Origin of the sequence: Demequina lignilytica (assembly GCF_030418305.1) — a bacterium.
GTDB lineage: Bacteria > Actinomycetota > Actinomycetes > Actinomycetales > Demequinaceae > Demequina > Demequina lignilytica.
Map to the genome: position 1 here is coordinate 170,038 of NZ_JAUHPX010000005.1, position 54,671 is coordinate 224,708.

The window sequence follows — 54,671 nt, forward strand, 5'->3', positions numbered from 1 at the left end:
GTAGGTGCGGGCGGTGCGCTGTCCGACCGGGGACTGCGCGGGCGAGTCCGGCGTCGGCCGCGCCTCGCGCGCCCCCTCCTCGAGCTCGGGCACCAGGCTGCGGGCGGTGACGACCGTGCCGTCGAGGGCCCGACGCGCGAGCCGCGCGACCTCGTCCCGCCGGTGCCCGGCGAGCGTCTCGAGCACCCGCCGCGGCGCGCCCTCCGAGCGGGCGAGCGCCTTGAGCACGGCGACGTCACGGTCCCGGGCTAGCTCCTCGGCGACGGCGGCGAACAGCTCCTTGTTCGAGGCGAGCGCGATGCGCACCGAGGCGCGGCGGTCGTGGAGCAGGTTCGCCTGCACGCCGAGCGGGCAGTCGTGGCGCGCCGCGATCGCCTCGCGGATCTCCGGCTCGCGCCGGCGCGACAGCTCGATCGCTCGTGCCCGGGCGAGGGTCGCCGTGCGGGCCTCCATGACCAGGGCGCGGATCGCATCGTCCTGCGCCGCCCCATGCACGGCGACCCCCGACGCCGCCATGAGCGCGCTCGACCAGCCCTGGTCCGCCATCACGCCCTCCCCTCGCTGTGAGGAGGACGCTACGGAGGCGAGATGACCGTGCGCTGTCGGTCAGGTGTACGCCAGGTAGCGGGGGCGCGAACTCCTGGTGCCGGTGTCAGGCCTCGATCGGCGGCTTGAAGCCGCGCACGGGCGCGGTGCGGACCCGGACCTCGGGCTCGGCCTCCGGCGGGTCCGCCGCCACGGCGGCGATGGCGCCCTCGAGGGCACCCTCGGTCGAAGCGGCGGCGAGGGCCTCGGCGCGGCGGGCCGCGGCCTGCTCGAACACGCGGTCGCGAAGCTCGGGGGTGTGCGCGTCCTCGGACGCCTGACGGGTCCGCAGCGCGTCCATCGCCGACGCGGCGGCCTGCTGGACGTCGCGCTTGCGGTGGCCGACCAGCGCATCGAGGATCTCGGAGGTGACCGAGGGGTTCTCGGTGAGGGCGACCAGCACGTCGACGCTCTTGTCGCGCGACAGATGCTCCATCACCGAATGCAGCAGGCGCGGGTTCCTCGCGAGCGCCGCCCTCACGTCGGAGCTGAAGTCGTGCGCCATCGACGCCATCAGGCCGAACGGGCAGTCCTCCCGCGCCGCGATGGTCGAGCGCACCAGGGCGTTGCGCGAGTCGGCGAGCGCCAGGATCCGGTCCTTCGCCAGCCCGGGCGACGCCGCCTCGTCCACCAACGGATCGTTGATCGGTGCGTAGTTGAACCCTCGTGCCATGATCGCTCCCTCAGCCCCCGGGGGGCTCAGGGGACGCCTCCCGTCGCAGCCCAGGGTAGGACGGCGGCTTTGCGTCGGCGTGGCGTGCGCGTAACGAACGGGTGTCGAGGTGTGAGATCCCTCACACCCGGCGTGTCAGGGCGAGACCGGGACGATGCCGTGGGTAGAGAGCCCGCGGGCGCCGCCGTCGCCGGCGGTCAGGACCCAGATGCCGTCCTCGTGCACGGCGATCGAGTGCTCCCAGTGGGCCGCGCGCGAGCCGTCGAGGGAGACGACCGTCCATTCGTCGGCGAGCGTCGCCGACTCGTCCGTGCCGATCACGAACATGGGCTCGATCGCGAGGCACATCCCGGGCTCCACCCGAGGGCTGCGGCCCCGCACCCGGTAGTTGGGCACGTCGGGACCCTGATGCATCGCGGTACCGATGCCGTGCCCCACGTAGCCCTCGATGGGATGGAGCCCGGCCCGGTCCGCGACCTGCTCGATCGCGGCGGAGACGTCGGAGACGCGACGCGCGGAGGCGAGCGCGGCGATGCCGGCCCACAGGGCCTTCTCGGTCGCGTCCATGAGGGCACGGTCCTGAGCCGAGCCCTCGCCTCCCACGATCAGGCTGATCGCGCTGTCGCCGTGCCAGCCGTCCACGATGGCGCCGCAGTCGATGGAGACCAGGTCGCCCGCCGCGAGCACGCGGTCGCCGGGGATCCCGTGAACCACCTCCTCGTTCACCGAGATGCAGGTGGTGGCGGGGAAGCCGTGGTAGCCGAGGAAGTTGGACGTCGCACCCGCATCCGCGATGGTCGCGGCCGCGGCGGCGTCCACCTGCGCGGTGGTCGCGCCGGGGACGGCGGCGGCGCGCGCCGCCGCCAGCGCCCGCTCGACGATCACGCCGGCGCGGGCCATGACCCGCATCTGCTCGCGGGTCTTCAGCTCGATGCCGCGAGCCATGGCTCAGCGGCCGATCGCGGCGACCAGGCGGTCGGTGACCTCATCCATCTCGCCGATGCCGTCGACCTGCACCAGCACGCCGCGGCCCGCGTAGAACGCGGTGAGCGGCGCAGTGCTGCTCGCGTAGACCTCGAGGCGCTTGCGGATCACCGGCTCGGTGTCGTCGGCACGGCCCTCGAGCTCGGCGCGCTTGAGGAGCCGCTCGGTGACCACGTCGAAGTCCGCGGTGATCTCGATGGCCGACTCCAGCGAGACGCCCAGGTCGGCGAGCATCGAGTCGAGCTCGACCGCCTGCTCCGGGTTGCGCGGGTAGCCGTCGAGCAGGAAGCCGCCGGCCGCATCGTCCTGCGCGAGGCGGTCGCGCACCATGGCGTTGGTCACCTCGTCCGGCACCAGCTGGCCGGCCGACATGTACTCCTGCGCCTTGAGCCCGAGCGGGGTGCCGCCCTTGACGTTGGCGCGGAAGATGTCGCCGGTCGAGATGGCGGGGACGCCGTAGCGCTCCGCGAGGCGGGCGGCCTGGGTGCCCTTGCCGGCTCCGGGGGGACCGAGGAGGACTGCACGCATTACTTGAGGAACCCTTCGTAGTTGCGCTGCTCCAGCTGCGACTGGATGCGCTTGACGGTGTCGAGGCCGACGCCGACGAGGATGATGAGCGACGTGCCGCCGAACGGGATGTTCGTGGCCACGCCCATCGCGACGAACAGCAGCGTCGGGATGAGCGCCACGATCGCGAGGTAGACCGCGCCCGCCGCCGTGATGCGCGACAGCACGTAGTCGAGGAAGTCGGCCGTCGGGGTGCCGGGACGGATGCCCGGGATGAAGCCGCCGTACTTCTTCATGTTGTCCGCGACCTCGGTCGGGTTGAACGTGATCGCGGTGTAGAAGTACGCGAAGAAGACGATCAGCAGGATGTACAGCGCGATGTGCAGCGGGGCGCTCGGGCTCGCTACGTTGTTCTCGAGCCACACCATGAAGCCCGACGGGTCGTCGCCCTGGAACTGCCGGATCACCTGAGGGATCATCAGCAGCGAGGAGGCGAAGATCACGGGGATCACGCCCGCCATGTTGATCTTCAGCGGGATGTACGTCGACGAGCCGCCGAGCATCTTGCGGCCCACCATGCGCTTGGCGTACTGGACCGGGATGCGGCGCTGCGACTGCTCGACGAACACGATCGCCGCGACCACCACGAGCAGCGCGAGCGCCAGCAGGACCGTGTTGGTCGGGCCGTTGGTCGAGTTCCAGATCGTGGAGACCGCGCCGGGGAACGACGCCGCGATCGAGGTGAAGATCAGCAGCGACATGCCGTTGCCGACGCCGCGCTCGGTGATGCGCTCGCCGAGCCACATGATGAAGATGGTGCCGGCGGTCATCACGAGCACCATGCCGGCGATCATGGTCCACGAGTCGTTGGGGATGATGTCGTACGCGCAGCCGGGGAAGAACACGCCGTTGCGCGCCATCGTGATGTACGAGGCCGACTGGATCGCCGCGAAGCCGAGCGTGATGTAGCGCGTGTACTGGGTCAGCTTGGCCTGGCCCTCGGCGCCCTCCTTGTAGAGGGTCTCGAAGCGCGGGATGAGCACGCGCAGCAGCTGGACCATGATCGACGCCGTGATGTACGGCATGATGCCCAGCGCGAAGATCGACAGCTGCAGCAGCGCGCCACCGGAGAACAGGTTGAGGATCTCGAAACCCGTGTTGGTGCTCGTCTGCGCGAGGCAGAGCTGCACGTTCTCGTAGCTGACGCCCGGGGTGGGGATCGAGACGCCCAGGCGGTAGATGGCGATGATGCCGATGGTGAAGAGCAGCTTCCGACGCAGGTCGGGGGTCCGGAAAGCGCTCAGGAACCCATTCAGCATTGATCCTCCAGAAAGAAAAAGGCGGGCGGAAGCACGCAGGCCGGGCCCGTCCCACAGGACGGGCCCGGCCTACATGTTAGCCCTCGTTGACCGAGCCGCCCGCGGCCTCGATCTTGGTCTTCGCGGACTGCGACACCTTGTCGGCGTCGACCAGCGTGACCTTGACCGAGATGTCGCCGTCGCCCAGCACCTTGACGGGCTGGTTCTTGCGCACGGCGCCCTTCGCGACGAGCTCCGCCTTGGTCACGTCGCCGCCGTCGGGGAACAGCTCGGAGAGCTGGCCCACGTTGACGACCTGGTAGTAGACCTTGAACGGGCTCTTGAAGCCGCGCAGCTTCGGGATGCGCATGTGGATGGGCGTCTGACCGCCCTCGAAGCGCTCCGGCACCTGGTAGCGGGCACCCGTGCCCTTGGTGCCACGACCGGCGGTCTTGCCCTTCGAGCCCTCACCACGACCCACGCGGGTCTTCTTGGTGTGGGCACCGGCAGCCGGGCGGAGGTGGTGCACCTTGAGGGTGCTCACCTTCTCCGCCGGCTCCTCGGCCTTCGGGGCGGCCTTCTTGGCCGGAGCCTTCTTGGCAGCGGGCTTCTCCGCGGCGTCGGCAGCGGCCTCCGCCTTCGCCGGCGCCTTCTTGGCGGCCGGCTTCTTGGCGGCGGGCTTGTCCGCGGCAGCAGCCTTGGCCGGAGCCTTCTTCGCGGCCGGCTTCTTGGCGGGCTTCTCCTCGACGGCGTCCTCCGCCGGCTTCTTGGCCTCAGCCATCAGTCAACCTCCTCAACGGCGACCAGGTGGTCCACCGCCTTGACCATCCCGCGGATCTCGGGACGGTCCTCCTTCACGACGATGTCGCCGATGCGCTTCAGACCGAGCGACCGCAGGGTCTCGCGGTGCTGCGGCTTGGTGCCGATCGCCGACCTCTTCTGAACGACCTTCAGACGTGCCATGACTACTTCACCCCCGCTGCCTGCGCGCGGAGCATCGCGGCCGGGGCCACGTCCTCCACGGCCTTGCCACGGCGGGCGGCGACGGCCTCGGGGCGCTCGAGGCGCTTGAGGGCGTCGACGGTCGCGTGCACGATGTTGATCGCGTTGGACGAGCCGAGCGACTTGCTCAGCACGTCGTGGATGCCGGCGCACTCGAGCACCGCGCGCACCGGGCCACCGGCGATCACACCGGTACCGGGCGACGCGGGACGCAGGAACACGACACCCGCGGCGGCCTCACCCTGCACGGCGTGCGGGATGGTGCCCTGGATGCGCGGGACGCGGAAGAAGTTGCGCTTGGCCTCCTCGACACCCTTCGAGATCGCGGCCGGCACCTCCTTCGCCTTGCCGTAGCCGATGCCCACGTTGCCCTCGCCGTCGCCGACGACCACGAGCGCGGTGAAGCTGAAGCGACGACCACCCTTCACGACCTTGGCGACGCGGTTGATGGTGACGACGCGCTCGACGAACTTGTTCTCCGGCTCGTTGTCGCGACGGTTGCCGCCGCGACGGCCGCTGTTGTTGTCAGCCATATGTCTTCCTCACTCCTGGCCGCGCCCTACAGGGCGAGGCCCGCCTCTCGGGCGCCGTCGGCCACGGCAGCCACACGGCCGTGGTACTTGTTGCCGCCACGGTCGAACACGACGGCGTCGATGCCCGCGGCCTTGGCGCGCTCGGCGACCAGCTGGCCGACCTTCGAGGCCTTGGCCGTCTTGTCGCCCTCGAGCGCACGGACGTCGGCCTCGAGGGTCGACGCCGAGGCGAGGGTCTTGCCGACCGTGTCGTCCACGATCTGCGCGACCATGTGGCGCGCCGAGCGGGTGACCACGAGGCGGGGACGAGCACCGGTGCCGGAGATCTTCTTGCGCAGGCGGAAGTGGCGACGCTTGCGCTGGATCGCCTTGCCCTTGCCCTTGATTGCGATACCCATGTCTTACTTACCCGTCTTTCCAGCCTTGCGGCGCACGTTCTCGCCGGCGTAGCGGACACCCTTGCCCTTGTAGGGCTCGGGCTTGCGAATCTTGCGGATGTTCGCCGCGACCTCGCCCACCTGCTGCTTGCTGATGCCGGCAACGGTGAACTTGGTGGGGCTCTCGACCGAGAAGGTGATGCCCTGCGGGGGCGTCACGACGACCGGGTGCGAGAAGCCGAGCGCGAACTCGAGGTCCGAGCCCTTGAGCGCGACGCGGTAGCCCGTGCCGACGATCTCGAGCTTCTTCTCGTAACCGCTGGTCACGCCGGTCACCATGTTGGCGATCAGCGTGCGCGTGAGGCCGTGCAGCGACTTCGACAGACGCTCGTCGTTGGGGCGGTTGACCGCGAGGCCCTCGTCGCCCTTCTCCACGGTGATGGGTGCGGCGACGGTGTGGGTCAGGGTGCCCTTGGGGCCCTTCACCGTGACGTCGGCGCCGTTGATGGTGATGTCCACTCCGGAGGGAACCGGAACGGGGATCTTGCCAATGCGGGACATTGCTTACGTTCTCCTTTCCGGTTACCAGACGAACGCGACGACCTCGCCGCCGACGCCCTTCTTCTCGGCCTCGCGGTCGGTCAGGAGACCGGAGGAGGTGGACAGGATGGCCACGCCGAGGCCGCCGAGCACCTTGGGCAGGTTCGTCGACTTGGCGTACACGCGAAGGCCGGGCTTCGACACACGGCGGACGCCGGCGAGCGAGCGCTCGCGGTTCGGGCCGTACTTCAGCGTGAGGGTGAGGGTCTTGCCGACCTCCGCGTCGGTGGTCGCGGAGCCGGAGATGTAGCCCTCGGCCTCCAGGATCTTGGCGATGTTCGCCTTGAGCTTGGAGTGCGGCATGGCCACGGTCTCGTGGTACGCCGCGTTGGCGTTGCGCAGACGCGTCAGCATGTCTGCGATGGGGTCAGTCATCGTCATGAGTGTTGAACTCTTCCTCGCCGTGGTTTCCCCGCAGGGGACCTGTGGCGTAGTGGTTTACCAGCTGCTCTTGGTGATGCCGGGAAGCTCACCGCGGTGAGCCATCTCGCGGAAGCACACGCGGCAGAGGCCGAACTTGCGGTACACCGAGTGCGGACGGCCGCACTTCTGGCACCGGGTGTAGGCGCGGACGGCGAACTTCTGCTTGCCGGCGGCCTTGTTCTTCAGCGCAGTCTTGGCCATGTCCTACTTCTCCTTGAACGGGAAGCCCAGCTGCTTCAGCAGCGAGCGGCCCTCGTCGTCGGTGGTGGCGGACGTCACGACCGTGATGTCCATGCCGCGCACGCGGTCGATCTTGTCCTGGTTGATCTCGTGGAACATCGACTGCTCGGTGAGACCGAAGGTGTAGTTGCCGTTGCCGTCGAACTGCTTCGGGCTGAGGCCGCGGAAGTCGCGGATACGGGGAAGCGCGATGGACAGCAGGCGGTCCAGGAACTCCCACATGCGGTCGCCGCGCAGCGTGACGTGCGCGCCGATCGGCTGGCCCTCGCGCAGCTTGAACTGCGCGATGGACTTGCGGGCCTTGGTGACCTGCGGCTTCTGACCCGTGATCGCGGTGAGGTCGGCGATGGCGCCCTCGATGAGCTTCGAGTCCTTGGCGGCGTCGCCCACACCCATGTTCACGACGATCTTGGTGAGACCGGCGACCTGGTTGATGTTCTCGTGGCCGAACTCCTCACGGAGGGCCGCGACGATCTCGTTGCGGTACTTCTCCTTGAGACGCGGCTGCGCGGTGGTAGCGGTGGCCATCAGACGTCCTTACCCGAGCGCTTGGCGACACGCACGCGCTTGGTGCGGGTGCGGCCGTCCTGCTCGACCTGCTCCGTGCGGTAGCCCACACGGGTGCCCTTCTTGGTCTCCGGGTCCACCAGCATCACGTTCGAGATGTGGATCGGGGCCTCGACGGTGACGAGGCCACCCTCCGCGTTGTCGCGGCGGGTGCCCGGCTTGATGTGCTTGGTCACGCGCTGGATGCCCTCGACCACGACGCGCTCGCGCTCGGTGTCGACGGTGAGCACGCGGCCCTGCTGACCGCGGTCACGGCCGGCGATGACGACGACGAGGTCGCCCTTCTTGATCTTCGCCATCAGATGACCTCCGGTGCCAGCGAGATGATCTTCATGAACTTCTTGTCGCGCAGCTCGCGGCCCACGGGGCCGAAGATGCGGGTGCCGCGGGGGTCACCCTCGAGGTTCTTGAGGATCACCGCGGCGTTCTCATCGAAACGGATGTAGGAACCGTCGGGACGGCGGCGCTCCTTGGTGGTGCGCACGACGACCGCCTTGACGACGTCGCCCTTCTTGACGTTGCCGCCGGGGATCGCGTCCTTGACGGTGGCGACGATGACGTCGCCGATGCCGGCGTAGCGACGGTGCGAGCCACCGAGCACGCGGATGCAGAGGACTTCCTTCGCACCCGTGTTGTCGGCGACCCGAAGTCGCGACTCCTGCTGAATCATGTCTGTCTCCTGTCGTCTGGTTCTCGCTCACGCGGAGCGAGCCTGGTCGAACTAGTAGTTACTTGGCCTTCTCGACGATCTCGACCAGGCGCCACCGCTTGGAAGCGGACAGCGGGCGGGTCTCCATCACGACGACGAGGTCGCCGATGCCGGCGGTGTTGAGCTCGTCGTGAGCCTTGATCTTGCTCGTGCGGCGCATGACCTTGCCGTAGAGCGGGTGCTTGACGCGGTCCTCGATCTCGACGGTGATGGTCTTGTCCATCTTGTCCGACGTGACGTAGCCACGGCGCGTCTTGCGGTACGCGCGGTGCTCCTCGGTCGCCGTCGTGTGCTTCTTAGTCGACATGTGCTGCTTCCTTATGCCTTCGCGGAGGGCGCGGTGCGGATACCCAGCTCGCGCTCGCGCAGGATCGTGTAGATGCGGGCGATGTCGCGCTTGACCGCCTTCAGGCGGCCGTGGTTCTCGAGCTGACCGGTGGCCGACTGGAAGCGCAGGTTGAACAGCTCCTCCTTGGCCTTCTTCAGCTCCTCCACCAGGCGCTCGTTCTCCATGCCGTCCAGCTCGGAGGGCATGAGGTCCTTGGTACCGATGGCCATCAGATGTCACCACCCTCACGGGTCACAAAGCGGGTCTTCATGGGGAGCTTGTGCTGCGCGCGGCGCATGGCCTCGCGCGCCAGCTCCTCGGGGACACCCGCGAGCTCGAACATGACGCGACCGGGCTTGACGTTCGCGACCCACCACTCGGGCGAGCCCTTACCGGAGCCCATGCGGACCTCGGCGGGCTTCTTCGTCAGCGGACGGTCGGGGTAGATGTTGATCCACACCTTTCCACCACGCTTGATGTGACGGGTCATCGCGATACGCGCGGCCTCGATCTGGCGGTTCGTGACGTAGGCGGGCTCGAGAGCCTGGATGCCGAAGTCGCCGAACGCGATTGAGGTGCCACCGGTGGCAGCGCCCGAACGCTTCGGGTGGTGCTGCTTGCGGTGCTTCACTCGACGGGGGATAAGCATTCTCAGCTCTCCTTACCGGCCTCGGCCGCGGGGGCCTCGGCAGCCGGGGCCTCGGCCGCGGGGGCCTCGGCCGAACGGGGGGCGGAGTCACGACGCGGGCCACGGCGGTCGCCACGACCGCGCTGCGGACGGGGGGCCTTCGCCTGCTCGGCGGCCCACTCCTTCTCCGTCATGTCGCCCTTGTAGATCCACACCTTCACGCCGATCTGGCCGAAGGTGGTGCGGGCCTCGAAGAAGCCGTAGTCGATGTTCGCGCGGAGGGTGTGCAGCGGCACGCGACCCTCGCGGTAGAACTCCGAGCGCGACATCTCCGCGCCGCCCAGACGGCCGGAGCACTGGACACGGATGCCCTTGGCGCCGGCGCGCAGCGCGGACTGGATGCCCTTGCGCATGGCACGACGGAACGAGACGCGCGAGGCGAGCTGCTCGGCGATGCCCTGAGCCACCAGCTGAGCGTCGACCTCGGCGTTCTTGACCTCGAGGATGTTCAGCTGGACCTGCTTGCCCGTGAGCTTCTCGAGGTTGGCGCGAAGCTTGTCGGCCTCGGCGCCACGACGGCCGATGACGATGCCCGGACGCGCGGTGTGCAGGTCGACGCGGACACGCTCACGCGTGCGCTCGATCTCGACCTTCGACACGCCGGCGCGCTCGAGGCCCTCCGACATCATCTTGCGGATCTTGACGTCCTCGTCCACGTAGTCGCGGTAGCGCTCGCCCTTCTTGGTCGAGTCGGCGAACCAGCGCGAACGGTGGTCGGTCGTGATGCCCAGGCGGTAGCCGTGGGGGTTGACCTTCTGACCCATTACTTGGCCCCTTCCTTGGCAGCGACCGGGGTCGCGACGACCACGGTGATGTGGCTGGAGCGCTTGAGGATGCGGTTCGCCCGACCCTGAGCGCGCGGCTGAATGCGCTTCATGGTCGGACCCTCGTCCACGAAGATCTCCTTGATGACGAGCTCGCGCTCGTCGAAGCGCTCGCCGGCCTTGTCGGCCTTCACGCGGGCGTTCGCGATCGCGGACTCGATGAGCTTGCGCACATCGGTCGCGACGGCCTGCGGCTGGAACTTCAGCGAGGCGGCGGCCTCCACGGCGTTCTGACCACGGACCAGGTTCACGACGCGGCGAGCCTTCTGGGCGGTCACGCGGATGTACCGCGTCTGCGCCTTGGCTTCCATGTTCTAACTCCTCTTACCTTCGCTCAGGCGCCTTAGCGGCGGCCCTTGCGGTCGTCCTTGACGTGGCCCTTGAACGTGCGCGTGGGGGCGAACTCGCCCAGCTTGTGGCCGACCATCGACTCGGTGACGAACACCGGGACGTGCTTGCGGCCGTCGTGCACGGCAAAGGTGTGACCCAGGAAGTCGGGGGTGATGACCGACCGACGGGACCAGGTCTTGATGACGTTCTTCGAACCGGCTTCGTTCTGGGCGTCCACCTTCTTCTGCAGGTGGTCGTCGATGAAGGGGCCCTTCTTGAGGCTACGCGGCATTTCTCAGGCTCCTTATCGCTTGTTCTTGCCGGTCTTGCGGCGACGCACGATGAGCTTGTCGCTTTCCTTGTTGGGACGGCGGGTGCGGCCCTCGGGCTTGCCCCACGGCGAGACCGGGTGGCGACCACCGGAGGTCTTGCCCTCACCACCACCGTGCGGGTGGTCGACCGGGTTCATGACGACACCACGGACGGTCGGGCGCTTGCCCTTCCAGCGCATGCGGCCGGCCTTGCCCCAGTTGATGTTCGACTGCTCGGCGTTGCCGACCTCGCCGATCGTCGCGCGGCAGCGCGCGTCGACGTTGCGGATCTCGCCGGACGGCATGCGCAGCTGGGCGTAGGGGCCGTCCTTCGCGACGAGCTGCACCGAGGCACCCGCGGAGCGGGCGATCTTGGCGCCGCCACCGGGCTTGAGCTCGATCGCGTGGATGACGGTACCGACCGGGATGTTGCGCAGCGGGAGGTTGTTGCCGGGCTTGATGTCAGCGCCGGCGCCGGCCTCCACGCGGTCGCCCTGACCGAGCTTCTCGGGGGCGATGATGTAGCGCTTCTCGCCGTCCGCGTAGTGCAGGAGCGCGATGCGGGCGGTGCGGTTGGGGTCGTACTCGATGTGCGCGACGGTCGCGGGCACGCCGTCCTTGTCGTGACGACGGAAGTCGATCACGCGGTAGGCGCGCTTGTGACCGCCACCCTGGTGACGGGTGGTGATGCGACCGGTGTTGTTGCGGCCGCCCTTCTTGTGCAGCGGGCGGACGAGCGACTTCTCGGGCTCCGAGCGGGTGACCTCGACGAAGTCGGCGACGGACGAGCCACGGCGGCCCGGCGTCGTCGGCTTGTACTTGCGAATAGCCATGAGTGCTTACCTGTCCTTCTAGCCGACCTGGCCGGAGAAGATGTCGAGGGCCTCGTCACCGGCGAGGGTGACGATGGCGCGCTTGACGTCCTTGCGCTTGCCCAGGCCGAAGCGCGTGCGGCGCGTCTTGCCCTTGCGGTTGATCGTGTTGACCGACGCGACCTTCACACCGAAGATCTGCTCGATCGCGATCTTGATCTCGGTCTTGTTCGAGCGCGGGTCCACCTCGAAGGTGTACTTGCCCTCGTCCATCAGGCCGTAGGTCTTCTCGGAGACGATCGGGCGCACGATGATGTCGCGCGGGTCCTTGTTCAGAGCGGTCACGTTACTTCTCCTCCGCCTCGGCCTCGGTCGCGACGGCCTTCACGGACTTGCCGGTGGCAGGGCCCGCGACGAACGCGTCGAACGCGCCCTTGAGGAAGACCGTGTCGTCGGCGACGAGCACGTCGTAGGTGTTGAGCTGGTCCACGAAGAGCACGTGGACGTCGGCCGCATTGCGCAGCGAGAGCGCCGTGAGCTCGTCGGAGCGCTCGATGACGACGAGCGCGGAGCGCCCGGCGGTCAGCGCGGCGAGAGCCTCGATGGCGGCCTTGGTCGACGGCGCGTCACCCTTCACGAGGGAGTCGGCGACGTGCACGCGGCCGGCGCGGGCGCGGTCGGAGAGCGCGCCACGAAGAGCGGCGGCCTTCATCTTCTTGGGGGTCCGCTGCGCGTAGTCACGCGGCTGCGGCCCGTGGACGGTGCCACCGCCGGCGAACTGCGGCGCACGGGTCGAGCCCTGACGGGCGCGGCCGGTGCCCTTCTGCTTGTAGGGCTTGCGGCCACCGCCGCGGACGTCGCCGCGGGTCTTGGTGGCGTGGGTGCCCTGACGAGCGGCGGCGAGCTGCGCGACCACGACCTGGTGGATCAGCGGCACGTTGGTGTCGACGTCGAAGATCTCCGCGGGGAGCACGACATTCTTGGTGGGAGCCATGCGGATCACGCACCCTTCACAGCGGAGCGGATGAGAACGACGCCGCCCTTGTTGCCGGGAACGGCGCCCTTGACGAGCACCAGACCCTTCTCGACGTCCACCGAGTGGACGAGGAGGTTCTGGACGGTCTTGCGGGCGTTGCCCATGCGGCCGGCCATCTTGAGGCCGCGGAAGACGCGCGAAGGCGTCGACGCGCCACCGATGGAGCCCGGCTTGCGGTGGTTGCGGTGCGCACCGTGCGAGGCGCCGACACCCTTGAAGCCGTGGCGCTTCATGACACCGGCGGTGCCCTTGCCCTTGGTGGTGCCGGTCACGTCGACGAGCTGGCCGGCCTCGAACACCTCGGCGGTGATCTCCTGGCCGAGCGCGTACTCGGACGCGTTCGCGGTGCGGACCTCGGCGACGTGGCGGCGCGGCGTGACGCCGGCGGCCTCGAAGTGGCCCTTGAGCGGGTTGGTGACGCGGCGCGGGTCGACGGTGCCGAACGCGAGCTGGATGGCCTCGTAGCCGTCCTTGTCTGCGTTGCGCACCTGGGTCACGACGTTGGTGTCGACCTGGAGGACGGTGACGGGGACGATGCGTCCCTCGGCGTCCCAGACCTGCGTCATGCCCAGCTTCGTACCGAGCAGCGCGGAGACCGCGCGCTGGGCATTGGAAGTCGTAGTCATGGTGATTCAGTCCTTATGGGCTTGAGCGGTGCTTAGAGCTTGATCTCGATGTTGACGTCCGCGGGGAGGTCGAGACGCATGAGCGAGTCGACGGCCTTGGGCGTCGGGTCCACGATGTCGATGAGGCGCTTGTGGGTGCGCATCTCGAAGTGCTCGCGGGAGTCCTTGTACTTGTGGGGAGAACGGATCACACAGAACACGTTCTTCTCGGTCGGCAGCGGGACGGGGCCCACCACGGACGCGCCAGCACGCGTGACCGTCTCGACGATCTTGCGGGCCGAGGAGTCGATGACCTCGTGGTCATAGCTCTTCAGCCGGATGCGGATCTTCTGTCCCGCCATGGCGTGGTTCTGCCTTTTCTCTCGTACAACTATGGTCATCACCCCGACCCCCGCGCTCGGGCGTGTCGCACATCCAGGACGCGCGTCCGCCACCCGATTCCTCGGTGATCCGTGGGTGAAGGTGTGGCTGCCCGCAATAGGCAACCTGAACATTGTGCCAGATCGGGGGTTCCCGTGCAACACGGTCACCCCCGACCGGCCATACGCCCTCAGCGGGCGACGACGGTCTCGGCCGTGGGTCTCGAAGCCTCACGGACCGGCGACGACGATTGTCTCACGCGGGGGCCCACCGAGACCACGGCGAGGGTCGCCAGGGCGACGGCGTAGGCCTGCCAGGGGTGGGCGATGATCGCGTCGAACGCCGCTCCCAGCACGGAGGCCTCCCCGCGCACCACGCCGACCAGCCACGCGGCGCCCGCGACGGCGCCGGCCGCCGCCGCGGCCCACCGGAGCCCCGCGAACCAGCGGCTGCGCGCGGCCCACACGAGCGCGGGCAGGAGCGCGGCGACCACCACCAGCTGAGCCAGCTCGACGCCGACGTTGAAGCCGACGATCGCGGCGACCAACCGGCCCAACGGAAGGTCGAGCGCGACCAGGGTGGTGGCGAACGCGGTGCCGTGGACGATCCCGAACAGACCGGCGGTCCACGCCTCGCCGCGGCGGAGTGCGGGCACCATGGCGTGCGCCGCGGCGGCCACCACCGACAGGGCGACCAGCGATTCGGTGACGACGGTCGGCAGGCTGATCAGCCCGAGCGACACGAGCGCGAGCGAGATCGTGTGGCCGGCCGTGAAGCTGGTCACCAGCGTCGCCGCTCGCCGGGCGGCCGCACCGGCCGTCTCCCGCAGGGTGCCCTGACGCGGGACCCACCGGCGCCCGACCGCGACGAGCGGTGCCGGGAGCAGGAGCAGGACGAGGAAGAGCACATGGTCGGGGCCGGCGGCGATGTGCGAGGCGCCGAGCCTCACGGTGGCCCACAGACCCTCGGCCCAGCCGCCGTCGTCGCGGGAGACCTGCGCCGTGGTGTGCTCCCAGTCGAGCACCGTGACCAGCTCCGGCTCCTCGTCGGTGAGGGTGCCGCCCTCCCAGTCGGAGACCAGCGACACGTACACCTCGTGGGTGGCGAGGGTGTCGATCAGCACCCCGTACTCGATCGCGACGTCGCCGTCGACGGATCCGTCCGCCGCGGTGGCGATCACCACGATGTCGGCCGTCGGGAGATCGTTCACGGTGGTCTCCGCGACCGCGGACACGGACAGGTCGAGCGCGCCGTCCGCGTCGGCCACCTCGAGCCGGTCGAGGACATAGGCGGCGAGCTCGTCGGCGCGCGCCTCGACGTCGGCGCCGTCGACGTCGAGGTCCGAGGAGGTCGCCGCGTTGTACTGGCGCACGGGCACCTGGAGCTCGAGCTCGACGCTGCCCTCGTCGATGCTGACGAGCACCGCCGTGGTCTCGGCGGGGTGAGCCTCGGCCGCGCCGGCGCCCAGGCCCACCACCGCGGCGGCCGCGAGCACCAGCGCAGCCAGGCCGCGCATCGTCCCCCGGAGGGGACGATGCGCGGCACCGGTGGTCGACGCCGTCACGACGCGTACTGCGACGCGTCGCCGTAGTCGTACAGCTTGTCGCGGTAGACCGAGTGGATGTGGAGGGCGTCGTAGACGATGCCGTTCTCCATGTCGAACTCGATCCACACCTGAGGCCCGGAGAGGCGGAGGTACGTGGAGCCGTCGTCGGTGTCGAGGGCGCCCGACCACGAGAGGTACGTCTCGCCGTACTGCGACACGTAGGTGTCGATGATCTCCTGCGCCTCGTCCTCGTCGAGGACGCCGACGTACTCGGTGATCAGCGCGGTGACGAGCTCCTGCTGCTCCTCCGTCAGGTCGGAGACCAGGATGCCCTCGTCATCGGGGTAGTCACCCGAGTCCTCACCGGGGCCCATGACCACCGCGTTGTAGACCATGGACAGCTCGGCCGCCGCGGCCTGGTCGTCCGTGAGCGACGCCATGAGCGCCTGTGCCGCCGCCTTCTTCTCACCGAGCGGCTCGGAGCTCTCGCCGTCGGTCGTGGTCCACGACTGGGGCTCGATGCCCGCGAAGTACGGCGCGATGGTCACGGTGTCGCCGGAGTACGCCGCCATGAGCGCGAGGTGATGGCCGCCGAACTGGATCTCGAAGGTCGAGTCGGCGGAGACGTCGCCGTAGAAGGCGATGAAGTAGAGGTCCGAGCCGTACTCGAGGCCGCCACCCATGTCGCCCGGGGCGGTCGCGACGTCGCCGGTCGGCATCGCGCCGTCGGTCGGGACGTCGGTCGGGGCGGTGCCGTCGCCCATGTCCGGCGGCGTGCCGCCGTCCCCCGGCCCGCCCGCCGCGGCGGCGCCGCTCGAGCTCGAGTTCAGCGCGTCGTCGGAGTCCTCGCCGTACCGGTAGGAGGTCTCGACGTTGCCCGCGAGCACGTCGTCGGCCGTCATCACCTCCTGCACCTCCTCGTAGCCCTCGTCCGAGAGCATCGCCTGGAGCAGGACGTCGAGCGCGGCGAGCTGCTCGTCGGTCATGTCGCCGCGCGCGAGACCGGGCCGGTCCACCTGCCCGTTGGGCAGGTTCGACCAGTTGGCCTTGTCCTCGAGGTCGTCGTAGGAGAGCTGCACGAGCGCGAGCTGGTCCTCGTCGAGCGTCGCGAGGAAGGCCTCGGCCGCGGCGACCACCTCGGCGGTGTTGGAGTCCTCGGAGGCCGCGGTCACCGCGGTCGAGGAGGTGGAGGCCGTCGACGTCGTCGACTCGGTGGTCGACGAGTCATCGGTGGCGCTGCAGGCGGCCAGGGTCGTCGCGAGCCCGACGGCGACGCCCAGGGCGAGCGCGCGCCGCACGGCGGGACGGATGGTGATCATGGGAGGAGTGCCTCTCGGTCGGGGACGGTGCACCCCGAAGGTAGAGGGCCGACCCTGGCAGGATGCTGGGAGCCTGCCGCGAGATGCCGGGCACTCGACGGGATCCGCCTGCGGTGGCGCACCGACCGCCGGGGTAGGGTGCCCAGGAGCGGGAGCCGCATGCCGGCCCTGCCGACAGCCGCCGACCGATCGGACCCGACATGACCCTCTCCCCCGCCGTCGATCCCGGCCCCCGCGTGTCCGCCGACGCCTGGCGCGCGTGGGCGCGTCCCGCCCTGACGATCGCGGCCGTCGCCGTGCCCGCCGGCGCGCTCGCGCTGCTGCATCCGGCCGCGTCGCTGATCGTCCTGGTGCCGGCGGCGGCGGTGGCCTGGCGGCTCCACGGCTCGGGCATGGAGCCCTGGCGGCCTCACCGTCCCGACCGGTTCCCGAACACGGCCACCGACCCGAGCCTGCGGGCGTACGCCCGGGACCTGCGCTGGCGCTGGGAGCACGGCATGGAGCTGGCGGGCCTGGCCGAGGTGGGTACGGACGGCTCCTACCGCGGTCCCGTCCTCACCTCCGTCGCGCAGCGCGACGGCGCCGTGATCGCCGCCTGCCGCGTCGACGACGAGGCCGCCGTCGCCGCGATGGCCGCGCATCGCGACGTGCTCGCCGCGGGCCTGGAGGCGGAGTCGGTGGCCGTCGATCAGACGGGACCGGGCTCCGTGGAGCTCACGATCGGGCTGCGGGAGGCCGGCGAGGGCTGGACCTGAGCCCCGCGCGTCAGTCGCGCCCGCCGCGCTCCCACCAGCGCTGAAGCGCCTCGCGGTCGACGGTCCCGTCCACCGGGAAGGCCTCCGCGAGGCCCACGGCGTCGAGGACACGGGCCGCGGCGGCCTGCTGCGAGGCGTCGATCCGCTTCATCCACGCACGCGGGTCCTTGCCCGCGTGCGCGTTCGCACCCTTGGCGTGCGACATCTTCGACGGCTTCTCCAGGTTGGTCAGGCGCGCCGGGTCGATCCCGAGCCACCGCGCGCCGCGATCCAGCTCGGACCGGTCCTCGACGGCGGCGTCGTAGGAGACGAGCGCGGAGCGGGCGCCGCCGTAGGTGCGCGCGGCCGTCAGGTTCTCGATCGCCCAGCGCGTGATGAGCGCGGTGGCGTCGTCCCCGCTCGCGAGCTCCCGCAGCGGACGGTCGCCCAGCAGCCCGTCCACCAGCTCCGGCTGCGCCATCATGTAGTGCATCCGCTCGGGGACCCAGCCGAGCACGCTCTGGCTGCTGAGCGTGGCCAGCGGATGACGGATCACGTGGACGATCCGCACATCGGGGTGACGGTGGGCGACCCACCCCGCCCACATCGGGAACCGGATCTCCTTGATCAGGCGGCCGCGGTAGCGCAGGAACGGGTTGAGCGACGCCTCCTGATCCGCCCACGGGTGGCGGTACCGGCCGACCAGCAGGTCCTCGACCGCCTCCTGGGAGGGGAGGCGCTCCGCGTCGACAGGGACGTAGCGGCCCGGGCGGAGGTCGCTGAACCGCGCGTCGAGGTCCGGCCGGACCGGCTCGAAGATGGGCCGCAGCCGGCCCGCACGCGAGTACGCCTCCAGGAGCCACGTGGTGCCCGAGCGGCCGCTGCCGCTCAGGAGGGACGCATGCGCGGTGTCGCGGTGAGGGTCCCACACGGCGACGGACCGTGCGAGCCGCTCGGCGCGGGTCAGGATGGCTGCCACGCGGCCACCGTAACAGGAGGGCGGGAGCCCTCCGACCACCCGCATCGTCCCGCCCGGGGAGCACGAAGGCCCCCCGCCATGCGGCGGGGGGCCTTCGAGCGAAGTCGCGGGGGACTTACTTGAGGATCTTGGTGACGGTGCCGGAACCCACGGTACGGCCACCCTCGCGGATCGCGAAGCCCTGACCCTCCTCGAGGGCGATCGGCTGGATGAGCTCGACCGTCATCTCGGTGGTGTCGCCCGGCATGACCATCTCGGTGCCCTCGGGCAGCGTGATGACGCCGGTCACATCCGTGGTGCGGATGTAGAACTGCGGGCGGTAGTTCGTGTAGAAGGGGTTGTGGCGGCCACCCTCGGACTTGTCGAGGATGTAGCAGCGGCCCTCGAACGAGGTGTGCGGGGTGGTGGTGCCGGGGGCGACCACGACCTGGCCGCGCTCGACGTCCTCACGCTTGGTGCCGCGGAGCAGCAGACCGCAGTTCTCGCCGGCCCACGCCTCGTCCATCGACTTGTGGAACATCTCGATGCCGGTGACGGTGGTCTTCTGCGGCTCGCGGATGCCGAGGATCTCGACCTCCGAGTTGATCTTGAGCTTGCCGCGCTCGACCTTGCCGGTGACGACGGTGCCACGACCGGTGATCGTGAAGACGTCCTCGATCGGCATCAGGAACGGCTTGTCCATGTCACGCTCGGGCTCCGGGACGTTCTCGTCCACGGCCTCCATGAGGTCCTGAACGGTCTTGACCCACTCGGCGTCGCCCTCGAGCGCCTTCAGCGCGGAGACGCGGATGACAGGCGCGTTGTCGCCGTCGAAGCCCTGCGAGGAGAGGAGCTCGCGCACCTCGACCTCGACGAGCTCGAGGATCTCCTCGTCGTCGACCATGTCCGACTTGTTCAGCGCCACGAGCAGGTAGGGGACGCCGACCTGCTTCGCGAGCAGCACGTGCTCACGGGTCTGGGCCATCGGACCGTCGGTCGCGGCGACCACCAGGATCGCGCCGTCCATCTGGGCGGCACCGGTGATCATGTTCTTGATGTAGTCGGCGTGACCCGGAGCGTCGACGTGAGCGTAGTGACGCTTCTCCGTCTGGTACTCGATGTGCGCGATGTTGATGGTGATACCGCGCTCGCGCTCCTCGGGAGCCTTGTCGATGTCCTCGAACGGCGTGAACGGGTTGAGCTCGGGGTACTGGTCGTGCAGCACCTTCGAGATGGCGGCGGTCAGCGTCGTCTTACCGTGGTCGACGTGACCGATGGTGCCGATGTTCACGTGCGGCTTGGTCCGCTCGAACTTGGCCTTAGCCATGGTGGCTTCCTCCTGAATTGGTGGTGAGACTCGGGTAGAGGATCCGACTGCTGATGGGGTCAACCATCGTGGGGCGCATCCCTACTGGTCGTATTATTTCCTACTTCAACCGGTGGGACTACTCGCCCCGGGTCTTAGCGATGATCTCCTCGGCAACGTTGCGAGGAACCTCTGCGTAGCTGTCGAAGGTCATCGAGTACACCGCGCGGCCCTGCGTCTTCGAACGCAGGTCGCCGACGTAGCCGAACATCTCCGACAGCGGGACCAGAGAGTCGATGACCTTGACACCGGCGGCGTCGGACATCTGACGGATCTGGCCACGGCGGGAGTTGAGGTCGCCGATGACGTCGCCCATGTAGTCCTCGGGCGTACGCACCTCGACGGCCATGACGGGCTCGAGCAGCACGGGCTGGGCCTTGCGCGCGGCCTCCTTGAAGGCCATCGAGCCGGCGATCTTGAACGCCATCTCCGAGGAGTCGACGTCGTGGTACTGGCCGTCGAGCAGGGTGGCCTTGATTCCCACCATGGGGTAGCCGGCGAGGATGCCGATGTTCATGGCGTCCTGGATGCCCGCGTCCACCGACGGGATGTACTCACGCGGCACGCGACCGCCGGTGACGGCGTTCGAGAACTCGTACTGGACCTCGGCGTCGGCCTCGAGAGGCGCGATCGAGATCTGGACCTTCGCGAACTGGCCGGAGCCACCGGTCTGCTTCTTGTGCGTGTAGTCGTGCTTCTCGACGGTGCCGCGGATGGTCTCGCGGTACGCGACCTGCGGCTTGCCGACGTTCGCGTCGACCTTGAACTCGCGCTTCATGCGGTCGACGATGATGTCGAGGTGCAGCTCGCCCATGCCGGAGATGACGGTCTGGCCGGTGTCCTCGTCGAGCTTGACGCGGAAGGTCGGGTCCTCCTCGGCCAGCTTCTGGATCGCGACCGACATCTTCTCCTGGTCGCCCTTGGTCTTGGGCTCGACCGCCACGTGGATCACGGGCTCGGGGAAGGTCATCGACTCGAGCACGACCGGCTTGGCCGGGTCGCACAGGGTGTCACCGGTGGTGGTGTCCTTGAGGCCGATGACGGCGTAGATGTGACCCGCGGTGACCGCGTCGACCGGGTTCTCCTTGTTGGCGTGCATCTGGAAGATCTTCCCGATGCGCTCCTTCTTGCCCTTGGTCGCGTTGATGACCTGGGCGCCGGAGTCGACGTGACCGGAGTACACGCGGATGTAGGTCAGACGGCCGAAGAACGGGTGCGTCATGATCTTGAACGCGAGCGCGGAGAAGGGCTCCTCGGCGTCGGCGTGACGCTCGATGACGACCTCCTCGTCACCCGGCTCGTGACCCTCGATCGCCGGCATGTCGAGCGGCGACGGCAGGTAGTCCACGACCGCGTCGAGCATGGGCTGCACGCCGCGGTTCTTGAACGCGGAACCGCACAGGACGGGGTAGATCTCGGAGGCGATGACCATCTTGCGGATGGCGCCCTTGATCTCGTCGACCGTCAGCTCGCCGCCCTCGAGGTACTTCTCCATGAGGTCCTCGTCGGTCTCGGCGACCGTCTCGAGGAGCTCGGCGCGGTAGGTCTCCGCCTTGTCGACGAGGTCGGCCGGGATCTCCTGGGTCTCGTACGAGGCGCCCATGGTCACGTCGCCCTTGGCGTCGCCGGGCCACACGAGGGCCTTCATCTGGACCAGGTCCACGACGCCGAGGAAGTCGGACTCCGCACCGATCGGGAGCTGGATGACCAGCGGACGGGCACCGAGGCGCGACTTGATGGTGTCGACCGTGAAGTAGAAGTCCGCGCCGAGCTTGTCCATCTTGTTGACGAAGCAGATGCGGGGGACGTTGTACTTGTCGGCCTGGCGCCACACGGTCTCCGACTGGGGCTCCACGCCCTCCTTGCCGTCGAACACCGCGACCGCGCCGTCGAGCACGCGCAGGTTGCGCTCCACCTCGACGGTGAAGTCCACGTGGCCCGGGGTGTCGATGATGTTCAGCTGGGTCTTGTCCCAGAAGCACGTCGTCGCCGCGGAGGTGATGGTGATGCCACGCTCCTGCTCCTGGGCCATCCAGTCCATCGTCGCGGCGCCGTCGTGCACCTCGCCGATCTTGTAGGTGATGCCCGTGTAGAACAGGATGCGCTCGGTGGTGGTGGTCTTGCCGGCGTCGATGTGAGCCATGATGCCGAAGTTGCGGACCTTGGTGAGGTCCGTCAGCACGTCCTGTGCCACGAGAGGTTCTCCCTAGAAATCGTCGAAGTGAGCGAACGGGGTCGCGACTACCAGCGGTAGTGCGCGAACGCCTTGTTCGACTCGGCCATCTTGTGCATGTCCTCGCGGCGCTTCACAGCGGCACCCAGGCCGTTGGAGGCGTCGAGGATCTCGTTCATGAGGCGCTCGGTCATGGTCTTCTCACGACGCTGGCGCGAGAAGTCGACCAGCCAGCGCAGCGCGAGGGTGTTCGCGCGCACCGGGCGCACGTCGACCGGCACCTGGTAGGTCGCGCCACCGACGCGGCGGCTGCGGACCTCGAGGGCGGGGCGGACGTTCTCGAGCGCGCGCTTGAGCACGACGACCGCGTCCTGGCCGGACTTCTCGGCGACGCCCTCGAGGGCGCCGTAGACGATCGCCTCGGCGGTCGACTTCTTGCCGTCGAGCAGCACCTTGTTGATGAGCTGGGTGACGACCGGGGCGCCGTAGACGGGGTCGTTGATGATGGGCCGCTTGGGGGCCGGTCCCTTGCGAGGCATTACTTCTTCTTCTCCATCTTCGCGCCGTAGCGGCTGCGAGCCTGCTGGCGGTTCTTGACACCCTGGGTGTCGAGCGAGCCGCGGATGATCTTGTAGCGGACACCCGGGAGGTCCTTCACACGACCGCCACGGACGAGCACGATCGAGTGCTCCTGGAGGTTGTGGCCCTCACCGGGGATGTACGCGGTGACCTCGATGCCGGTCGACAGGCGGACACGCGCCACCTTGCGAAGCGCCGAGTTCGGCTTCTTGGGGGTGGTGGTGTAGACGCGGGTGCACACGCCGCGACGCTGGGGGCTCGACTGAAGAGCCGGGGTCTTGGTCTTGGAGGCCTTGGGGTGACGGCCCTTCCTGACCAGCTGCTGAATCGTAGGCACTACTTCTCCGTGTCCATGTCTGTCATCGGTGATGAGAAATCGTCTTGTCGTGTCGGCCCGACCCCCGCGCCCGGGCGTGTCGTTCCATCGGGTACCGCGCCGATGGGCGCGGTTCGGGGGCCCGGCGACGCGGGCACAAGCATCTAAGATACCTGCGCGCCGCGCCGCCGTCAAAGCGGAAGGTCCCGCCCCGACCCCGTCGGTTGTGCTAGTCGCGGATGTCGAACTCCTCGAGCGGCACGGCCTCGCCGGTCCCCTCGCCGAAGAACTGGCCGTCCCACTCCTCGTACCCGAAGGTCGGGAACAGGTTGGCCTTCGCCTCCTCGGTGGGCTCGACCGTCGCCGTGCGGTACTGCGCGAGGCCGGTACCAGCGGGGATGAGCTTTCCGAGGATCACGTTCTCCTTCAGGCCGATCAGCGGGTCGGACTTGCCCGACATCGCCGCCTCGGTCAGGACCCGGGTGGTCTCCTGGAAGGAGGCCGCCGAGAGCCAGGACTCCGTGGCGAGCGAGGCCTTCGTGATGCCCATGAGCTCGGGACGCGCGGAGGCGGGCTTGCCGCCGGCGGTCACGGTCTCACGGTTGGCGTTCTCGAAGCGGCTCCGCTCGACCAGCTCGCCCGGGAGCAGGTTGGTCTCGCCGGAGTCGAGCACGGTCACGCGTCGCAGCATCTGACGCACGATGACCTCGATGTGCTTGTCGTGGATCTCCACACCCTGCGAGCGGTACACGTTCTGCACCTCGTCGACCAGGTGCTTCTGCGTGGCGCGCGGGCCGAGGATGCGGAGGACGTTCTTCGGGTCCACCGCACCGGCGACCAGCTGCTGGCCGACCTCGACGTGCTCGCCGTCCTGCACCAGCAGGCGCGAGCGCTTGGTGACGGGGTACTCGATGACCTCGTCGCCGTTGTCGGGGGTGATGACCAGGCGGCGCGTCGCCTCCGAGTCGTCGACCTTGAGCGTGCCGGCGACCTCGGAGATCGGGGCCTCACCCTTGGGGGTGCGGGCCTCGAAGAGCTCCTGGACACGCGGCAGACCCTGCGTGATGTCGTCCGCCGAGGCCACACCACCGGTGTGGAACGTACGCATCGTCAGCTGGGTGCCCGGCTCACCGATCGACTGGGCGGCGATGATGCCGACCGCCTCGCCGATGTCGACGAGCTCGCGGGTCGCGAGCGAACGGCCGTAGCACTTCGCGCACGTGCCCACGACGGACTCGCAGGTCAGGACCGAGCGGACCTTGACGTCCGTGACGCCGTGACCGATCAGCGTGTCGATCTGCAGGTCGCCCACGTCCGAGCCAGCCTTCGCCACGACCTCGCCGGCCGTGTCGAGGACGTCGGTCGCCAGCGTGCGCGCGAAGACGGAGGTCGCGACGCGCTCGTGCTGGACCTTGTCGCCGCCCGCGGTGAGCTCCACGATCGGCATGCTCAGGCCGCGCTCGGTGCCGCAGTCCTCCTCGCGCACGATCACGTCCTGCGAGACGTCGACCAGACGACGCGTGAGGTAGCCCGAGTCCGCGGTACGCAGCGCCGTGTCCGCGAGGCCCTTGCGGGCACCGTGGGTGGCGATGAAGTACTCGAGGACGGACAGGCCCTCGCGGTAGTTCGACTTGATCGGACGCGGGATGATCTCACCCTTCGGGTTGGCCACCAGGCCGCGCATACCCGCGATCTGACGGACCTGCATCCAGTTGCCTCGCGCACCGGAGCCGACCATGGTGTGGACGGTGTTGTGCTCGGGGAACGACTCGCGCATCGCCTTGTCGACCTCGTTGGTCGCCTGGGTCCAGATCTCGATGAGCTCCTGACGGCGCTCGTCGTCGGTGATCAGACCGGTGTCGAACTGGTCCTGGACCTTGGCCGCCTGGGCCTCGTAGCGCTCGAGGATCTCCTGCTTGTTCGCGGGGGTCGCGACGTCGCCGATGGCGATGGTCACGCCGGAGCGCGTCGCCCAGTGGAAGCCCGCCGCCTTGAGGGCGTCGAGCGAGGCGGCGACCTCGACCTTCTCGTACCGCTCGGCGAGGGTGTTGACGATGTCGCCGAGCACCTTCTTGTCGACGTTGCGGTTGACGTAGGGGTACGAGACCGGGAGCAGGTCGTTGAAGAGCGACCGGCCGAGCGTCGTGGTGAGCATGAAGGGCTCGCCCTCGACGTGGCCCTCGGGCAGCTCGTGGTCGACCGGCGGCACGGTGTCGCCGTCGACGCGGAGCTGGATCTCCGAGTTGAGCGAGATGGTGCCCGCATCGAGCGCCATGATCGCCTCGGACTGCGTGCCGAAGGCGAGGCCCTCGCCCGGCTGGCCGGACTTGAGCAGCGACAGGTGGTAGAGGCCGATGATCATGTCCTGCGAGGGCATGGTCACGGGGCGGCCGTCGGACGGCTTGAGGATGTTGTTCGAGGACAGCATCAGGATGCGGGCCTCGGCCTGGGCCTCCGCCGAGAGCGGCAGGTGCACGGCCATCTGGTCGCCGTCGAAGTCCGCGTTGAACGCGCCGCAGACGAGCGGGTGCAGGTGGATGGCCTTGCCCTCCACCAGCTGGGGCTCGAACGCCTGGATGCCCAGGCGGTGCAGCGTCGGCGCGCGGTTGAGCAGCACCGGGTGCTCGCGGATGACCTCCTCGAGCACGTCCCACACCTCGGGACGGCTGCGCTCCACCATGCGCTTGGCGGACTTGATGTTCTGCGCGTGGTTGAGCTCGACCAGGCGCTTCATGACGAACGGCTTGAAGAGCTCGAGCGCCATCTGCTTGGGCAGACCGCACTGGTGCAGCTTCAGGGTCGGGCCGACCACGATGACCGAACGGCCCGAGTAGTCGACGCGCTTGCCGAGCAGGTTCTGGCGGAAGCGGCCCTGCTTGCCCTTGAGCATGTCCGAGATGGACTTGAGGGGGCGGTTGCCGGGGCCCGTGACGGGGCGACCGCGGCGGCCGTTGTCGAACAGCGAGTCGACGGCCTCCTGCAGCATGCGCTTCTCGTTGTTCACGATGATCTCGGGCGCACCGAGGTCGAGCAGGCGCTTGAGGCGGTTGTTGCGGTTGATGACGCGGCGGTACAGGTCGTTCAGGTCGGACGTCGCGAAGCGGCCACCGTCGAGCTGGACCATCGGGCGCAGATCCGGCGGGATCACCGGCACGCAGTCGAGCACCATGCCCTCGGGCGAGTTGGTGGTCGTCAGGAACGCGTTGACCACCTTGAGGCGCTTGAGGGCGCGGGTCTTGCGCTGGCCCTTGCCGTTCGCGATGATCTCGCGGAGCTTCTCGGCCTCGGCGTCCAGGTCGAAGGTCTGGAGGCGCTTCTGGATGGCCTCGGCACCCATCGAGCCCTTGAAGTACGAGCCGAAGCGGCGCGACATCTCGCGGTACAGCAGCTCGTCGCCCTCGAGGTCCTGGACCTTGAGGTTCGCGAAGCGGTCGAACACCGCGTCGAGACGCTCGATCTCGGCGTCGGCGCGCTTGCGCACGTTCGCCATCTCGCGCTCCGCGCCGTCCTTGACCTTGCGCTTCACGTCGGCCTTGGCACCCTCGGCCTCGAGCTCGGCGATGTCCTTCTCGAGCTTCTCGGCACGGGCGTTGATCTGGACGTCGCGGTCGTTCGCGATCGCCTTCTTCTCCTTCTCCAGCTCGTTGCGGAGCTGCGGAAGGTCCTCGTGACGGCCGTCCTCGTCCACCTCGGTGACCATGTAGGCCGCGAAGTAGATGACCTTCTCCAGGTCCTTCGGGGCCAGGTCGAGCAGGTAGCCGAGGCGCGACGGGACGCCCTTGAAGTACCAGATGTGGGTCACCGGAGCGGCGAGCTCGATGTGGCCCATGCGCTCGCGGCGCACCTTGGAGCGGGTCACCTCGACACCGCAGCGCTCGCAGACGATGCCGCGGTAGCGCACGCGCTTGTACTTGCCGCAGCCGCACTCCCAGTCGCGGGTGGGGCCGAAGATCTTCTCGCAGAACAGGCCGTCCTTCTCCGGCTTGAGCGTGCGGTAGTTGATCGTCTCGGGCTTCTTCACCTCACCGTGCGACCACGTGCGGATGTCCTCCGCCGTGGCCAGGCCGATGCGCAGATCGCCGAACTCGTTCACGTCGAGCAAGGTTCTACTTCCTTACCGCCGGCCCAGGGCCGGCACCGAAAAATTCTTGTGGTGGAAAGAGCTCGAGGCTCGTCAGATCTCGTCGACGCTCGAGGCATCGGGACGGCTGGACAGCGAGATGCCCAGCGACTCGGCCGCCTGGTAGGCGTCGTCGTCGGTCTCGCGCATCTCGATGACGTGGCCCTCGGTGTTGAGGACCTCGACGTTGAGGCAGAGCGACTGCATCTCCTTCATCAGGACGCGGAACGACTCGGGAAGACCCGGCTCCGGGATGTTCTGACCCTTGACGATGGCCTCGTAGACCTTCACACGACCGGTGACGTCGTCGGACTTGATGGTCAGCAGCTCCTGCAGGGCGTAGGCGGCGCCGTAGGCCTCGAGGGCCCACACCTCCATCTCGCCGAAGCGCTGGCCGCCGAACTGGGCCTTACCGCCCAGCGGCTGCTGCGTGATCATCGAGTACGGACCCGTGGAGCGCGCGTGGATCTTGTCGTCGACCAGGTGGTGGAGCTTCAGGATGTACTTGTAGCCCACCGCGATCGGCTCGGGGAACGGCTCGCCGGTACGACCGTCGAACAGCGTCGCCTTGCCCTCCTGGTCCACGAGGCGCACGCCGTCGCGGTTCGGGTTGACGTGGCCGCGCAGGCCGCCGAGGACGTCCTCGCGCAGACCGTCGAACACCGGGGTCGCGACCGGGCGGCCCGGCTCCGACACCACGGCGTCCTCGGGCAGGTGCGCGGTCCACGGACCGTCGGCGTCCGTCGCGTCCCAGCCGTTCTTGGCCAGCCAGCCGGTGTGGGTCTCGAGGACCTGACCGACGTTCATACGACCGGGCACGCCCAGCGGGTTGAGGATGACGTCGACCGGCGTGCCGTCCGCGAGGAACGGCATGTCCTCCACGGGCAGGATCGTCGAGATGACGCCCTTGTTGCCGTGGCGGCCGGCGAGCTTGTCGCCCTCCTGGATCTTGCGGCGCTGCGCGATGTACACGCGGACCAGCTGGTTGACGCCGGCCGGGAGGTCGTCGCCGTCCTCCTCGGTGAACACGCGCACGCCGATGACCGTGCCGGACTCGCCGTGGGGCACCTTCAGCGAGGTGTCGCGGACCTCGCGCGCCTTCTCACCGAAGATCGCGCGGAGCAGGCGCTCCTCGGGGGTCAGCTCGGTCTCACCCTTCGGGGTGACCTTGCCGACCAGGATGTCACCGGCGCGCACCTCGGCACCGATGCGGACGATGCCGCGCTCGTCGAGGTCCGCGAGCGCCTCCTCGGAGGCGTTCGGGATGTCGCGGGTGATCTCCTCCGGGCCCAGCTTGGTGTCACGGGCGTCGACCTCGTGCTCCTCGATGTGGATCGAGGACAGGACGTCGTCCTGCACGAGGCGCTGCGACAGGATGATCGCGTCCTCGTAGTTGTGGCCCTCCCAGCACATGAAGGCGACCAGCAGGTTCTTGCCGAGCGCCAGGTCGCCCTGGTCCGTGGCGGGGCCGTCCGCGAGCACGGAGCCCGGGACCACCGAGTCGCCCTCGTCGACGACGACGCGCTGGTTGTACGAGGTGCCCTGGTTCGAGCGCTCGAACTTCGCGATGCGGTAGGAGCCGGTGGTGCCGTCGTCGTTGGCGACGGTGACCAGGTCCGAGCTGACCTCGGTGACCACGCCGGCCTTGCCGGCGACCACCACGTCACCGGCGTCGATCGCCGCGCGGCGCTCCATGCCGGTGCCGACCAGCGGCGCCTCCGAGCGGACCAGCGGCACCGCCTGGCGCTGCATGTTCGCACCCATGAGCGCGCGGTTCGCGTCGTCGTGCTCGAGGAACGGGATCAGGGCGGTCGCGACCGACACCATCTGGCGCGGCGAGACGTCCATGTAGTCCACGGCCTCGGCGGGGACGAACTCGACCTCGCCGCCCTTCGAGCGGACCAGCACGCGCTCGTCGGCGAAGCGGCCCTTGGCGTCGAGCACCGCGTTCGCCTGCGCGATGACGAAGTGGTCCTCGTCGTCCGCGGTCAGGTAGTCGACCTGGTCGGTGACGACACCCTTGACCACCTTGCGGTAGGGGGTCTCGACGAAGCCGAGCGGGTTGATGCGGCCGAACGAGGCGAGCGAGCCGATCAGACCGATGTTCGGACCCTCAGGAGTCTCGATCGGGCACATGCGGCCGTAGTGCGAGGTGTGGACGTCGCGGACCTCCATGCCCGCGCGGTCACGGGAGAGACCGCCGGGGCCGAGCGCCGAGAGACGGCGCTTGTGGGTCAGGCCGGCGAGCGGGTTGTTCTGGTCCATGAACTGCGACAGCTGCGACGTGCCGAAGAACTCGCGGATCGCGGCGACCACGGGGCGCGTGTTGATCAGGGTCTGCGGCGTGATCGCCTCGACGTCCTGGGTGGTCATGCGCTCGCGCACGACGCGCTCCATGCGGGACAGGCCCGTGCGGATCTGGTTCTGGATCAGCTCGCCCACCGCGCGGATGCGACGGTTGCCGAAGTGGTCGATGTCGTCGGTCTCGACGCGGACGTCGCCGTCGGCGCCGTCGATCGTCTCGTGACCGGCGTGCGCGGCGGCGATGTACTTGATGGTCGCGACGATGTCGTCGAGACCCAGCACCGAGTCGCCCAGCGCCTTGCCCAGGCCCAGCTTCTTGTTGAGCTTGAAGCGGCCCACCTTGGCGAGGTCGTAGCGCTTGGGGTTGAAGTAGAAGTTGTCGAGCAGGTTCTGGCCGGCCTCGACGGTCGGCGGCTCGCCCGGACGCAGCTTGCGGTACAGGTCGACGAGCGCCTCCTCGTGACCGTGGACGGTGTCCTTCGCCAGCGTCTCGAGGACGGCCGGGAAGTCGGCGAACTCCTCGGCGATCTGGTCGTCGGTCATGCCGAGCGCCTTGAGGAACAGGGTGACGGGCTGCTTGCGCTTGCGGTCGACGCGCACGCCGACGGCGTCACGCTTGTCGATCTCGAACTCGAGCCAGGCGCCGCGCGAGGGGATGACCTTCGCGGTGAAGATGTCCTTGTCGGACGTCTTGTCGGGGGTGCGCTCGAAGTAGACGCCGGGCGAACGGACCAGCTGCGAGACGACCACGCGCTCGGTGCCGTTGACGATGAACGTTCCGCGGTCGGTCATGAGCGGGAAGTCGCCCATGAACACGGTCTGCGACTTGATCTCGCCCGTCGTGTTGTTCATGAACTCCGCGGTGACGAACAGCTGCGCGGCGAAGGTGAAGTCCTTCTCCTTGCACTCCTCGGGGGTGTACCGCGGCTCCTCGAAGTACGGGTCCGAGAAGGACAGCGACATGGTCTGGCCGAAGTCCTCGATGGGCGAGATCTCCTCGAAGATCTCCTCGAGGCCGGCGACCTCCGGGACGTCGTTGCGTCCCGCCTCCTTCGCGGCGTCGACGCGTGCCTTCCACGCCTCGTTGCCCAGGAGCCAGTCGAAGCTCTCGGTCTGCAGACCGATGAGGTTCGGAACCTCGAGAGGCTCGGAGATCTGGGCGAAGGAGATGCGGCGCGATGCGGAGCGGTTGGAGATGGAATCGGTGCGCGAGGCAGCCAAGGGTGGTCCCTTCCCTTTATGATCGTGAGTCACCACGATGTCCAGCCGCGGCTCCACCGGATCCCGGTGCTGAACCCGCTACGAGCGGGGCACGCCAGGTAGGCATATGAGGGCAGGGCAATAGACAGCGCAAGTCGCTAGACTACCGCCGGCGCGCGCGATTGTCCAGTCCGTACGTCCCGATGCCAGCCGACACGCCGACGGAGACAGAAGCGTGACGCTCGACCCCGTCAGGAGCCGAGCGCGGCCTCGATCTCGTCGGCGAGCCGCGGCGCGAGCGTGCGGGCGAAGGTCGCGGTCAGGTGGTGACCGTCGGGCCGGTACGCGACCACGGAGCCGATCACGGCGTCGCAGGTGCCGTCCGCGCAGTACACGTCGGACATGTCGATCAGCGAGGCGCGGTCGTCGCGCATCGCCGCGATGCCCTGCGGGTCGACGCGCAGCGCCGAGTCCTGCGGCCAGCCGCACGCGTCGGCCCCCGCGGGCCCCTCCTGCTCGAGGCACGCGACGAACTCGTCGGGCAGCCGCGGGTTGTCGCGCACGGCCAGGATCGGCACGCCGGCCGGCACCACCGACCACGCGTCGACCAGGCCGTCGGCCGACCGCTCCAGCTCCGCCTCGTCGAGGATCCGGACCTGCTGCGTCACGATCACGCCGTCGTACGCGTCCGCCGTCGCCGCGAGGTCGCGCACGTCCGCTCGCCATGCGTCGCAGGCCTCCCGCACCTGGGCGTCCGCCGTGTGGGCGGGCTCCGTGGTGAACGGGCACGCGGCATGGCCAGCGAGGTCGAACGCCCAGCCGCGGTCGGAGCCCGCCTGATCGAAGGCCGGGATCAGCGCGTTCGCGTGCGAGTCCCCGAGCACCAGGAAGCGCTTGGTGGGCGCGTCGGTCTCGCCGAGCGCGCACACGTCGAGCCGTCGTCCGGTGAGGCCGGTCCAGCACTCGTCGCGATTCTCGTCGTCGTCCTCGAGGTCGGCGAGCGGAGGGATGAAGTGCGCAGGCTCGGTCTCGACCTCGCCGCCGTCGGCGGCCGGTTCCGGATCCGCGCAGCCCTCGGCCGCGTCCTCCGCGGCCGCGCCGACGCAGTCCCCGAGCTGCGCCTCGAGCGAGGCGGCGAGCTCGCGCTCACGCTCGGCCCGGTGCTCGGTGGCCACGGTGCCGGCGACCACGGCGCCCAGCACCACGGCCATCCCCGCGGCCGACCAGGCCGCGACCACCCACGGCGCCCTGCCGCCGAGCAGCCGTGGGGAGAACCGCACCGGGTCCTCCACGAGCGAGGTGCTCGCCGCGGCGAGCAGCAACGTGGCGATGCCGATGCCGAGCTTCTCGACCAGACCCAGCTCGCGGCCGAGGGCGAACGGCACGAGCACGATCAACGGCCAGTGCCACAGGTAGATCGCGTAGGAGGTGCGCCCGACGTGCGCGACCGGTCGCCACGCCCCCACACGTGACAGCAACGTTCGGTCTCCCCAGGCCAGCACCAGCGCCGTGCCGACGACCGGGATGGCGGCCTGCCAGCCGGGGAAGGGGGTCGCATCGTTCATCACGACGGCGGCGCCGAGCATCAGCGCCAGACCCGCCAGGACCGCCCCGCCATGCGACCGGGACCGCTGCAGCGCCACCGCCACCGCGGCGCCGAGGACGAACTCCCACAGCCGGGTGAACGTCGAGAAGTAGGCGCCGGCGGACCATGCGGTGAGCCACCAGCTGTAGGCGAAGGACCCGGCGCCGACCACGGCGACCACGCCGACGACCACGCCGCGGCGCGGCAACGACAGCCGCGCCGCCGCCCACAGCGCAGCGACCAGCAGCACCGGCAGGAGCACGTAGAACTGCTCCTCGACGGACAGCGACCAGTAGTGCTGGACGGGAGAGGCGGCGTGCCCGATCGCCTGGTAGTCGACGGCGGCGATCGCGAGGAACCAGTTCTCCGCGTACAGGGTGGCCGCCGCCACCTCGGCCAGGAATCCGCGGACCTCGGTGACCGGCGCGAGGAGCCAGGACGCCACCGCGGTCGCCAGCAGCACCAGCAGGGCCGAGGGCAGCAGCCGCCGTGCGCGCCGAGCCCAGAAGCGGCCGAGCCGGATCCGCCCAGTCGCGGCGGCCTCGCGCCAGAGGTGCGACGTGATCAGGAAGCCGCTGATGACGAAGAAGACGTCGACGCCGATGTAGCCGCCGGTCAGCCGGTGCGGCCACAGGTGGTAGACCACCACCAGCCCGACCGCGATGGCCCTGAGCGCCTGGATGTCCGGCCTGAAGTCGGCGGCCTCCCGGCTCCCGGTCCGCGCGGGCGCGGACTGCTCTTCGATCGTCACCGAGGCATGGTAGCCCGGCCCTCCCGGTCCCCCGCGCATCGTCCGCCGGGACAGCAGAACGGGGCCGGGTCCATGCGGACCCGACCCCGTTCCTCAGGCGGCTTCGTCGCGCTGAGCGCGACGCCGCGCGAGCTTACTTGAGCTCGACGGTGGCGCCGGCGGCCTCGAGCTGAGCCTTGGCCTTCTCGGCGTCGTCCTTCTTGGCGCCCTCGAGGACGGCCTTGGGGGCCTCGTCGACCAGAGCCTTGGCCTCGCCGAGGCCGAGCGACGTGAGCGCGCGCACCTCCTTGATGACCTGGATCTTCTTGTCGCCGACGGCGGTGAGGATGACGTCGAACTCGTCCTTCTCCTCGACCTCGGCAGCGGCCTCGCCAGCGGCGGGGGCGGCGACGGCGACGGCGGCCGGGGCGGCAGCGGTGACCTCGAAGGTCTCCTCGAACGCCTTGACGAACTCCGACAGCTCGATGAGGGAGAGCTGCTTGAACTGCTCGATGAGCTCCTCGGTGGTGAGCTTAGCCATGATGACTTCCTTCTCTCTTGCCTGCGTGAAGCAGAATTACTAGGTGGGGTGCGGCAGCTACGCCGCGTCTTCCTGCTTCGCACGCAGGGCGTCGACGGCACGCGCGGCCTGAGCCAGCGGCGCCTGGAACAGGTATGCAGCACCAAAGAGCGACGCCTTCATGGCGCCGGCAGCCTTGGCGAGCAGAACCTCGCGGGACTCGAGGTCGGCCAGCTTCTTGACCTCATCAGCAGAGATCACCTTGCCCTCGAGAACGCCGCCCTTGATGACGAGCTTGTCGTTCTCCTTGGCAAAAGCCTTGAGACCCTTCGCAGCCTCCACCGGGTCACCGGTGACGAATGCGATGGCCGTGGGACCGGTCAGAAGGTCGTCAAGACCCTCGACACCGGCCTCCTTGGCCGCGAGCGCCGTCAGAGTGTTCTTCGCGACCTTGTAGGTCGCGGCGCCGCGGATCTCACCGCGCAGCTTCGCGAGCTGCGGGACGGAGAGGCCGCGGTACTCGGTGATCAGCACGGCTGCCGAGTTGCGGAAGTCCTCCGCGAGCTCGGCAACAGCGTTCACCTTGTCTGGCGTCGCCATGTTTATCCTTCCTTCGGATGACCGCCGCGCCTGCCCCGGGAACGAGAAAGGCCCCGCGCAGGCGGGGCCGGAGGTCCTGGTCCGCGGAACAGAAAGGGCGACCCGAAGGTCGCCCAGACGTCCGCGCACGAGGCGCTGTCAGCATCACCTGCGCTGGTCCCCGCTCGAGCGGAGCTTCGGCCGTTCCCGGTTGTCCCGGGCCCGACGACCGGCGGTCTTGGGCCTGACCATCGTACGGGAACCGCGCATCGTCCGCAACTCGGGTGGCCCGGTGCACGCCGCGTCCCGCGAAATGGAGATCGAGTGCCCGCACACCCAGAGTGTCGAGCACTCAGAGTCCATGTCGCGCGGATGGCCGGGGGGGACGATGCGCGGGCCATGCGGCGGACGATGCGCGCGCGGGGCGCACGAAGGCCCGGCCCCTCGCGGAGGGGCCGGGCCTGGTGACGCGCGTCGCGCCTGTGGGCGCTGTGGGCGTCACTCTCTCCTCACGCCGCCCGGGGTCGCCGAGCGGTGCGCGAGAGAAGGGTGGTGCCTGGCTCTACGCCTCGACCTTGGCCTGGGCGTCCAGCGGGATGCCCGGGCCCTGGGTCGCCGAGATGGCGGCCTTGATGATGTACCGGCCCTTCGAGGCAGACGGCTTGGCGCGGAGCACCTCGTCGAGGACGGCCTGGTAGTTCTCGAGCAGCTTCTCGTCGCCGAACGACGCCTTGCCCAGCACGGTGTGCAGGTTGGCGTGCTTGTCGACGCGGAACTCGATCTTTCCGCCCTTGATGTCGGAGACGGCCTTGGTGACGTCCATGGTCACGGTGCCGGTCTTCGGGTTGGGCATGAGGCCACGGGGACCGAGCACGCGGCCGAGGCGGCCGACCTTGCCCATGAGGTCCGGCGTGGCGACGACGGCGTCGAAGTCCTGGCGGCCGTCGGCCACCTCGGCGATGAGCTCGTCGCCACCGACGATGTCGGCGCCGGCCTCGCGGGCCGCCTCCGCCTTGTCACCGTTGGCAAAGACCAGGACCCTGGCGGTCTTGCCGGTGCCGTGAGGCAGGATGCAGGTCGAGCGGACCATCTGGTCCGCGTGACGCGGGTCGACGCCGAGCTTGAACACGACGTCGATGGTCGAGTCGGTGTTCTTCGAGGCGGTCTTCTGCGCAAGGCGGAGCGCCTCGAGCGGGGTGTAGAGCTGGCTGCGGTCGACGAGCTGGGCTGCGTCGCGGTAAGCCTTGGAGCGCTTGGTCATCTGCGTGTCTTTCCTTTGCAGTCGTGGTGCGGGCCAGCGCGGCCCCTGCCACTGAGGTTGAGGGTCCTTAGGAGACCGTGATGCCCATGGAGCGGGCGGTGCCGGCGATGATCTTCGCGGCGGCGTCGATGTCGTTGGCGTTGAGGTCGGCCATCTTGGCCTCGGCGATCTCGCGCACCTGGGCCTCGGTCAGGTTGCCGACCTTGGTGGTGTGCGGGGTGCCGGAGCCCTTGGCGACGCCAGCGGCCTTCTTGATGAGCTCGGCGGCCGGGGGCGTCTTCAGGACGAACGTGAACGAACGGTCCTCGTAGACGGTGATCTCGACCGGCACGACGTTGCCACGCTGCGACTCGGTCGCCGCGTTGTACGCCTTGCAGAACTCCATGATGTTGACGCCATGCTGACCCAGCGCCGGACCGACCGGCGGGGCAGGGTTGGCAGCGCCGGCCTGGATCTGGAGCTTGATCAGGCCGGTCACCTTCTTCTTCGGTGCCATGTTGTGGGTCCTTATCTTGTTGCCTGTGCGGCGTGGCGGCCGCGGTTGCGCTGTCGCGACCTAGAGCTTGGTGACCTGGGTGAACGACAGCTCGACCGGGGTCTCCCGGCCGAAGATGGAGACGAGCACGTGGAGCTTCTGGCTCTCGACGTTGATCTCGGAGATGGTGCCGGGCAGCGTCGCGAACGGGCCGTCGATGACGGTGACCGACTCGCCGACCTCGAAGTCGACGGCCACGGCGGCGGCGGGCGCCTTCGCGTCCTCGGCCTCGGCGACCGCCGCAGCGACCTCGGCGGGGGCGAGCATCGAGTAGACCTCGTCCATGGTGAGCGGGACCGGGTTGTGGGCGTGGCCCACGAAGCCGGTGACGCCGGGGGTGTTGCGCACGGCGCCCCAGGACTCGTCCGTGAGGTACATGCGCACCAGGACGTATCCGGGCATCCGGACGCGGGTGACGAGCTTGCGCTGGCCGCCCTTGATCTCGGCGACCTCCTCCATCGGGACCTCGACCTGGAAGATGTAGTCCTCCATGTGGAGGCTCTCGATGCGGTGCTCGATCGCCTGCTTCACGCGCTTCTCGTGGCCCGAGTAGCTGTGGACCACGTACCAGTCGCCCTCGAGGGTACGCAGGTGAGCCTTGAACTCGGCGACGGGGTCGACCGGCGCGTCCTCGACCGGGGGAAGGTCGGCAGCGTCGGTCTCGACGGCGGCCTCTGCGGGCGCGTCGATCGTCTCGGGGGTCTCGTCAGTCATCTCGTCGCTCATCGTGATCACACTCCAGTCGTCGGGCAGCGTCAGCTGCCGAACACGAGTCCCGCGAGCCAGCCGAACAGGATGTCCAGGCCCCACACCAGCAGCATCATCACGGCGACGAAGCCGAGGACGATGCCGACGTAGCGCACCAGCTCCTCGCGCGTGGGGGTGACCACGCGGCGAAGCTCGGAGATGACCTGTCGCACGAACAGCGCGATTCGTCCGAAGATGTTCAGACCCTCGCGCGACTCGTGCCGCGGGTCCTTCTCCCCGGAATCCGTCACGGCAGATTCGCTCACCGAAAAGTCCTTCTCTCGTGGATTGGCTCACGCGGGAGACTCCCGCGTTCCGCAGGGCAGGCGGGACTCGAACCCACAACCGCCGGTTTTGGAGACCGGTGCGCTACCAATTGCGCCACTGCCCTTCGGGAGGTGACCCTCCCGGAGGCTTTCGACCTTGACCTCGGTCGCACCAGGGCGCGAACCATCATGACGTCTGTCAATCGCCGACGTGCAATGCTACGCCACCGGCCCGGGAAAAGCGAACCGGGCCGCTCCCGCCGCCGTCGCGCGCATCGTCGACCATGCGGAGCCTACGCGGGATGGAAGAATGGCGCGCATGAAGCCTGCACGCCGCGTCTCCGCACGCCTGGGCGCCATCGCGCCCTCCGCCACCCTCGCCGTCGACTCCAAAGCGAAGGCGCTCAGGGCCGCCGGCCGCCCCGTCATCGGGTTCGGCGCGGGCGAGCCCGACTTCCCGACGCCCGACTTCATCGTCGAGGCGGCCGTCGCCGCCGCCACGGACCCGAGGAACCACCGGTACACGCCGGCGGCGGGCCTCCCCGAGCTGAAGAAGGCGATCGCGGCCAAGACGCTGCGCGACTCCGGGTACGAGATCGACCCGGCCCAGGTGATCGTCACCAACGGCGGCAAGCAGGCCGTGTTCCAGGCGTTCGCCGCGATCGTCGACCCGGGCGACGAGGTGCTGCTGCCCGCCCCCTACTGGACCACCTACCCCGAGGCGATCTCGCTCGCCGGCGGCACGGCGGTCGAGGTGTTCGCCGGCGCGGACCAGGAGTACCTGGTCACCGTCGAGCAGCTCGAGGCGGCCCGCACGGAGAGCACCAAGGCGCTGCTGTTCTGCTCGCCCTCGAACCCGACGGGCGCCGTGTACTCCGCGGAGCAGACCAAGGCGATCGGCGAGTGGGCTCTCGAGCACGGCATCTGGGTCATCACCGACGAGATCTACGAGCACCTCCTGTACGAGGACGCGGAGTTCACGCCGATCGTGCGCGCGGTTCCCGAGCTCGCGGACCAGACGATCGTCCTCAACGGCGTCGCGAAGACCTACGCGATGACCGGCTGGCGCGTGGGGTGGATGATCTCCCCCGCCGACGTCACCAAGGCGGCGGCGAACTTCCAGAGCCACCTGACCTCGAACGTCGCGAACGTGTCCCAGCGCGCCGCGATCGCCGCGCTCGAGGGCGGCCTCGAGGAGGTCCACGCCATGCGCGCCGCCTTCGACCGCCGCCGCCAGACCATGGTGGGCATGCTCCGCGAGATCGACGGCGTGGTCTGCCCGACGCCGAAGGGCGCGTTCTACGCGTACCCCTCCGTCGAGGGCCTCATGGGCCGCACGGTGCGCGGGCGGGAGATCACCTCCTCCGCGGACCTCGCGGGCGTGATCCTCGACGAGGTCGAGGTCGCCGTGGTCCCCGGCGAGGCCTTCGGGCCGTCGGGCTTCCTGCGCCTCAGCTACGCGCTGGGCGACGCGGACCTCGCCGAGGGCGTCGGCCGCATCCAGGCGCTGCTCGCCGAGTAGCGCCGCGAGCGCGCCCTCCGCACGGCCGCGGGGTCGCATCGTCCACCCGGACGACGCGGCCCCGCCGTCCGCGCTGACGGGGCGCGGCCCCGCCCCGCTGGCTAGGCTCGCACTCATGACAGACGCAGCGATCAGCATCGCCGGCCTGCACAAGCACTACGGCGACCTCCGCGCGGTGGACGGCCTCGACCTCGAGATCCCGCGCGGCGAGGTGTTCGCGCTGCTGGGGCCCAACGGCGCCGGCAAGTCCACCACGGTCGAGATCCTCGAGGGGTTCCGCAAGCGCACCGCGGGCGAGGTCAGCGTGCTCGGCATCGACCCGCACCACGCGACCAAGGAGTGGCGGACCCGCGTGGGCGTCATGCTGCAGTCGACCAGCGCGCGCTCGTCGCTCACGGCCCGCGAGGCGCTGCTCCACACGTCCCGCTACTACCCGAACCCTCGCGACGTCGACGCCACCCTCGACGAGGTGGGGCTCACCGAGAAGGCGAACGCCAAGCCGCAGACCCTCTCCGGCGGCCAGCAGCGCCGTCTCGACGTCGCGCTGGCCGTGATCGGGAACCCGGATCTCGTGTTCCTCGACGAGCCCACCACCGGCTTCGACCCGGAGGCGCGCCGCCGGTTCTGGCGGCTGATCGAGGGCCTCAGCGGGGACGGCACCACCGTGGTGCTCACCACCCACTACCTGGACGAGGCCGACCACCTCGCCGACCGCATCGGCATCATCGCCTCCGGCCGGCTGGTCGCCCTCGACACCCCGGACGGGCTGCGGTCGCGCGCGACCGACGCGCGGATCACCTGGACGGAGGGCGGCGAGCCCCGCACCGAGGAGACGCCGACCCCGGCCGCGTTCCTGCGCGACCTGCTCGGACGGATCCCCGGCGAGGTCGAGGGCCTCCGCGTCACCCATCCGTCCCTCGAGGACGTGTACCTGCGGCTCGTCGACGACGTCGCCGAGGTCGACGCCGCAGCCGAGGAGGAGCCGTCATGACCGCACCCGCATCGCCACCCGTCGCGCCGCCCAGCTGGACGTCGATGACGCTCAACCGCTACGTGGTCGAGCTCAAGGAGTTCCTCCGCAGCCGCGAGCAGATGGTGTTCATCTTCGCCTTCCCCATGATGCTGCTCGTGCTGTTCGGCTCCGTGTTCGGGGGCGCGGTCCTCGACGGGACGGACGTGACGTTCGCGCAGTACTTCCTCGCCGGCATGGTCGCCTCCGGCATCCTCAACACCGGGTTCCAGTCCCTGGCGATGTCCATCGCGATCGACCGCGACGAGGACGTGCTCAAGCGCATCCACGCGACCCCGCTGCCCGCGACGTCGTACTTCGCCGCCAAGATCCTGCAGGTGCTGTCGGTCACGGTGGTCCAGGTGGTGATCCTCATCGCGATCGGCGTGGCCCTCTACGACGTCGCGCTGCCGTCCGACGCCGCGCACTGGGGGACGTTCGCGTGGGTGTTCCTGCTCGGTACCGCGGGCTCGACCACGCTGGGCATCGCGATGTCCTCGCTCCTGCGCAACGCGAAGGCGGGGTCGGCGATCATCACGCCGATCGTCCTCTTCCTCCAGTTCACGTCGGGCGTGTTCCTGATCTTCACGCAGGTGCCGGCGTTCCTGCAGACCGTGGCGTCGATCTTCCCGCTCCGGTGGCTCGCCCAGGGCATGCGGTCGGTGTTCCTCCCCGACGAGTTCAAGTACGCCGAGGCCGCGGGATCGTGGCAGCTGCCGCTGACCGCGCTGATCCTCGCGGTCTGGGTCGTCGTCGGGCTGGTGCTCGCGGTCCGCACCTTCCGCTGGACGCGGCACGACGACAACTAGGCGCTTCCTGCCCCCGCTCCGAGCGTTCTCTGAGACTCGGCGCGTACCAATGGAGACATGAACAGCACCGTCCTCCGCCTCGGCGTCGTCACCGGCGCCGCCGCCCTCCTGCTGCTGGGCGTGGGCGTGGCCGCCACCGCGGTCGCGCGCTCCGCCGATCCGGCCGATCCCGACACCGTCGCCACGGCCGAGGACGGCACGCTGCTGCAGGACGATGCGGCGATCCCGGACGATGCGGGCCCTGGGGGTACGGAGCAGCTCGGCGAGGTGCCGTCCGACGGCTTCGACCGGGACGGCGACGGCGGCCGCGGCGGCCACCGCGCCGGCCCCCCGTCGGGCGACGCGCTCGCGGTGCCGCCGGAGGAGCAGCGCTGGCGCGAGGAGGGCGAGGGGTCCGACTCGGTCCCCGACGGCGGCGCGGCGGGAGGGGAGGCGTCCGAGGACGACTCCGCGGACACGCCGACGCTGATCGACTGAGGCTCATATAAGAGAGCTCTCAGAATGCCGGCGGCATCCTGAGGACATGAACACCTCCACCGCCAGGTTCGCCGTCACCGTCGCCGCGGCCTCCGCCATCCTGATCGGCGTCGGCGTCGGCGCCACCGCCCTCTCCCGCGCCTCCGGCGACCCGGACCCCGACCCGACCGTCGGCGAAGCGGTCCTGCTCGAGTCCGAGACCGGCGCGAGCCCCGACGACTCTCCCTCGCCCGAGGCCTCCCACGACGATGACCCCACCGAGGTCGAGCACAGCCCTGAGGTCGACGACCTCGACGACGACCACGGGGGCGACCGCCCGGACGGCGACTCGGACGACCGGGTCGCGCTCCCGCCGAACGACACCCGGCTCGGGTCGGTGCCGAGCACCGTGGGCGGCGACGACGACTCCGACGACCATGACGAGGTGGAGTCGGACGACGACTCGGACCACGATCGCGCCGACTCGCACGACGACGACGACCACGAGGACGAGGACGACGACGACCACGAGGACGAGGACGAGCCGGAGGACGACTGAGCAGGTAGTTTGGGCACCGGAAGGTGGCCATGACCTCACGCTTCAGGCACGCGGGCGCGCACGGCATCTCCGTGCGTGCCCGCGTCCTCGTCTACCTCCTCGTGCTCACCGCGGTGGCCCTGGCCGTGGCCGGCACCACGGCCTTCCTGATCGAGCGTGACTCCCTCGAGGACGGGGTCACCGCCGAGCTGACGGCTCGCGGCGACGACTATGTGAGGTGGGTCGCCGAGACCGAGGTGACGGGCGTCGACGCTCTCATGCGGGATGCCGTCGCCCGCTTCACCGGGACGGCCGACGAGGGCGCCGTCGCCATCATCGACGCCGCCGCCCGCTACGTCCCGGCCTCGGACCCGCGGCTCGCGCTCGAGGACGACGAGCAGCTGATCGACCTGCTGTGGGCTCAGACCTCGACCGCGGTGGAGGTCCGTCGAGCGGAGACCGCGAGCGCGTCGTACGCCTACGTCGCCATCCCCTTCCTCGATGCGGCGGGAGACAGGATCGCGGTCTTCGCGATCGCGATCGACGAGGGACAGCGCGTGCACGAGCTGCGCGAGACGTTCGCGGTCTACGCCCTGGTCGCGATCGCCGCCCTGGTCGCGATCGGCGCGTTCGGCTTCTTCACGGTCGGACGGCTGCTGGAGCCGATCCGGCTCCTCGACCGCACGGCGCGACGCATCGGCGAGTCGGACCTGGGCGAGCGGGTCCCGATCGTGGGCGACGACGACCTCGCACGGCTTTCGCGCACCGTCAACGCGATGCTCGACCGCCTGGAGGGCGCCTTCGCCGACCAGCGTCAGCTGCTGGATGACGCCTCTCACGAGCTCCGCACCCCTCTGACGGTGCTGCGCACGCGGCTCGAGCTGCTCGAGCCGCGGGACCCGGACCAGGTCGAGGCCACGCGGGACGAGCTGCTCGCCGTCGCCGCCGACATGTCACGGCTGGTCGAGGACCTGGTGCTGCTCGCGAAGGCGGACCGGCCGGAGTTCCTACGCCTTGCCGCGACCGACCTGAGCGAGCTCACGGAGTCGGCGTTCGCACGGATGGAGCATCTGGGCGACCGCGAGTGGGTGCTCGCCGGCAGCGCGACCGGCCCCGCGGTGCTCGACGCCCAACGCGTCACCCAGGCGTGGCTCCAGCTCGCGGCGAACGCGGTGAAGTTCTCCGAGCCGGGCAGCACCATCCGCGTGGGAAGCGCCCGGATCGCTGAGGACGTGCTGCTGTGGATCGAGGATCACGGCCGCGGGATCGCGCCGGAGGACCTGGAGCGGATCGCCGGGCGGTTCGTCCGTCTCGACCCCGAGACCGAGGGTGCCGGGCTGGGGCTGCCGATCGTCAGGGCGATCGTGGAGGCCCACGGCGGCCGGCTCGAGATCGCCTCCGAGCCCGGCGTCGGCTCCACGTTCGCGCTGCGGCTGCCGTGGCGGGAGGGGTGACGATGCGGGTGCTGCTGGTGGAGGACGAGGAACGGCTGGTCGCGTCGCTGCGGGACGGCCTGCGAACCGCGGGGATCGAGACGGTCCACGCGGGGACCGGCCGCGAGGGGCTCGCGCTGGCGCAGACCGAGGAGCTCGACCTCATGATCCTCGACATCGGCCTGCCGGACCAGGAGGGCTTCACCGTGCTCCGCCGCCTGCGCGCGACCGGCTCCGATCTGCCGGTGATCATCCTGACGGCCCGCACCTCGGCTGAGGACACCGTGCGCGGGCTCGAGCGGGGCGCCGACGACTACATGGCCAAGCCGTTCTCTCTCGACGAGCTGCTCGCGCGCATCCGGCTCCGGGCACGCAAGGCGCCGGGCCCCGACGACGACCCGGTGCTCCGCGTCGGCAGGTGCGAGCTCGACCCCATCGCGCGCACGCTCACGTGCGACGGGGAGCCGGTGGCGCTCAGCCCGCGCGAGCTCCAGCTCGCCCACCTGCTGATGGCCGCGGGAGGGGACGTCGTCTCGCGCGCCCGCGCCCTCGACGAGGTCTGGGGCGCCGCATCGCGCGACAACGTGCTCGACGTCTACGTCGGCTACCTCCGCAGCCGGCTCGGTTCGGAGGCGATCGAGACCGTGCGCGGGGTCGGCTACCGCTTCGTCGGCTGACCGCATCGTCCCCCGGCATCGTCCGCGCGCACGATGCCGGGCGCGCCCGCTCCCCCTACCCTGGCGGGGTGGACCTCAAGACGCCCCGCTGGGGCGACATCGCCATCGCCGCCGCGCTCCTCGTGCTCGGCCTGATCGGCGTCTCCCAGACCGTCGACATCGGCGTCAGCCGCGGCCACCCGTACGACGCGATCGGGGTGGCGCTCGTGGTCGCTCAGGTGGTGCCGCTCGCGTGGCGCCAGCACTACCCGCGCCTGGTGCTCTGGGCGGTGCTCGTGCCGTGGCTGATCGCGGTGGGCTTCGGCTACCCGGACACCGCCGCGATGTTCGCGATCTACGTCGCGCTCTACGGCGTCGCGGCGTACGTCGCGCGACGCGAGGCGCTCCTCCACGGCGCCGCCGTGCTCGCCGTGATGATCGCATGGACCACCGTCGGCGTCCTGGTCACCGACTTCGTGCCGTGGACGGCTCTCGTGGCGGTCACGCTCGCGGTGATCGTGCCGATGATGGTCGGCTTCGTCGACTTCCGCCGCCGCGAGCGCCTGACCGAGCTCGAGGTCGCGCACGCCCGTCGCGAGCAGGCGCAGCGCACGGTGGCCGCGGACGCGGTCCGCGCCGAGCGCGCCCGCATCGCGCGGGAGCTCCACGACGTGGTCGCGCACGAGATCACCGTGATGACCCTGCAGGCGGAGGGAGCGCGGCGGCTCGCGAAGGACTCGGACGAGCGGGTGGTCCAGGCGCTCGGGACCATCTCGGAGTCGGGCCGCACCGGGCTCGCGGAGATGCAGCGGATGATCGGCGTGCTGCGGGCTTCCGAGCAGGAGGCGGCCGAGGCGGCGGAGCACGACCGCGTCGTGGCGGGGGTGCCTCTCTCGGATGCGGACCTCGCTCCCATGCCCTCCCTCGCCGCGATCCCCCAGCTCGCCCAGCAGGTCGAGGACGCGGGACTCCCGGTCGACCTGACCATCTCGGGCACCTCCCATGTGCCGGCCGGCGTGGAGCTGAGCGCATACCGGATCGTCCAGGAGGCCCTCACCAACGCGATGAAGCATGCGGGTCCCGGAGCGCGCGCCACCGTCGCCGTGGAGCGTCGGCGCAGGCTGGTGCGGATCACCGTGGACGACGACGGGCGCGGCGCGATCTCCGACGCCGCCCGGCTGAGCGGCGGGCACGGGCTGCGCGGCATGCGCGAGCGGGTGCAGGCCCTCGGCGGCGCGCTGGAGTACGGTCCGAGGCGGGGCGGAGGGTTCCGCGTGATGGCCGAGCTGCCGTCCGGGGACGACCAGGTGGCCGTGCCGCGGGCGAAGGAGGAGACGCGATGATCCGGGTGGCGCTGGTCGACGACCAGGCGATGGTCCGCGTGGGGCTGCGCATGATCCTCGAGTCCGAGGAGGACATCGAGGTCGCCTGGGAGGCGACCTCGGGGGACGATGCGCTGGCGCGTCTGGCGTCCGAGGCGCCCGACGTGCTGCTGATGGATGTCCGGATGCCCGGCATGGACGGGCTGGCCGCGACCCGCGAGATCCTCGCGCGGGACCCGGACGCCCGCGTGGTGATCCTCACCACCTTCGACGACGACGAGTACCTCTACGAGTCCCTGCGCGCGGGCGCGTCCGGCTTCCTCCTCAAGAGCGTCGAGGGCGACGCTCTGGTGAGCGCGGTCCGCGTGGTGGCGGGGGGCGAGGCTCTCCTCGCCCCCGAGGTGACCCGCCGCGTCATCGCGCAGTTCGCGCGCGGCGGCGCCCCCGCGCCGGCGGATCCGCACGAGCCGAGCGCCGCGGCCGTGGGCGACCTCTCCGATCGCGAGGTCGAGGTGCTCACGCTCATGGCACGGGGCATGTCCAACCAGGAGATCGCGGCGGACCTGTACGTGTCGAACACCACGGTGAAGACGCACGTGAGCCACATCCTCACCAAGCTCGGGGTGCGCGACAGGGTGCAGGCGGTCGTGGAGGCGTACGACTCCGGCCTGGTGGTGCCCCGCCCCTAGCCATCGCTCCGAGGTGGCGATCGGGGGTCATCCCTGAGGCGGACCGCGAGAAACCGTCCTTCTGGACGATGCCCCGGGCGCCGGGGCCGCACCAGACTGGGGCCGTCGAGATCCCTGTCAGGAAGGCCCCACCATGACCACCGTCACCCTCGCCGCGTCGATGCGCGGCGGCACCAAGGACTACGGCTCGGGAGACACCGCGGTGCGCGCGCTCGACGGCGTCAACGTCGACATCGCGCGCCACGAGTTCACCGCGATCATGGGTCCGTCGGGCTCCGGCAAGTCGACCCTGCTCCACACCCTGGCGGGGCTCGACCGGCTCACCGCCGGCGAGTCCTCGATCGCGGACATCGTGATCACCTCGCTGCCGGAGGCGAAGGTCACCGAGGTGCGCCGCGAGCACATCGGATTCGTGTTCCAGTCCTTCAACCTGATCCCGTCGCTGACCGGTCGCGAGAACATCACGCTGCCGCTCGACATCTCGGGCAAGCCCGTCGACCCGGCGTGGTTCGACGAGATCATCGGCATCCTGGGGCTCGGCGACCGCCTCACGCACCTGCCCGCGGAGCTGTCGGGCGGCCAGCAGCAGCGCGTCGCCGTGGCGCGCGCGCTGGTCGCGCGTCCCGAGATCATCTTCGCCGACGAGCCGTCCGGCAACCTCGACTCGCGTTCCGGCGCCGAGCTGCTCGGCTTCATGCGCCGTGCGGTCAAGGAGTTCGGCCAGACCATCGTGATGGTCACCCACGACCCCACCGCCGCGTCCTACGCCGACCGGATCCTGTTCCTCGAGGACGGCCAGATCGTGGACGAGATGCGCGAGCCCACGGCGGACCGCGTCCTCGACCGCATGAAGCAGATGGGCCACTGATGTTCCGCCTCGCAGTCAAGTCCGTCCGGCACAACCCGAAGCGGCTGGTCCTCACCGCGATCGCGGTCGCGCTGGGCGTCACGCTCGTCGCCGCGACGCTGACCCTCACGAACGCCCTGTCCAGCGGCTTCTCCCAGCTGTTCGAGGAGATCTACGCGGGCACCGACGTGATCGTCGAGCAGGACCCCGCCGCGGTCGCCGACGACGAGGATCCCTTCGCGGCCGGCGACGACGTCTTCACCGCCGAGAGCCTCGAGGCGATCCGCGCGATCGACGGCGTGGAGCGCGCCGAGGGCGGGATCCAGGTGATGGGCTCCGTGCTCGCCGCCGACTTCGAGCCCACCGGCGACCTCATGGGCGCCGGCGGGGCCCCGAGCCAGATCTTCAACTGGGCGGGCGACCCCCGCATCGACCAGGCGACGCTGGTCGAGGGCGTCGGCCCCGCGGCGGACGACGAGATCGTGCTCGACCTCGACGCCGCGCCGCGCCTGGGGTACGAGATCGGCGACACCGTCATGGTCGCGACCGAGTCGGGGGTCTCCGAGCTGACGCTGGTCGGACTGGTCCGCTTCGGCGAGTCCAACTCGCTCCAGGGGGCGACTCTCGCCTACCTCACCGAGGACGCCGCGGCAGAGCTGGCCGGGGCCGACGGCTACCAGCAGATCAGCGTGATCGTCGCCGAGGGGGCGGACGCCGCCGCGGTGGCGGACTCGATCGGCGAGGTGCTGCCCGACGGGACGCGCGCGATCACCGGCGAGGACAAGGCCGCCGAGCAGACCGAGGCGCTCGACGAGGTGTTCCAGTACATCGACATCTTCGCGATCGCGTTCGCGCTCATCGCGCTGTTCGTCGGCTCCTACATCATCGTCAACACGTTCCGGATCATCGTCACCCAGCGCACCCGTGAGTTCGGCCTGATGCGGGCCATCGGCGTGACGGGCAGGCAGCTGCGCAGCATGATCCTGCTCGAGGCGGTGGTGATCGCGATCGTCGCCTCCACCGTGGGCCTCGTGGTGGGCTACCTGGGCGCGCTCGGGCTCTCCGCGCTCGTGGAGCGGTTCACGGGCGACCTGTTCGGCACCGTCACCCTGCCGCTCGATGCGGTGCTCGCGAGCTACGTGCTGGGAGCCATCGTCACCATCGCCTCCGCGCTGCTGCCCGCCATCCACGCGTCCACCATCTCCCCGATGGAGGCGCTCCGGGAGGCCGCGACCGAGTCGAAGAAGCCGCTGGCCCGCCGGAACATCGTCGGCGCCGCCATGGCTCTGCTCGGTGTGGTCGCCATCACGGTCGGCCTCTACATGGGCTTGGAGCGCCCGTACATCTACGTGGGCGTCGGCGCCGTCCTGCTGGTGCTGGGGGTGACGCTGCTCGCTGCTCAGGTGCTCGTCCCGCTGGCCTACGCGCTCAAGGCGGCGCTCACCCGCGTGTTCCGCGTCGACGGCAAGCTCGCGGCGAACAACATCCGCCGCGAGCCCCGGCGCAGCGCCAACACGGCCGCCGCGCTGATGATCGGCGTCATGCTGCTCGCGCTGGTCGCCACCTTCACGGAGTCGCTCAAGTCGGTGGTGTCGGAGCAGTTCGCGGGCAGCAACGCCGACTTCTTCGTGGTCAACCCGCAGGGGCCCATCCCGCCCGGCGCGCTCGAGGCCATCGAGGCCGAGGACGGCGTCGCGTTCGTCACGAGCACGGGCCTCGGCACCGTCACGGTCGACGGGACGGCCATGAGCCTCGCCGTGATCGACCCCGACACGGCGGAGCAGGCGTTCGACTACAACAACGAGCCCGACTTCGACCGGCTCGACGGCGGCGTCTTCATCGACCCCACGGTGGCCGAGACGGGCGTCGAGGTCGGCGACGAGCTGACGCTGGAGGGCTCCGAGGGCTCCGCGACGCTCACGGTGACCGGCGAGTACCTCAACGCCGGCGACGCGCAGCTGTGGGTCGACGAGGAGACCGGGGCCGCCCTTCTGGGCGAGGTCGAGGTCTTCCAGTCGATGGTGGTGCTGGACGACGGCGTGGACGCGACGGAGATGCGCGAGACCCTGCTCGCGGCGCTCGCCGACGACTTCCCGCTGGTCGCGCTCCAGACCCCGGACGCCTTCCAACAGCTCGCGAACCAGTTCATCGACCTGCTGCTCGGCGTGATCTCCGCGCTGCTCGGCGCCGCGCTGATCGTCGCGATCCTGGGCGTCGCCAACACCCTGCTCCTCTCGGTCACCGAGCGGACCCGCGAGATCGGGCTCCTGCGGGCAGTCGGTGTCAGGCGCTCGTCGGTCTGGCGCATGATCACGATCGAGTCGATGGTGATGTCCGTCTTCGGCACCATCCTCGGCATGATCCTGGGCGTCGGCCTGGGCGCGGCGCTCGTCCTCGCCCTGGAGGAGTTCGGCTTCAGCACGGTCACGGTGCCGTGGGGCTGGCTCGCCTTCTACACGGTGGCCGCCGCGATCGCGGGCGTGGTCGCCGCGATCTGGCCGGCATGGCGCGCGTCGCGGATGGACATCCTGCAGGCGATCGCCACCGACGGGTAGCGACGGGGAGGGGGCGGCCGCCGCTAGATCTCGACGCCGACGGTCACCGGCTCGGGCACCAGGGTGATGCCGAAGCGCTCGCGCACCCCGTCGCGCACGGCGCGGGCGAGGGCGACGATGTCGGCGGCGCTCGCTCCCCCGCGGTTGGTGAGCGCGAGGGTGTGCTTGGTGCTGAGCGACGCGGCCGCGTCCGGTGCGGCGGCGAAGCCCCGGGAGAACCCGGCACGCTCGATCAGCCAGGCGGCCGACGTCTTGACCATGCCCTCCCCCGCCACCGGGTACGCCGGCGCGCCCTCGGGAAGCGAGCCCGCGGGGACGATCGGGTTGGTGAAGAACGAGCCGGCGCTCCAGGTGTCGTGATCGGCGGGGTCGAGCACCATGCCCTTCGACGACCTGAGCTCGAGCACGGCCGCGCGGACGTCGACGATCGGCACGCGCGCGCCGAGCTCCACGCCGAGCGCGGTCGCGAGCTGCTGGTATCGGACGGGCGCGGACAGGCTCGCCATGCGCGTGTGGAAGGTGACGTCGAGGACCACGTAGCGCGGGGTCGGGCCCCAGGGGCCGTCGGTCATCGTCCGCTTCAGCATCGAGTCGCGGTAGCCGAACTGCGCCTTCACCAGGGGCAGGGAGCGCAGCGCGCCGTCCTCCCGGTCCCAGGTGCGGATGAGCGCGATGATGTCGGCGACCTCCGCTCCGTAGGCGCCCACGTTCTGGATCGGGGTCGCGCCGGTCGAGCCGGGGATCCCCGACAGCGCCTCGAAGCCGCTCCACTGGGAGCCGACGGCCTGGGCGACGAGCGCGTCCCACGGGGTGCCGGCGGTCGCGGTGATCTCGAGCCCCCCGCATGAGCCGTGGTTGGCGAGCGACACGTCCGCGCGGGTGTCGCGCACCACGACGCCGTCGAAGCCGCGGTCCCCGACCAGCAGGTTCGACCCCCCGCCGAGCACCAGGAGCGGCGTGCCGTCCGCGTCCGCCGCGCGCACCGCGTCGACGAGCTCGGCCTCGGTGCCCGCCTCGACCAGCGAGCCGATCGGACCGCCCACGCGCAGCGTGGTGAGGGAGGCAAGGTTCATGCCTCCAGCGTATCGGCGGCGCCCTCGCCCTCCTCCACACCCGTGGCGGGCGCGGGGAGGGGGCGAGCGGCGGGCGCGAGCAGCAGCATCGCGCCGGCGACGGCCACGACGAGCAGGAGCGAGAGCCGCAGCCCGAGGCCCTCGGCGAGCAGCCCGATCGCCTGCGGCATCGTCAGACCCGCGATGGTGCCGAACGCCGCCACCGCCGCGACCCGCGCCGTCGCGTTGGTCCGCTCGTCCGCCGCGGCCGAGATCGCGAGCGGGTACCCCAGCGCGGCACCGGCGCCCCACAGGAGCAGCGCGATCGGCACGGCCCAGAACCCGGGGGCGAGGGCGATGAGGAGCACACCCGCCGCGACCAGCACGGCGCTGCCCCGCAGGATCCGGACGCGCCCGAGCCGGTCGATGAGCCGCCCGCCGACGACCCTGACGGCGCTCTGCGCCACGACCAGCGCCGCGTAGAGGAGGGCCGCGAGCGCCTCGGTGCGTCCGAAGTCGTCGACCAGCGTGAGCGGGAGCCAGTTGTTGGCGCTCATCTCGATGGTGAAGGCGCAGAAGATGATCAGCCCCAGCGCGAGGGTCCGACGCTCACGCGCCGCCACGCGCAGCGTGACGAAGATCCCGCCCGCCCTCTCCGCGCTGTCGGCCGCGGCCGGCGCGCCGTCGAGGATGGCGAGGCGCGCGCACGCGAGGAACGCCAGGCCGACGACTCCGACGTTGACGAGGTAGTGGACCGGGACGGCGACCCCCGCACCCGAGTACAGCGCGCCGATGCCCACGCCCGCCAGCAGGGCGAGCGCGAAGGCGGCGTGGAACTGCGACATGATCGAGCGCCCCACCATGCGCTCGACGGTGGCGGCCTCGGCGTTCGCCAGCGCGTTGACGGTCTCGAAGGAGCCCAGCGTGACGAACATCGCGGCGCCGAAGACCGCCGGCGACCCGAGGTGCGCGGCGAGCGCCATCCCGCCGAACCCGACGACGACGGCGACCGAGGCGAGCCTCAGCAGGAGCAGGGAGCCGAGCCGGGCGACCAGCCCGCCGAGCAGCGAGAACGCGATCAGCCCGCCGATCGATCCGGCGATGAACAGCGCACCCAGTTGCGCGGGCGTGACCCCCAGGGCGTCGCGCACGCTCGGCACCCGGGACACGTGGGTGCCCAGCATGAGGCCCATGCCGACGAAGAGCACGAGGATGCCCGCGCGTGCGGCGCGCACCCGGCGCGCGTCGGGCTCAGCTGCGTCCATGCGACTCCCCCCGACGTCGCCGCTACGGCGTCCGCGACCCTCTCCACGGTAGCGGCGGCCACCGCGTCCCGCACGGCTACGCTGGGGGCACCCGACAGAGAGGGCCCCGATGGCTCGCACCCGCCGCCCCACCATGGCCGACGTCGCCGCGCGCGCGGGGGTGTCCCTGTCGACGGTGTCGCTGACCTACTCGGGTGCGGGTCCGCTCACCGCGGAGACCCGCGCCAAGGTCGAGCGCGCGGCGGCCGAGCTGGACTACGCGGGACCGTCCCCGCACGCGCGCGCGCTCCGGTCCGGCCGGACCGGCGTGGTGGGTGTGGTCATCCACGAGCGCCTCCAGCTGTCCTTCCGCGACCCTCTGATGCTGCGGATCATGGACGGCCTGGTGGGCGACCTCGGCCAGATGGGCCTCGGCGTGCTGCTGATCCCCACGCCGACGGGCGAGCCGGGCGAGCGGTCGCTGCTGGACACCGCCGCCATGGACGCGGTGGTGCTGCTGAGGGTGCGCGATCATGACGACGAGCCGGCGCTCGACATCCTGCGCCGGCGCGGCCTTCCGACGGCGGTGGTCGAGGGTGAGCCCCCAGCCGGCGCCGGCGTGGTCCTGATCGACGACCGCACGGCGACCGCCGAGCTGATCCGGCACCTGCGCGACCTGGGTCACGAGCGGATCGGCACCATCACCCTGCCGGCCGGGGTCGACGGCACCACGCGCGAGCTCACCCTCGACGAGGCGTTCGCGCAGACCGCCTGGACCCCGGTCCACCATCGTCTGCGCGCCTTCGAGGACGCCGGCGTCGCGCCCTGCGTCGTGGTCGAGGCCCGCGCCTCGACCGTGGGTGAAGGCCTCGCGGCGGCGCAGATCGCCCTCGGGCACGAGGCCCGCCCCACCGCGCTGGTGTGCCAGTCGGACCTGCTCGCGGGAGGCGCCGTGCTGGCCGCGCGGGAGCGCGGGCTGGAGGTTCCCGCGGACCTCTCGGTCACGGGCTTCGACGGCCTCGACCTCCCCTGGATCGCACCGCTCGAGATCACCACGCAGCTGCAGGACGGGGAGGCCAAGGGGCACGCGCTCGCCGCGCTCGTGAAGGCCCTGCTCGCGGGCGAGACCCCCGAGCCGGTGACCCTGCCGCTGACGTTCCGACCGGGCACCTCGACCGCGCCGCCGCGCGGCTGACGCGGCCGGGTCCGGCCCGCCCGCGCATCGTCCCGCGCTACGCGCAGACCACCACGGCCTGCGCCTTGCCCAGCACCTTCTGGCCGTCGAACTCCACCGCGATGTCGATGCGCGCCGTGCGCGCCTCGGCATCGAGCGCGCCCACCTTCGCGGTGATCGCGACTGTCGCGGCGCCGGGGTTCGGCACCGGGATCGGCCGCGAGAAGCGCGTCTGGTAGTCGACGACGTTGCCCGGCCCGGACCACTCCTCGACCACCGAGGCGGCGGTGCCCATGGTGAGCATGCCGTGAGCGATCACGCCGGGGAGGCCGACGGACTCCGCCACGACGTCGTTGTAGTGGATCGGGTTGAAGTCGCCCGACGCGCCGGCGTAGCGGACCAGGGTGTCGCGGTTGAGCTCGACGGTGCGCGAGGCGACCACCTCGCCCACCTCGAGCCCCTCGAAGGACGGCCGGTTCTCGGCGGTCATCACGCCTCCTCTCGCACCGCGAGGGTGCTGCGGACCGTCGAGACCGGCGCGCCGTCGGCGTCGACCAGCTCGGTGCGCGTGGTGACCATCGAGATGCCGCCGCGCTGGCTGATGGCGTCGACATGGACGGTGGTGGTGATCAGGTCGCCCGCGACGATCGGACGGTGGTGGGTGAAGCGCTCGTCCGCGTGGACCACGCGCGAGAAGTCGACGCCCACCTCGGGGTCGGTCACCACGTGGAACTCGGCCTGCTGCGCGATCACGACGGCGAAGGTGGTCGGCGCGACCACGTCGGCGTAGCCCTCGGCGCGGGCCGCCTCCTCGCTGCGGTGCGCGAAGGAGTACGCGTCGACGGCGTCGGCGAACTCGCGGATCTTGACGCGCGTGACCTCGTACGGCTCATGGGGGCCGTACGCGCGGCCCACGGCTTCGGTGTTCACTGGCACGCTCCCACCCTAGCGAAGGGACGATGCGTGGGGAGGGCGGCGCCCTCGCGTCACAGGAGGGCGAGGGCGCGTGCGATCCCCTCCGGCCGGGGATCGAGCCCGGTGAAGGCCGCTAGCACGGCGAAGACCGGTCTCAGATCGGCGCCGCCCTCGAGGTCGATGGTCTCGACCGCGGAGAGGATCGATGCGGGCGCGGCGGCCCGCGCGCGCTGCTCGAGCCCCGGCGGCTCGACGGTCAGCCCCGTGACCAGGTGCATCCGATGCTGCGGCCCGCGCGAGACCAGGTCGACCGCCACCCGTCGGCGCCGCTGCGCGGCGATGGCGTCGCCCTCCTCGTGGAGCAGGTGGAGCAGGGTCGGCACCACGACCAGGAGCGGCGCGGGGGTGACGATGCTGGTGCGCCGGTGGTGGAGCTCGCGGAGCGCCTCCTCGAGGGTGTCGACGTCGCCCTCGACGCCGGCCGCCGACAGCACGCCGACCCGCTCGTGCCCGACCGCTCCGACGTAGACCTCGACCAGCGCGGACACGCAGTAGTGGAGGAAGCGATACGCCTCCAGGCGATCGTCCCTCTCGATGCGCTCCGGACGGATCCGGAGCAGCAGATGCTGCCCCTCGGACATGGCGGCGCTCCCTCAAGCGTTCCCTCGGGGCCAGTATGGCCGTCGTCCGACGCGCGCCGCGGGAGGCGCGCAGAGACGACGAACCCCCGCCGCCCTGAGGGGCGACGGGGGTTCGGATCGATCTGCTGCGATCAGCGCGTCTCGCGGTGCGCGGTGTGCTTGCCGCACCTCCGGCAGAACTTGGAGAGCTCGACACGGTCAGGGTTGTTGCGGCGGTTCTTGCGCGTGATGTAGTTGCGGTCCTTGCACTCGGTGCACGCGAGCGTGATCTTCGGACGGACGTCGTTCTTGGCCATGGTTCTCTCCCAGCCTTGTAGGGACGCGCCTCGCGAAGGCGCATGGTCAGGCGGATCGCCTGTTCCGTAGCGAGGGCGGGGCTCGAACCCGCGACCTCACGATTATGAGTCGTGCGCTCTAACCAGCTGAGCTACCCCGCCGCGTGCCGACGCCACGTGAGTGACGGCGGACTTGGAGCCCCGACAGGGAATCGAACCCTGGACCTTTTCCTTACCATGGAAACGCTCTGCCGACTGAGCTATCGGGGCCAGCCGGAATAGGTTACACGCCGCGCGACCCAAAAGTGAAATCGGCCGCCGGCTCCGTTCCCGGGGTCCGTCGGGCGCCGCGTCGGGATGTCGGAGGCCGCCCCTAGAGTGGCAGGCGTGACGGCCTCCCTGAGCCCCGCCGAGGCGCGGCGGATCCACCTCGCGGCGCAGTCGCTCGCGCGCCGACGCCCCGCCGGACGCCCCAGACCCGCGCGTTTCCGCGACTACCTCGAGCGCCAGGGCGTGCTGCAGCTCGACTCGGTCAACGTGCTCGCGCGCGCCCACCATCTGCCCATCTACTCGCGGTACGGACCGTACGACCGCGACCGCTTCGACCGGTGGCTCTGGGGTTCGGGCGAGAACTTCGAGCACTGGGGGCACGAGGCGTCGGTGATGCCCCGCGACCTGCTACCGGAGCTGCACCACCGGATGCGCCGCTCGAGCTCGTGGAAGGCCCGCACCCTGGACCGCCTCGAGGCCGAGCGTCCGGGGCTGCTCGACCAGGTCCGCGCGGCGGTCCAGGTGCACGGTCCGGTGACGGCAGCCGACCTCGAGCACCTCGCGCCGCGCGAGAGCCGGCGCGGCCCCTGGTGGGACGAGAGCCACGTGAAGA

The 54,671-nt window shown here is 70.2% G+C and carries 62 protein-coding genes and 3 tRNA genes (2 of these 65 only partly in view); 14 read left to right on the forward strand and 51 right to left on the reverse strand.

The genetic code is table 11. The features are described from left to right. The 28 genes from QQX10_RS09590 to QQX10_RS09725 all read right to left on the reverse strand — a co-directional run. Positions 1-549, reverse strand: the 5' portion of a protein-coding gene (locus QQX10_RS09590; protein ID WP_301119627.1) for a hypothetical protein. 54 nt of this gene lie to the left of the window's left edge; 549 of the gene's 603 nt are visible here — the first part of the coding sequence; its start codon is at positions 547-549; its stop codon lies beyond the left edge, outside the window. Between the two features lie 103 nt (positions 550-652). Then, positions 653-1,258 (reverse strand): hypothetical protein, encoded by a 606-nt coding sequence (locus QQX10_RS09595; protein WP_301119625.1) that lies wholly within the window; start codon positions 1,256-1,258, stop codon positions 653-655. A 135-nt stretch (positions 1,259-1,393) separates the two neighbouring features. Then, positions 1,394-2,203 carry a type I methionyl aminopeptidase gene (gene map, locus QQX10_RS09600; RefSeq protein ID WP_301119623.1) on the reverse strand — a complete coding sequence of 270 codons (810 nt, stop codon included), beginning with the start codon at positions 2,201-2,203 and terminating at the stop codon, positions 1,394-1,396. Between the two features lie 3 nt (positions 2,204-2,206). Continuing rightward, complete coding sequence (locus QQX10_RS09605) at positions 2,207-2,770, reverse strand: adenylate kinase (protein ID WP_301119621.1); 564 nt, start codon at positions 2,768-2,770, stop codon at positions 2,207-2,209. Then, positions 2,770-4,068: a preprotein translocase subunit SecY gene (gene secY / locus QQX10_RS09610; RefSeq protein WP_301119619.1), complete on the reverse strand. Its 1,299-nt coding sequence runs from the start codon at positions 4,066-4,068 to the stop codon at positions 2,770-2,772. The genes QQX10_RS09605 and secY overlap by 1 nt, the downstream gene beginning before the upstream one ends. 76 nt (positions 4,069-4,144) lie before the next feature. Then, positions 4,145-4,828 (reverse strand): 50S ribosomal protein L15, encoded by a 684-nt coding sequence (gene rplO, locus QQX10_RS09615; RefSeq protein WP_301119617.1) that lies wholly within the window; start codon positions 4,826-4,828, stop codon positions 4,145-4,147. Then, on the reverse strand, positions 4,828-5,010 hold the full coding sequence (gene rpmD, locus QQX10_RS09620) for a 50S ribosomal protein L30 (protein WP_301119615.1): 183 nt from the start codon (positions 5,008-5,010) through the stop codon (positions 4,828-4,830). Before rpmD ends, rplO begins: the two co-directional genes overlap by 1 nt. A 2-nt stretch (positions 5,011-5,012) precedes the next feature. Beyond that, positions 5,013-5,582 carry a 30S ribosomal protein S5 gene (rpsE, locus tag QQX10_RS09625; RefSeq protein WP_042213137.1) on the reverse strand — a complete coding sequence of 190 codons (570 nt, stop codon included), beginning with the start codon at positions 5,580-5,582 and terminating at the stop codon, positions 5,013-5,015. A gap of 26 nt (positions 5,583-5,608) precedes the next feature. Continuing rightward, complete coding sequence (gene rplR / locus QQX10_RS09630; protein ID WP_301119612.1) at positions 5,609-5,980, reverse strand: 50S ribosomal protein L18; 372 nt, start codon at positions 5,978-5,980, stop codon at positions 5,609-5,611. Between the two features lie 3 nt (positions 5,981-5,983). Beyond that, entirely contained in the window at positions 5,984-6,520 is a 537-nt protein-coding gene (gene rplF, locus QQX10_RS09635; RefSeq protein WP_301119610.1) for a 50S ribosomal protein L6, read from the reverse strand. A gap of 21 nt (positions 6,521-6,541) precedes the next feature. Beyond that, on the reverse strand, positions 6,542-6,940 hold the full coding sequence (gene rpsH / locus QQX10_RS09640; protein WP_301119603.1) for a 30S ribosomal protein S8: 399 nt from the start codon (positions 6,938-6,940) through the stop codon (positions 6,542-6,544). A gap of 57 nt (positions 6,941-6,997) precedes the next feature. Next, the gene (locus tag QQX10_RS09645) at positions 6,998-7,183 is read right to left on the reverse strand and encodes a type Z 30S ribosomal protein S14 (RefSeq protein ID WP_042213145.1); all 186 of its coding nucleotides are present in this window, start codon (positions 7,181-7,183) and stop codon (positions 6,998-7,000) included. A 3-nt stretch (positions 7,184-7,186) separates the two neighbouring features. Further along, positions 7,187-7,750 carry a 50S ribosomal protein L5 gene (rplE, locus tag QQX10_RS09650; RefSeq protein WP_301119600.1) on the reverse strand — a complete coding sequence of 188 codons (564 nt, stop codon included), beginning with the start codon at positions 7,748-7,750 and terminating at the stop codon, positions 7,187-7,189. Beyond that, entirely contained in the window at positions 7,750-8,088 is a 339-nt protein-coding gene (rplX, locus tag QQX10_RS09655) for a 50S ribosomal protein L24 (RefSeq protein ID WP_301119598.1), read from the reverse strand. Before rplX ends, rplE begins: the two co-directional genes overlap by 1 nt. Then, a complete protein-coding gene (rplN, locus tag QQX10_RS09660; protein ID WP_301119597.1) occupies positions 8,088-8,459 on the reverse strand; it encodes a 50S ribosomal protein L14 in 372 nt (123 codons plus the stop codon). Before rplN ends, rplX begins: the two co-directional genes overlap by 1 nt. Positions 8,460-8,517: 58 nt before the next feature. After that, complete coding sequence (gene rpsQ, locus QQX10_RS09665; protein WP_062293957.1) at positions 8,518-8,805, reverse strand: 30S ribosomal protein S17; 288 nt, start codon at positions 8,803-8,805, stop codon at positions 8,518-8,520. An 11-nt stretch (positions 8,806-8,816) separates the two neighbouring features. Beyond that, positions 8,817-9,056, reverse strand: coding sequence for a 50S ribosomal protein L29 (gene rpmC / locus QQX10_RS09670; protein ID WP_062293959.1), 240 nt, complete (start codon positions 9,054-9,056; stop codon positions 8,817-8,819). Further along, positions 9,056-9,475 (reverse strand): 50S ribosomal protein L16, encoded by a 420-nt coding sequence (gene rplP, locus QQX10_RS09675; protein ID WP_062293962.1) that lies wholly within the window; start codon positions 9,473-9,475, stop codon positions 9,056-9,058. The genes rpmC and rplP overlap by 1 nt, the downstream gene beginning before the upstream one ends. Positions 9,476-9,477: 2 nt before the next feature. Next, complete coding sequence (gene rpsC, locus QQX10_RS09680) at positions 9,478-10,278, reverse strand: 30S ribosomal protein S3 (RefSeq protein WP_301119592.1); 801 nt, start codon at positions 10,276-10,278, stop codon at positions 9,478-9,480. Beyond that, positions 10,278-10,649 (reverse strand): 50S ribosomal protein L22, encoded by a 372-nt coding sequence (gene rplV / locus QQX10_RS09685; RefSeq protein ID WP_301144548.1) that lies wholly within the window; start codon positions 10,647-10,649, stop codon positions 10,278-10,280. Before rplV ends, rpsC begins: the two co-directional genes overlap by 1 nt. A 32-nt stretch (positions 10,650-10,681) precedes the next feature. Continuing rightward, on the reverse strand, positions 10,682-10,960 hold the full coding sequence (gene rpsS, locus QQX10_RS09690) for a 30S ribosomal protein S19 (protein WP_301119589.1): 279 nt from the start codon (positions 10,958-10,960) through the stop codon (positions 10,682-10,684). Positions 10,961-10,972: 12 nt separating this feature from the next. After that, positions 10,973-11,812: a 50S ribosomal protein L2 gene (gene rplB / locus QQX10_RS09695; RefSeq protein WP_301119587.1), complete on the reverse strand. Its 840-nt coding sequence runs from the start codon at positions 11,810-11,812 to the stop codon at positions 10,973-10,975. 18 nt (positions 11,813-11,830) lie between these two features. Continuing rightward, the gene (gene rplW, locus QQX10_RS09700; RefSeq protein WP_301119586.1) at positions 11,831-12,136 is read right to left on the reverse strand and encodes a 50S ribosomal protein L23; all 306 of its coding nucleotides are present in this window, start codon (positions 12,134-12,136) and stop codon (positions 11,831-11,833) included. A gap of 1 nt (position 12,137) precedes the next feature. Then, positions 12,138-12,785: a 50S ribosomal protein L4 gene (gene rplD / locus QQX10_RS09705; RefSeq protein ID WP_301119584.1), complete on the reverse strand. Its 648-nt coding sequence runs from the start codon at positions 12,783-12,785 to the stop codon at positions 12,138-12,140. Positions 12,786-12,790: 5 nt separating this feature from the next. Further along, positions 12,791-13,453, reverse strand: a complete 663-nt coding sequence (gene rplC / locus QQX10_RS09710) for a 50S ribosomal protein L3 (RefSeq protein ID WP_301119581.1) — start codon at positions 13,451-13,453, stop codon at positions 12,791-12,793. 32 nt (positions 13,454-13,485) lie between these two features. After that, positions 13,486-13,794 carry a 30S ribosomal protein S10 gene (gene rpsJ / locus QQX10_RS09715; RefSeq protein ID WP_042213186.1) on the reverse strand — a complete coding sequence of 103 codons (309 nt, stop codon included), beginning with the start codon at positions 13,792-13,794 and terminating at the stop codon, positions 13,486-13,488. Between the two features lie 209 nt (positions 13,795-14,003). Next, a complete protein-coding gene (locus tag QQX10_RS09720; RefSeq protein WP_301119575.1) occupies positions 14,004-15,377 on the reverse strand; it encodes a HupE/UreJ family protein in 1,374 nt (457 codons plus the stop codon). Beyond that, positions 15,374-16,678, reverse strand: coding sequence for a DUF3500 domain-containing protein (locus QQX10_RS09725; RefSeq protein ID WP_301119573.1), 1,305 nt, complete (start codon positions 16,676-16,678; stop codon positions 15,374-15,376). The genes QQX10_RS09720 and QQX10_RS09725 overlap by 4 nt, the downstream gene beginning before the upstream one ends. Before the next feature lie 200 nt (positions 16,679-16,878). Between QQX10_RS09725 and QQX10_RS09730 the strand changes: the two genes are divergently transcribed. Next, on the forward strand, positions 16,879-17,433 hold the full coding sequence (locus QQX10_RS09730) for a hypothetical protein (RefSeq protein ID WP_301119571.1): 555 nt from the start codon (positions 16,879-16,881) through the stop codon (positions 17,431-17,433). Between the two features lie 10 nt (positions 17,434-17,443). Here the strand turns inward: QQX10_RS09730 and QQX10_RS09735 are convergent, their stop codons facing one another. The 15 genes from QQX10_RS09735 to QQX10_RS09805 form a co-directional block, all read right to left on the reverse strand. After that, positions 17,444-18,391 carry a hypothetical protein gene (locus tag QQX10_RS09735; protein ID WP_301119568.1) on the reverse strand — a complete coding sequence of 316 codons (948 nt, stop codon included), beginning with the start codon at positions 18,389-18,391 and terminating at the stop codon, positions 17,444-17,446. A 115-nt stretch (positions 18,392-18,506) separates the two neighbouring features. After that, on the reverse strand, positions 18,507-19,697 hold the full coding sequence (gene tuf / locus QQX10_RS09740; RefSeq protein ID WP_301119566.1) for an elongation factor Tu: 1,191 nt from the start codon (positions 19,695-19,697) through the stop codon (positions 18,507-18,509). Positions 19,698-19,815: 118 nt separating this feature from the next. Further along, a complete protein-coding gene (gene fusA / locus QQX10_RS09745) occupies positions 19,816-21,930 on the reverse strand; it encodes an elongation factor G (RefSeq protein WP_301119564.1) in 2,115 nt (704 codons plus the stop codon). Positions 21,931-21,977: 47 nt separating this feature from the next. Next, on the reverse strand, positions 21,978-22,448 hold the full coding sequence (gene rpsG, locus QQX10_RS09750) for a 30S ribosomal protein S7 (RefSeq protein ID WP_301119563.1): 471 nt from the start codon (positions 22,446-22,448) through the stop codon (positions 21,978-21,980). After that, positions 22,448-22,825 carry a 30S ribosomal protein S12 gene (gene rpsL, locus QQX10_RS09755; RefSeq protein WP_301119561.1) on the reverse strand — a complete coding sequence of 126 codons (378 nt, stop codon included), beginning with the start codon at positions 22,823-22,825 and terminating at the stop codon, positions 22,448-22,450. Before rpsL ends, rpsG begins: the two co-directional genes overlap by 1 nt. A gap of 208 nt (positions 22,826-23,033) precedes the next feature. Further along, positions 23,034-26,906, reverse strand: a complete 3,873-nt coding sequence (locus QQX10_RS09760; protein WP_301119559.1) for a DNA-directed RNA polymerase subunit beta' — start codon at positions 26,904-26,906, stop codon at positions 23,034-23,036. Between the two features lie 72 nt (positions 26,907-26,978). Continuing rightward, positions 26,979-30,449: a DNA-directed RNA polymerase subunit beta gene (gene rpoB, locus QQX10_RS09765; RefSeq protein WP_301119557.1), complete on the reverse strand. Its 3,471-nt coding sequence runs from the start codon at positions 30,447-30,449 to the stop codon at positions 26,979-26,981. 230 nt (positions 30,450-30,679) lie between these two features. Beyond that, complete coding sequence (locus QQX10_RS09770; protein WP_301119555.1) at positions 30,680-32,764, reverse strand: acyltransferase family protein; 2,085 nt, start codon at positions 32,762-32,764, stop codon at positions 30,680-30,682. Positions 32,765-32,897: 133 nt separating this feature from the next. Continuing rightward, positions 32,898-33,284, reverse strand: a complete 387-nt coding sequence (gene rplL, locus QQX10_RS09775; protein ID WP_301119553.1) for a 50S ribosomal protein L7/L12 — start codon at positions 33,282-33,284, stop codon at positions 32,898-32,900. A 57-nt stretch (positions 33,285-33,341) separates the two neighbouring features. Further along, entirely contained in the window at positions 33,342-33,863 is a 522-nt protein-coding gene (rplJ, locus tag QQX10_RS09780) for a 50S ribosomal protein L10 (RefSeq protein WP_301119551.1), read from the reverse strand. Positions 33,864-34,404: 541 nt separating this feature from the next. Then, the gene (gene rplA, locus QQX10_RS09785; protein WP_301119549.1) at positions 34,405-35,103 is read right to left on the reverse strand and encodes a 50S ribosomal protein L1; all 699 of its coding nucleotides are present in this window, start codon (positions 35,101-35,103) and stop codon (positions 34,405-34,407) included. Between the two features lie 67 nt (positions 35,104-35,170). Further along, positions 35,171-35,599, reverse strand: a complete 429-nt coding sequence (gene rplK, locus QQX10_RS09790) for a 50S ribosomal protein L11 (RefSeq protein WP_301119548.1) — start codon at positions 35,597-35,599, stop codon at positions 35,171-35,173. Between the two features lie 60 nt (positions 35,600-35,659). Continuing rightward, a complete protein-coding gene (gene nusG, locus QQX10_RS09795) occupies positions 35,660-36,397 on the reverse strand; it encodes a transcription termination/antitermination protein NusG (protein WP_436968562.1) in 738 nt (245 codons plus the stop codon). Next, positions 36,394-36,636: a preprotein translocase subunit SecE gene (secE, locus tag QQX10_RS09800; RefSeq protein WP_436968561.1), complete on the reverse strand. Its 243-nt coding sequence runs from the start codon at positions 36,634-36,636 to the stop codon at positions 36,394-36,396. The genes nusG and secE overlap by 4 nt, the downstream gene beginning before the upstream one ends. Before the next feature lie 67 nt (positions 36,637-36,703). Continuing rightward, positions 36,704-36,776: transfer RNA gene (locus tag QQX10_RS09805), tRNA-Trp, on the reverse strand. 194 nt (positions 36,777-36,970) lie between these two features. Here QQX10_RS09805 and QQX10_RS09810 point away from each other — a divergent pair. The 11 genes from QQX10_RS09810 to QQX10_RS09860 all read left to right on the forward strand — a co-directional run bounded on the left by QQX10_RS09810 (position 36,971) and on the right by QQX10_RS09860 (position 48,487). Beyond that, entirely contained in the window at positions 36,971-38,173 is a 1,203-nt protein-coding gene (locus QQX10_RS09810) for a pyridoxal phosphate-dependent aminotransferase (protein ID WP_301119546.1), read from the forward strand. Between the two features lie 115 nt (positions 38,174-38,288). Beyond that, entirely contained in the window at positions 38,289-39,164 is an 876-nt protein-coding gene (locus tag QQX10_RS09815; protein WP_301119545.1) for an ABC transporter ATP-binding protein, read from the forward strand. Beyond that, the gene (locus tag QQX10_RS09820; protein WP_301119543.1) at positions 39,161-39,991 is read left to right on the forward strand and encodes an ABC transporter permease; all 831 of its coding nucleotides are present in this window, start codon (positions 39,161-39,163) and stop codon (positions 39,989-39,991) included. The genes QQX10_RS09815 and QQX10_RS09820 overlap by 4 nt, the downstream gene beginning before the upstream one ends. A 57-nt stretch (positions 39,992-40,048) precedes the next feature. After that, on the forward strand, positions 40,049-40,468 hold the full coding sequence (locus tag QQX10_RS09825) for a hypothetical protein (RefSeq protein ID WP_301119542.1): 420 nt from the start codon (positions 40,049-40,051) through the stop codon (positions 40,466-40,468). Positions 40,469-40,514: 46 nt separating this feature from the next. Further along, entirely contained in the window at positions 40,515-41,006 is a 492-nt protein-coding gene (locus QQX10_RS09830) for a hypothetical protein (protein WP_301119541.1), read from the forward strand. Between the two features lie 29 nt (positions 41,007-41,035). After that, positions 41,036-42,439: a sensor histidine kinase gene (locus QQX10_RS09835; RefSeq protein ID WP_301119540.1), complete on the forward strand. Its 1,404-nt coding sequence runs from the start codon at positions 41,036-41,038 to the stop codon at positions 42,437-42,439. A gap of 2 nt (positions 42,440-42,441) precedes the next feature. Beyond that, a complete protein-coding gene (locus QQX10_RS09840; protein WP_301119539.1) occupies positions 42,442-43,095 on the forward strand; it encodes a response regulator transcription factor in 654 nt (217 codons plus the stop codon). 68 nt (positions 43,096-43,163) lie between these two features. Next, the gene (locus QQX10_RS09845; protein WP_301119538.1) at positions 43,164-44,417 is read left to right on the forward strand and encodes a sensor histidine kinase; all 1,254 of its coding nucleotides are present in this window, start codon (positions 43,164-43,166) and stop codon (positions 44,415-44,417) included. Further along, on the forward strand, positions 44,414-45,085 hold the full coding sequence (locus QQX10_RS09850) for a response regulator (protein WP_301119536.1): 672 nt from the start codon (positions 44,414-44,416) through the stop codon (positions 45,083-45,085). The genes QQX10_RS09845 and QQX10_RS09850 overlap by 4 nt, the downstream gene beginning before the upstream one ends. A gap of 133 nt (positions 45,086-45,218) precedes the next feature. Then, positions 45,219-45,953 carry an ABC transporter ATP-binding protein gene (locus QQX10_RS09855; RefSeq protein ID WP_301119534.1) on the forward strand — a complete coding sequence of 245 codons (735 nt, stop codon included), beginning with the start codon at positions 45,219-45,221 and terminating at the stop codon, positions 45,951-45,953. Continuing rightward, on the forward strand, positions 45,953-48,487 hold the full coding sequence (locus QQX10_RS09860; protein WP_301119532.1) for an ABC transporter permease: 2,535 nt from the start codon (positions 45,953-45,955) through the stop codon (positions 48,485-48,487). The genes QQX10_RS09855 and QQX10_RS09860 overlap by 1 nt, the downstream gene beginning before the upstream one ends. A gap of 23 nt (positions 48,488-48,510) precedes the next feature. On the opposite strand, the gene QQX10_RS09865 is transcribed toward QQX10_RS09860, so the two are convergent. Beyond that, positions 48,511-49,560 carry a UDP-N-acetylmuramate dehydrogenase gene (locus tag QQX10_RS09865; protein ID WP_301119530.1) on the reverse strand — a complete coding sequence of 350 codons (1,050 nt, stop codon included), beginning with the start codon at positions 49,558-49,560 and terminating at the stop codon, positions 48,511-48,513. Further along, entirely contained in the window at positions 49,557-50,804 is a 1,248-nt protein-coding gene (locus tag QQX10_RS09870; RefSeq protein ID WP_301119528.1) for an MFS transporter, read from the reverse strand. Before QQX10_RS09870 ends, QQX10_RS09865 begins: the two co-directional genes overlap by 4 nt. A gap of 109 nt (positions 50,805-50,913) precedes the next feature. Here QQX10_RS09870 and QQX10_RS09875 point away from each other — a divergent pair, with 109 nt between their 5' ends. Continuing rightward, complete coding sequence (locus tag QQX10_RS09875; RefSeq protein WP_301119526.1) at positions 50,914-51,978, forward strand: LacI family DNA-binding transcriptional regulator; 1,065 nt, start codon at positions 50,914-50,916, stop codon at positions 51,976-51,978. Between the two features lie 37 nt (positions 51,979-52,015). Here the strand turns inward: QQX10_RS09875 and QQX10_RS09880 are convergent, their stop codons facing one another. From QQX10_RS09880 to QQX10_RS09905, 6 genes are all read right to left on the reverse strand, one after another. Then, positions 52,016-52,447, reverse strand: a complete 432-nt coding sequence (locus QQX10_RS09880) for a MaoC/PaaZ C-terminal domain-containing protein (RefSeq protein WP_301119524.1) — start codon at positions 52,445-52,447, stop codon at positions 52,016-52,018. Next, positions 52,447-52,893: an FAS1-like dehydratase domain-containing protein gene (locus tag QQX10_RS09885; protein ID WP_301119522.1), complete on the reverse strand. Its 447-nt coding sequence runs from the start codon at positions 52,891-52,893 to the stop codon at positions 52,447-52,449. Before QQX10_RS09885 ends, QQX10_RS09880 begins: the two co-directional genes overlap by 1 nt. Positions 52,894-52,943: 50 nt before the next feature. Continuing rightward, positions 52,944-53,513, reverse strand: a complete 570-nt coding sequence (locus QQX10_RS09890) for a hypothetical protein (RefSeq protein WP_301119520.1) — start codon at positions 53,511-53,513, stop codon at positions 52,944-52,946. A gap of 131 nt (positions 53,514-53,644) precedes the next feature. Further along, a complete protein-coding gene (rpmG, locus tag QQX10_RS09895) occupies positions 53,645-53,809 on the reverse strand; it encodes a 50S ribosomal protein L33 (protein ID WP_301119518.1) in 165 nt (54 codons plus the stop codon). Positions 53,810-53,876: 67 nt separating this feature from the next. After that, a tRNA-Met gene (locus QQX10_RS09900) sits at positions 53,877-53,950 on the reverse strand. 32 nt (positions 53,951-53,982) lie between these two features. Further along, positions 53,983-54,058 (reverse strand) — tRNA-Thr (locus tag QQX10_RS09905). A 117-nt stretch (positions 54,059-54,175) separates the two neighbouring features. On the opposite strand from QQX10_RS09905, the gene QQX10_RS09910 reads away from it, so the two are divergent. Then, positions 54,176-54,671 carry the start of a winged helix-turn-helix domain-containing protein gene (locus QQX10_RS09910; RefSeq protein WP_301119516.1) on the forward strand. The gene runs 764 nt beyond the window's last position, so the window shows 496 of its 1,260 coding nt (coding positions 1-496); its start codon is at positions 54,176-54,178; the stop codon falls past the right edge of the window.

What these genes read in the sequence shown, in the direction of transcription:
- QQX10_RS09595 (WP_301119625.1), bottom strand. Translation starts at nt 1,258, where the DNA reads ATGGCACGAGGGTTCAACTACGCACCGATCAACGATCCGTTGGTGGAC.
- map (WP_301119623.1), bottom strand. Translation starts at nt 2,203, where the DNA reads ATGGCTCGCGGCATCGAGCTGAAGACCCGCGAGCAGATGCGGGTCATG.
- QQX10_RS09605 (WP_301119621.1), bottom strand. Translation starts at nt 2,770, where the DNA reads ATGCGTGCAGTCCTCCTCGGTCCCCCCGGAGCCGGCAAGGGCACCCAG.
- secY (WP_301119619.1), bottom strand. Translation starts at nt 4,068, where the DNA reads ATGCTGAATGGGTTCCTGAGCGCTTTCCGGACCCCCGACCTGCGTCGG.
- rplO (WP_301119617.1), bottom strand. Translation starts at nt 4,828, where the DNA reads ATGGCTGAGGCCAAGAAGCCGGCGGAGGACGCCGTCGAGGAGAAGCCC.
- rpmD (WP_301119615.1), bottom strand. Translation starts at nt 5,010, where the DNA reads ATGGCACGTCTGAAGGTCGTTCAGAAGAGGTCGGCGATCGGCACCAAG.
- rpsE (WP_042213137.1), bottom strand. Translation starts at nt 5,582, where the DNA reads ATGGCTGACAACAACAGCGGCCGTCGCGGCGGCAACCGTCGCGACAAC.
- rplR (WP_301119612.1), bottom strand. Translation starts at nt 5,980, where the DNA reads ATGGGTATCGCAATCAAGGGCAAGGGCAAGGCGATCCAGCGCAAGCGT.
- rplF (WP_301119610.1), bottom strand. Translation starts at nt 6,520, where the DNA reads ATGTCCCGCATTGGCAAGATCCCCGTTCCGGTTCCCTCCGGAGTGGAC.
- rpsH (WP_301119603.1), bottom strand. Translation starts at nt 6,940, where the DNA reads ATGACGATGACTGACCCCATCGCAGACATGCTGACGCGTCTGCGCAAC.
- QQX10_RS09645 (WP_042213145.1), bottom strand. Translation starts at nt 7,183, where the DNA reads ATGGCCAAGACTGCGCTGAAGAACAAGGCCGCCGGCAAGCAGAAGTTC.
- rplE (WP_301119600.1), bottom strand. Translation starts at nt 7,750, where the DNA reads ATGGCCACCGCTACCACCGCGCAGCCGCGTCTCAAGGAGAAGTACCGC.
- rplX (WP_301119598.1), bottom strand. Translation starts at nt 8,088, where the DNA reads ATGGCGAAGATCAAGAAGGGCGACCTCGTCGTCGTCATCGCCGGCCGT.
- rplN (WP_301119597.1), bottom strand. Translation starts at nt 8,459, where the DNA reads ATGATTCAGCAGGAGTCGCGACTTCGGGTCGCCGACAACACGGGTGCG.
- rpsQ (WP_062293957.1), bottom strand. Translation starts at nt 8,805, where the DNA reads ATGTCGACTAAGAAGCACACGACGGCGACCGAGGAGCACCGCGCGTAC.
- rpmC (WP_062293959.1), bottom strand. Translation starts at nt 9,056, where the DNA reads ATGGCCATCGGTACCAAGGACCTCATGCCCTCCGAGCTGGACGGCATG.
- rplP (WP_062293962.1), bottom strand. Translation starts at nt 9,475, where the DNA reads ATGCTTATCCCCCGTCGAGTGAAGCACCGCAAGCAGCACCACCCGAAG.
- rpsC (WP_301119592.1), bottom strand. Translation starts at nt 10,278, where the DNA reads ATGGGTCAGAAGGTCAACCCCCACGGCTACCGCCTGGGCATCACGACC.
- rplV (WP_301144548.1), bottom strand. Translation starts at nt 10,649, where the DNA reads ATGGAAGCCAAGGCGCAGACGCGGTACATCCGCGTGACCGCCCAGAAG.
- rpsS (WP_301119589.1), bottom strand. Translation starts at nt 10,960, where the DNA reads ATGCCGCGTAGCCTCAAGAAGGGCCCCTTCATCGACGACCACCTGCAG.
- rplB (WP_301119587.1), bottom strand. Translation starts at nt 11,812, where the DNA reads ATGGCTATTCGCAAGTACAAGCCGACGACGCCGGGCCGCCGTGGCTCG.
- rplD (WP_301119584.1), bottom strand. Translation starts at nt 12,785, where the DNA reads ATGGCTCCCACCAAGAATGTCGTGCTCCCCGCGGAGATCTTCGACGTC.
- rplC (WP_301119581.1), bottom strand. Translation starts at nt 13,453, where the DNA reads ATGACTACGACTTCCAATGCCCAGCGCGCGGTCTCCGCGCTGCTCGGT.
- rpsJ (WP_042213186.1), bottom strand. Translation starts at nt 13,794, where the DNA reads ATGGCGGGACAGAAGATCCGCATCCGGCTGAAGAGCTATGACCACGAG.
- QQX10_RS09725 (WP_301119573.1), bottom strand. Translation starts at nt 16,678, where the DNA reads ATGATCACCATCCGTCCCGCCGTGCGGCGCGCGCTCGCCCTGGGCGTC.
- QQX10_RS09730 (WP_301119571.1), top strand. Translation starts at nt 16,879, where the DNA reads ATGACCCTCTCCCCCGCCGTCGATCCCGGCCCCCGCGTGTCCGCCGAC.
- tuf (WP_301119566.1), bottom strand. Translation starts at nt 19,697, where the DNA reads ATGGCTAAGGCCAAGTTCGAGCGGACCAAGCCGCACGTGAACATCGGC.
- rpsG (WP_301119563.1), bottom strand. Translation starts at nt 22,448, where the DNA reads ATGCCTCGCAAGGGACCGGCCCCCAAGCGGCCCATCATCAACGACCCC.
- rplL (WP_301119553.1), bottom strand. Translation starts at nt 33,284, where the DNA reads ATGGCTAAGCTCACCACCGAGGAGCTCATCGAGCAGTTCAAGCAGCTC.
- rplJ (WP_301119551.1), bottom strand. Translation starts at nt 33,863, where the DNA reads ATGGCGACGCCAGACAAGGTGAACGCTGTTGCCGAGCTCGCGGAGGAC.
- rplA (WP_301119549.1), bottom strand. Translation starts at nt 35,103, where the DNA reads ATGACCAAGCGCTCCAAGGCTTACCGCGACGCAGCCCAGCTCGTCGAC.
- rplK (WP_301119548.1), bottom strand. Translation starts at nt 35,599, where the DNA reads ATGGCACCGAAGAAGAAGGTGACCGGCCTGATCAAGCTCCAGATCCAG.
- QQX10_RS09810 (WP_301119546.1), top strand. Translation starts at nt 36,971, where the DNA reads ATGAAGCCTGCACGCCGCGTCTCCGCACGCCTGGGCGCCATCGCGCCC.
- QQX10_RS09815 (WP_301119545.1), top strand. Translation starts at nt 38,289, where the DNA reads ATGACAGACGCAGCGATCAGCATCGCCGGCCTGCACAAGCACTACGGC.
- QQX10_RS09820 (WP_301119543.1), top strand. Translation starts at nt 39,161, where the DNA reads ATGACCGCACCCGCATCGCCACCCGTCGCGCCGCCCAGCTGGACGTCG.
- QQX10_RS09825 (WP_301119542.1), top strand. Translation starts at nt 40,049, where the DNA reads ATGAACAGCACCGTCCTCCGCCTCGGCGTCGTCACCGGCGCCGCCGCC.
- QQX10_RS09830 (WP_301119541.1), top strand. Translation starts at nt 40,515, where the DNA reads ATGAACACCTCCACCGCCAGGTTCGCCGTCACCGTCGCCGCGGCCTCC.
- QQX10_RS09835 (WP_301119540.1), top strand. Translation starts at nt 41,036, where the DNA reads ATGACCTCACGCTTCAGGCACGCGGGCGCGCACGGCATCTCCGTGCGT.
- QQX10_RS09840 (WP_301119539.1), top strand. Translation starts at nt 42,442, where the DNA reads ATGCGGGTGCTGCTGGTGGAGGACGAGGAACGGCTGGTCGCGTCGCTG.
- QQX10_RS09850 (WP_301119536.1), top strand. Translation starts at nt 44,414, where the DNA reads ATGATCCGGGTGGCGCTGGTCGACGACCAGGCGATGGTCCGCGTGGGG.
- QQX10_RS09855 (WP_301119534.1), top strand. Translation starts at nt 45,219, where the DNA reads ATGACCACCGTCACCCTCGCCGCGTCGATGCGCGGCGGCACCAAGGAC.
- QQX10_RS09860 (WP_301119532.1), top strand. Translation starts at nt 45,953, where the DNA reads ATGTTCCGCCTCGCAGTCAAGTCCGTCCGGCACAACCCGAAGCGGCTG.
- QQX10_RS09865 (WP_301119530.1), bottom strand. Translation starts at nt 49,560, where the DNA reads ATGAACCTTGCCTCCCTCACCACGCTGCGCGTGGGCGGTCCGATCGGC.
- QQX10_RS09870 (WP_301119528.1), bottom strand. Translation starts at nt 50,804, where the DNA reads ATGGACGCAGCTGAGCCCGACGCGCGCCGGGTGCGCGCCGCACGCGCG.
- QQX10_RS09875 (WP_301119526.1), top strand. Translation starts at nt 50,914, where the DNA reads ATGGCTCGCACCCGCCGCCCCACCATGGCCGACGTCGCCGCGCGCGCG.
- QQX10_RS09880 (WP_301119524.1), bottom strand. Translation starts at nt 52,447, where the DNA reads ATGACCGCCGAGAACCGGCCGTCCTTCGAGGGGCTCGAGGTGGGCGAG.
- QQX10_RS09890 (WP_301119520.1), bottom strand. Translation starts at nt 53,513, where the DNA reads ATGTCCGAGGGGCAGCATCTGCTGCTCCGGATCCGTCCGGAGCGCATC.
- rpmG (WP_301119518.1), bottom strand. Translation starts at nt 53,809, where the DNA reads ATGGCCAAGAACGACGTCCGTCCGAAGATCACGCTCGCGTGCACCGAG.